Origin of the sequence: Streptosporangium amethystogenes, assembly GCF_000721075.1 — a bacterium.
GTDB lineage: Bacteria > Actinomycetota > Actinomycetes > Streptosporangiales > Streptosporangiaceae > Streptosporangium > Streptosporangium amethystogenes.
Map to the genome: position 1 here is coordinate 1 of NZ_JOEQ01000006.1, position 57,671 is coordinate 57,671.

General features: G+C 71.2%; 43 protein-coding genes. 13 read left to right on the forward strand and 30 right to left on the reverse strand.

The genetic code is table 11. The features are described from left to right. Positions 1-192 precede the first annotated feature (192 nt). Positions 193-1,632: an amidase gene (locus tag IG98_RS0111395; protein WP_245651505.1), complete on the forward strand. Its 1,440-nt coding sequence runs from the start codon at positions 193-195 to the stop codon at positions 1,630-1,632. A 15-nt stretch (positions 1,633-1,647) separates the two neighbouring features. On the opposite strand, the gene IG98_RS0111400 is transcribed toward IG98_RS0111395, so the two are convergent. Further along, positions 1,648-2,196 (reverse strand): hypothetical protein, encoded by a 549-nt coding sequence (locus tag IG98_RS0111400; protein WP_030909751.1) that lies wholly within the window; start codon positions 2,194-2,196, stop codon positions 1,648-1,650. A gap of 98 nt (positions 2,197-2,294) precedes the next feature. Here IG98_RS0111400 and murA point away from each other — a divergent pair, with 98 nt between their 5' ends. Both murA and IG98_RS0111410 read left to right on the forward strand, forming a co-directional pair. Then, positions 2,295-3,611 carry a UDP-N-acetylglucosamine 1-carboxyvinyltransferase gene (murA, locus tag IG98_RS0111405; RefSeq protein ID WP_030909753.1) on the forward strand — a complete coding sequence of 439 codons (1,317 nt, stop codon included), beginning with the start codon at positions 2,295-2,297 and terminating at the stop codon, positions 3,609-3,611. Between the two features lie 52 nt (positions 3,612-3,663). Then, positions 3,664-5,982 (forward strand): transglycosylase domain-containing protein, encoded by a 2,319-nt coding sequence (locus IG98_RS0111410; protein WP_084195296.1) that lies wholly within the window; start codon positions 3,664-3,666, stop codon positions 5,980-5,982. Positions 5,983-6,003: 21 nt separating this feature from the next. Here the strand turns inward: IG98_RS0111410 and IG98_RS0111415 are convergent, their stop codons facing one another. From IG98_RS0111415 to IG98_RS54600, 5 genes are all read right to left on the reverse strand, one after another. Next, on the reverse strand, positions 6,004-6,969 hold the full coding sequence (locus IG98_RS0111415) for a TolB-like translocation protein (RefSeq protein WP_030909759.1): 966 nt from the start codon (positions 6,967-6,969) through the stop codon (positions 6,004-6,006). Positions 6,970-7,009: 40 nt separating this feature from the next. Beyond that, complete coding sequence (locus IG98_RS0111420) at positions 7,010-8,155, reverse strand: MFS transporter (RefSeq protein WP_245651506.1); 1,146 nt, start codon at positions 8,153-8,155, stop codon at positions 7,010-7,012. Positions 8,156-8,230: 75 nt separating this feature from the next. Next, positions 8,231-9,574 carry a discoidin domain-containing protein gene (locus tag IG98_RS0111425; protein WP_245651507.1) on the reverse strand — a complete coding sequence of 448 codons (1,344 nt, stop codon included), beginning with the start codon at positions 9,572-9,574 and terminating at the stop codon, positions 8,231-8,233. A gap of 312 nt (positions 9,575-9,886) precedes the next feature. After that, positions 9,887-13,408, reverse strand: a complete 3,522-nt coding sequence (gene dnaE, locus IG98_RS0111430) for a DNA polymerase III subunit alpha (protein WP_030909769.1) — start codon at positions 13,406-13,408, stop codon at positions 9,887-9,889. 116 nt (positions 13,409-13,524) lie between these two features. Next, a complete protein-coding gene (locus IG98_RS54600; protein WP_030909772.1) occupies positions 13,525-14,457 on the reverse strand; it encodes a chorismate mutase in 933 nt (310 codons plus the stop codon). A gap of 499 nt (positions 14,458-14,956) precedes the next feature. Between IG98_RS54600 and IG98_RS0111440 the strand changes: the two genes are divergently transcribed. Genes IG98_RS0111440 through IG98_RS52460 form a run of 6 tightly spaced genes read left to right on the forward strand, consistent with a single transcriptional unit; the run spans position 14,957 to position 22,504 of the window. Beyond that, positions 14,957-17,158: a serine/threonine-protein kinase gene (locus tag IG98_RS0111440; protein WP_030909775.1), complete on the forward strand. Its 2,202-nt coding sequence runs from the start codon at positions 14,957-14,959 to the stop codon at positions 17,156-17,158. A 51-nt stretch (positions 17,159-17,209) separates the two neighbouring features. Continuing rightward, positions 17,210-19,093: a serine/threonine-protein kinase gene (locus IG98_RS0111445; RefSeq protein WP_030909780.1), complete on the forward strand. Its 1,884-nt coding sequence runs from the start codon at positions 17,210-17,212 to the stop codon at positions 19,091-19,093. Then, positions 19,090-19,923 carry an AraC family transcriptional regulator gene (locus tag IG98_RS0111450; protein ID WP_030909784.1) on the forward strand — a complete coding sequence of 278 codons (834 nt, stop codon included), beginning with the start codon at positions 19,090-19,092 and terminating at the stop codon, positions 19,921-19,923. The genes IG98_RS0111445 and IG98_RS0111450 overlap by 4 nt, the downstream gene beginning before the upstream one ends. Positions 19,924-19,946: 23 nt before the next feature. Beyond that, entirely contained in the window at positions 19,947-20,627 is a 681-nt protein-coding gene (locus IG98_RS0111455; RefSeq protein ID WP_030909788.1) for an AzlC family ABC transporter permease, read from the forward strand. Further along, entirely contained in the window at positions 20,624-20,935 is a 312-nt protein-coding gene (locus IG98_RS0111460; RefSeq protein WP_030909791.1) for an AzlD domain-containing protein, read from the forward strand. The genes IG98_RS0111455 and IG98_RS0111460 overlap by 4 nt, the downstream gene beginning before the upstream one ends. A 60-nt stretch (positions 20,936-20,995) precedes the next feature. Further along, positions 20,996-22,504 carry a serine/threonine-protein kinase gene (locus tag IG98_RS52460; protein WP_051752003.1) on the forward strand — a complete coding sequence of 503 codons (1,509 nt, stop codon included), beginning with the start codon at positions 20,996-20,998 and terminating at the stop codon, positions 22,502-22,504. 116 nt (positions 22,505-22,620) lie between these two features. On the opposite strand, the gene IG98_RS0111470 is transcribed toward IG98_RS52460, so the two are convergent. From IG98_RS0111470 to IG98_RS0111480, 3 genes are read right to left on the reverse strand one after another with little or no spacing between them, the layout of a single operon-like run. Continuing rightward, entirely contained in the window at positions 22,621-23,550 is a 930-nt protein-coding gene (locus IG98_RS0111470) for an RluA family pseudouridine synthase (RefSeq protein WP_030909797.1), read from the reverse strand. Beyond that, a complete protein-coding gene (locus IG98_RS0111475) occupies positions 23,543-24,169 on the reverse strand; it encodes a signal peptidase II (protein WP_245651508.1) in 627 nt (208 codons plus the stop codon). Before IG98_RS0111475 ends, IG98_RS0111470 begins: the two co-directional genes overlap by 8 nt. Continuing rightward, entirely contained in the window at positions 24,133-24,540 is a 408-nt protein-coding gene (locus IG98_RS0111480) for a TraR/DksA family transcriptional regulator (protein WP_030909803.1), read from the reverse strand. Before IG98_RS0111480 ends, IG98_RS0111475 begins: the two co-directional genes overlap by 37 nt. A 471-nt stretch (positions 24,541-25,011) precedes the next feature. Between IG98_RS0111480 and ileS the strand changes: the two genes are divergently transcribed. After that, on the forward strand, positions 25,012-28,170 hold the full coding sequence (ileS, locus tag IG98_RS0111485) for an isoleucine--tRNA ligase (RefSeq protein ID WP_030909807.1): 3,159 nt from the start codon (positions 25,012-25,014) through the stop codon (positions 28,168-28,170). A 229-nt stretch (positions 28,171-28,399) separates the two neighbouring features. Here the strand turns inward: ileS and IG98_RS0111490 are convergent, their stop codons facing one another. The 18 genes from IG98_RS0111490 to mraZ all read right to left on the reverse strand — a co-directional run bounded on the left by IG98_RS0111490 (position 28,400) and on the right by mraZ (position 49,674). Then, the gene (locus IG98_RS0111490; RefSeq protein ID WP_030909810.1) at positions 28,400-30,163 is read right to left on the reverse strand and encodes a hypothetical protein; all 1,764 of its coding nucleotides are present in this window, start codon (positions 30,161-30,163) and stop codon (positions 28,400-28,402) included. 43 nt (positions 30,164-30,206) lie between these two features. Beyond that, positions 30,207-31,067 (reverse strand): DivIVA domain-containing protein, encoded by an 861-nt coding sequence (locus tag IG98_RS0111495; protein ID WP_030909814.1) that lies wholly within the window; start codon positions 31,065-31,067, stop codon positions 30,207-30,209. Between the two features lie 49 nt (positions 31,068-31,116). Then, entirely contained in the window at positions 31,117-31,404 is a 288-nt protein-coding gene (locus IG98_RS0111500; RefSeq protein ID WP_030909817.1) for a YggT family protein, read from the reverse strand. An 82-nt stretch (positions 31,405-31,486) separates the two neighbouring features. Continuing rightward, complete coding sequence (locus IG98_RS0111505) at positions 31,487-31,990, reverse strand: cell division protein SepF (protein ID WP_030909821.1); 504 nt, start codon at positions 31,988-31,990, stop codon at positions 31,487-31,489. A 119-nt stretch (positions 31,991-32,109) separates the two neighbouring features. Continuing rightward, a complete protein-coding gene (locus tag IG98_RS0111510; protein ID WP_030909824.1) occupies positions 32,110-32,814 on the reverse strand; it encodes a YggS family pyridoxal phosphate-dependent enzyme in 705 nt (234 codons plus the stop codon). 91 nt (positions 32,815-32,905) lie between these two features. Beyond that, entirely contained in the window at positions 32,906-34,279 is a 1,374-nt protein-coding gene (ftsZ, locus tag IG98_RS0111515; RefSeq protein WP_030909828.1) for a cell division protein FtsZ, read from the reverse strand. 225 nt (positions 34,280-34,504) lie between these two features. Further along, positions 34,505-35,164: a cell division protein FtsQ/DivIB gene (locus IG98_RS0111520; RefSeq protein ID WP_245651517.1), complete on the reverse strand. Its 660-nt coding sequence runs from the start codon at positions 35,162-35,164 to the stop codon at positions 34,505-34,507. A 49-nt stretch (positions 35,165-35,213) separates the two neighbouring features. Further along, on the reverse strand, positions 35,214-36,620 hold the full coding sequence (gene murC, locus IG98_RS0111525; protein WP_030909835.1) for a UDP-N-acetylmuramate--L-alanine ligase: 1,407 nt from the start codon (positions 36,618-36,620) through the stop codon (positions 35,214-35,216). Positions 36,621-36,736: 116 nt separating this feature from the next. Then, positions 36,737-37,825 carry an undecaprenyldiphospho-muramoylpentapeptide beta-N-acetylglucosaminyltransferase gene (murG, locus tag IG98_RS0111535; RefSeq protein ID WP_030909838.1) on the reverse strand — a complete coding sequence of 363 codons (1,089 nt, stop codon included), beginning with the start codon at positions 37,823-37,825 and terminating at the stop codon, positions 36,737-36,739. A gap of 14 nt (positions 37,826-37,839) precedes the next feature. Next, positions 37,840-39,120: a putative lipid II flippase FtsW gene (gene ftsW, locus IG98_RS0111540; RefSeq protein WP_037970038.1), complete on the reverse strand. Its 1,281-nt coding sequence runs from the start codon at positions 39,118-39,120 to the stop codon at positions 37,840-37,842. After that, positions 39,117-40,538 (reverse strand): UDP-N-acetylmuramoyl-L-alanine--D-glutamate ligase, encoded by a 1,422-nt coding sequence (gene murD, locus IG98_RS0111550; RefSeq protein WP_030909845.1) that lies wholly within the window; start codon positions 40,536-40,538, stop codon positions 39,117-39,119. The genes ftsW and murD overlap by 4 nt, the downstream gene beginning before the upstream one ends. Next, positions 40,520-41,578 (reverse strand): phospho-N-acetylmuramoyl-pentapeptide-transferase, encoded by a 1,059-nt coding sequence (gene mraY, locus IG98_RS0111555; RefSeq protein WP_030909848.1) that lies wholly within the window; start codon positions 41,576-41,578, stop codon positions 40,520-40,522. The genes murD and mraY overlap by 19 nt, the downstream gene beginning before the upstream one ends. Beyond that, entirely contained in the window at positions 41,575-43,131 is a 1,557-nt protein-coding gene (locus tag IG98_RS0111560; protein ID WP_030909851.1) for a UDP-N-acetylmuramoyl-tripeptide--D-alanyl-D-alanine ligase, read from the reverse strand. The genes mraY and IG98_RS0111560 overlap by 4 nt, the downstream gene beginning before the upstream one ends. A gap of 12 nt (positions 43,132-43,143) precedes the next feature. Next, positions 43,144-44,688 carry a UDP-N-acetylmuramoyl-L-alanyl-D-glutamate--2,6-diaminopimelate ligase gene (locus IG98_RS0111565; protein ID WP_030909853.1) on the reverse strand — a complete coding sequence of 515 codons (1,545 nt, stop codon included), beginning with the start codon at positions 44,686-44,688 and terminating at the stop codon, positions 43,144-43,146. A gap of 40 nt (positions 44,689-44,728) precedes the next feature. After that, positions 44,729-46,459, reverse strand: coding sequence for a penicillin-binding transpeptidase domain-containing protein (locus IG98_RS44745; RefSeq protein WP_037970082.1), 1,731 nt, complete (start codon positions 46,457-46,459; stop codon positions 44,729-44,731). A 1,055-nt stretch (positions 46,460-47,514) separates the two neighbouring features. Further along, the gene (locus IG98_RS0111575; RefSeq protein WP_063766204.1) at positions 47,515-47,946 is read right to left on the reverse strand and encodes a hypothetical protein; all 432 of its coding nucleotides are present in this window, start codon (positions 47,944-47,946) and stop codon (positions 47,515-47,517) included. A 76-nt stretch (positions 47,947-48,022) separates the two neighbouring features. After that, entirely contained in the window at positions 48,023-49,015 is a 993-nt protein-coding gene (rsmH, locus tag IG98_RS0111580) for a 16S rRNA (cytosine(1402)-N(4))-methyltransferase RsmH (protein ID WP_030909863.1), read from the reverse strand. Between the two features lie 227 nt (positions 49,016-49,242). Next, the gene (gene mraZ, locus IG98_RS0111585; protein ID WP_030909866.1) at positions 49,243-49,674 is read right to left on the reverse strand and encodes a division/cell wall cluster transcriptional repressor MraZ; all 432 of its coding nucleotides are present in this window, start codon (positions 49,672-49,674) and stop codon (positions 49,243-49,245) included. 492 nt (positions 49,675-50,166) lie between these two features. On the opposite strand from mraZ, the gene IG98_RS0111590 reads away from it, so the two are divergent. From IG98_RS0111590 to IG98_RS0111600, 3 genes are read left to right on the forward strand one after another with little or no spacing between them, the layout of a single operon-like run. After that, a complete protein-coding gene (locus IG98_RS0111590) occupies positions 50,167-51,144 on the forward strand; it encodes an AAA family ATPase (protein ID WP_030909871.1) in 978 nt (325 codons plus the stop codon). Next, a complete protein-coding gene (locus IG98_RS0111595) occupies positions 51,141-52,397 on the forward strand; it encodes a DUF58 domain-containing protein (protein WP_030909873.1) in 1,257 nt (418 codons plus the stop codon). Before IG98_RS0111590 ends, IG98_RS0111595 begins: the two co-directional genes overlap by 4 nt. Beyond that, a complete protein-coding gene (locus IG98_RS0111600; protein ID WP_030909875.1) occupies positions 52,394-54,808 on the forward strand; it encodes a transglutaminase TgpA family protein in 2,415 nt (804 codons plus the stop codon). The genes IG98_RS0111595 and IG98_RS0111600 overlap by 4 nt, the downstream gene beginning before the upstream one ends. 110 nt (positions 54,809-54,918) lie before the next feature. On the opposite strand, the gene IG98_RS0111605 is transcribed toward IG98_RS0111600, so the two are convergent. The 3 genes from IG98_RS0111605 to IG98_RS0111615 form a co-directional block, all read right to left on the reverse strand. Then, entirely contained in the window at positions 54,919-55,320 is a 402-nt protein-coding gene (locus tag IG98_RS0111605; protein WP_030909878.1) for a DUF3040 domain-containing protein, read from the reverse strand. A gap of 147 nt (positions 55,321-55,467) precedes the next feature. Beyond that, positions 55,468-56,688, reverse strand: a complete 1,221-nt coding sequence (gene dinB / locus IG98_RS0111610; RefSeq protein WP_030909879.1) for a DNA polymerase IV — start codon at positions 56,686-56,688, stop codon at positions 55,468-55,470. 55 nt (positions 56,689-56,743) lie between these two features. Then, a complete protein-coding gene (locus tag IG98_RS0111615) occupies positions 56,744-57,502 on the reverse strand; it encodes a class I SAM-dependent methyltransferase (protein ID WP_084195298.1) in 759 nt (252 codons plus the stop codon). Positions 57,503-57,671 lie beyond the last annotated feature (169 nt).

A 57,671-nucleotide genomic window follows, 5' to 3' on the forward strand; every position in this document is an offset into this window, starting at 1 on the left:
TACGCATCCGCGGCGAGAAGGGCATCCGCTGGGGCGGACGCCCTCTCAAGGCCGCAGCCTGACAAACCCGGCGAACCAATGCGGTCACGGCACTAGCGGAGGTCCTCCCGCTGGAAGACAGCCCCGGAGAGCCCACAAGGTGGGCCGGAGGTCCCCGGGCCGTCCTGTCGAAGGTTGCCGAGGCGACACCCGGTGGCGTTCGGCCAGACTCGTCTGCGACAGGCCGTACCGATCGGGGGACAGATGCACTACCTGACCGCTACCGAGATGCTCGAACTGCTGCGCACCAGGCAGGTCAGCGCGGTCGAGCTGCTCGAGGCGCACCTGCGGCGGATCGAGGAGGTCAACCCGGAGGTCAACGCGATCGTCACACTGACCGCCGAGCGCGCCAGGCGGGAGGCGGAGGAGGCCGACCGGGACCTGGCCCGCGGCCACTGGCGGGGACCGCTGCACGGGCTGCCGGTCGCGCACAAGGACCTGGCCGACACCGCGGGGATCCGCACCACGTACGGCTCGCCGCTCTTCGCCGACCACGTCCCCGACACCGACGCGCCGATCGTGCGGCGGATGCGCGAGGCCGGGGCGATCACGGTCGGCAAGACCAACACCCCGGAGTTCGGCACCGGTTCGCACACCGTGAACGAGATCTTCGGCGCCACCCGCAACCCCTACGATCTGACCTCATCGGCCGGGGGCAGCAGCGGCGGGGCCGCCGCCGCGCTGGCCACCGGCATGGTGGCGCTGGCCGACGGCTCCGACATGGGCGGCTCGCTGCGCAACCCCGCCTCCTTCTGCAACGTGGCGGGGCTGCGGCCCACCCCCGGGCGGGTGCCGGCGCCGTCGGCAGTCGCGGCCTGGTTCACCCTCGGCGTGCCGGGGCCGATGGCCCGTACCGCCGGGGACCTGGCGCTGCTGATGAGCGCGATCGCCGGCTTCGACGCCTCCTCTCCCCTCTCGATCGCCGAGAGCGGCACCGTCTTCGCCGGGCCGCTGGAGGTGGACCTGACCGGGCTGCGCGTGGCCTGGAGCCCGGACCTGGGCGGGCTGCCCGTCGACGCGGAGACCGCCCAGGTCACCGCGGCCGCCCCGGCCGTGCTCGCGGAGCTGGGCGCGCGGGTGGAGCAGGTGGAGCTGGACCTGTCGGACGCCGAGGACGCCTTCCGGATCTACCGGGCGTGGTACTACGCGCTCTGCTACGGCGACCTGCCGCAGGAGCGCCTGGGGGCGAACGTGCGCTGGAACGTCGAGCGGGGCCGCGAGGTGACCGGGGCCGACCTGGCCCGCGCCGAGCGGCTGCGCAGCGGGCTCTACCGGCGGATGGACACCTTCTTCGGCACCTACGACTTCCTGATCGCCCCGGTCAGCCAGGTGCCGCCGTTCCCGGTGGACGCCCCGTACGTCTCGGAGATCAACGGGCAGGCGCTGCCCGACTACCTGGCGTGGATGCGCTCGGCCTACTGGATCAGCGTGCTGCACGCCCCGGCGGCATCGGTGCCGTGCGGGTTCACCTCGCACGGGCTGCCGGTGGGCGTGCAGATCGTCGGGCGCCCCTTCGCCGACATGGCGGTGCTCCGGCTGGCCCACGCCTTCGAGCGCGCCACCGGGCACGGCGCGCGCAGGCCGCCCCGCTGACCGCGACCGCCGCGCCTACCGGCCGTCGATGTCATGCGACGACAGCGGCCCATAGGGGTCGCCCCCGCCGAACGGATGGCGCAGCGGCGAGTCGCGGTAGCCCGCGACGCCCTCCAGGACGAAGAAGGCACCGGCGGCCAGCGTCGGCCACGCGTACAGCACGCCCCGGGCGGTCAGCGCCAGCGGCCCCGGGACCAGCGGCACGGAACCCCCCGAGGCGGCGACGCTCACCGCGCCGAGGTTGGCCGCCTCGCCGACCAGCAGCGCGAGGTGCGCGCCGAGCAGGCCGCCCGCGGCCAGGCCCACCACCACCGGCAGCGGGCGCCCCCCGCGCGACACGCCGTAGCCGATGACCCCGCAGACCAGCCCGAGCACGCCCGTGATGACGGCGAACCAGCCGTCGGCGGCGATCAGCGCCTGCGTGGAGGGATCGGCCAGCAGCGGCCCCTTGCCCGTCACGACGTACGGGGGCCGCGGCGCGGCCAGCGACCACAGGATCCCGGCGGCGGCTCCGGCCAGGGCGAGCACCAGCACGGTGATCACGAAGTCACGCACAGCGCGCACCACGGCTCCCTCACCCTCTGTACAGATGTGCCCGATGTTACCCATCCGCCCGCCCGGCGCCACCCGAGGTCCCGGCCGGACCCCGTTACGCTTACGGGGTGAACGAAGAGGCATGGTTGATCGAACCCTCCGGGCCGCTCCGCGGTGACGTCGAGGTCCGCGGCTCCAAGAACGGCGTCTCCAAGCACATGGTCGCCGCGATGCTGGGCACCGGTGAGAGCACGATCCAGAACGCCCCGGACGTGGGCGAGGTGGGGATCACCGCGCAGATGCTGAGGGCGCTCGGCATCGACGTGGATATCAGCTCCGGAGAGATCACCGTCGCTCCGGGAGAGCAGGTCAACCCGCACGTCCCGGCGGCGTTCACCGGCCTCAACCGGATCCCGATCCTGATGCTGGGCCCGCTGCTGCACCTGGCGGGCGAGGCGTTCGTGCCGCTGGTCGGCGGCGACCCGATCGGCCGCCGGCCCGTCGACTTCCACGTCGAGGCGCTGCGCGCGATGGGCGCCGAGGTCGAGGTGAGCGACACCGGTGTGTACGCCAAGGCCAAACGGCTGCGCGGCACCCGGATCGAACTGCCCTACCCCAGCGTCGGCGCCACCGAGACGATCCTGATGTCCGCGGTGCTGGCCGAGGGCAAGACCGTGCTGAAGGGCGCGGCGATGGAGCCCGAGGTGGTGGAGCTCGCCCTGTTCCTGCAGCGCATGGGCGCGCGCATAGAGCTGAGCCCGGACCGGCGCATCGTGATCGAGGGGGTGGAGCGCCTGCACGGCGCCTCCACCTGGCTCAACGGCGACCGCATCGAGGCGTTCTCCTACCTGGCGGCCGGTCTGATCACCGGCGGCCAGGTACGGGTGCACGGCTGCCCGCAGGACCGGCTGGTCACCGCGATCACCACCCTGGCCAGGATGGGCGCCGAGGTCGACATCACCGACGACTACCTGTCGGCGTCGGCGCCACACGGGCTGCGGGCCGCGGCGGTGCAGACCGACACGCACCCGGGGTTCATGACCGACTGGCAGACGCCCCTGATGGTGCTTTTCACCCAGGCCCAGGGCATGTCGGTGCTGCACGAGACCGTGTTCGAGAACCGCCTGGTCTACGTGCCCGCACTGCAGAAGATGGGCTGCGAGATCGAGGTGTTCGACGTCTGCCTGGGCGGCCCGGCCTGCCGCTACCACGACACCAACGCCAAGCACTCGGCGGTCGTGCGCGGCGTGTCCAGGCTGAGCGGCGCCGACGTGACGCTGCCCGACATCCGGGCCGGGTTCTCCGCCGTGCTGGCCGCGGCCGCCGCGGAGGGCGTCTCCACGCTGCGCGGGGTGCACCACATCGAACGGGGCTACCACCGGCCGTTCGAGCAGTTCGCCTCCCTCGGGCTGAAGATCAGTCGAGAAAAGGTGCAGGACGGGTAAGGATTGGCAACCGGGTGTTTATGGGTGATCATCCGGTTGCACGTTACCTTGCGTGACATCGCACCCGGAGGTGAGACGCGGACCCGGCGCGTGCCTGCGCGTTCTGGCGGCCTGCGGGGTGCTCGGCGGGCTGCTGGCCGCCCTGGCCGCGCTACCGCTGGTCGGCACGGTGGGGGTCACCGTCAACAACGTCACGAGAACCCTGACGGACCTGCCGCCGAGCCCCCGGGAGAACCCGCTCGCCCAGCGCACCGTGCTCCTGGACCGGAACGGCAAGCGGTTCGCCCAGTTCTACACGGAGAATCGGACCGTCGTACGGCTCGACCAGGTCGCCCCCGTCATGCGTGAGGCGATCGTGGCGATCGAGGACTCGCGCTTCTACGAGCACGCGGGCCTGGACGTCAAGGGCACCCTGCGCGCCCTGGTGACCAACACCAAGGCGGGCGGGGTGCGCCAGGGCGGCTCCTCGCTCACCCAGCAGCTCGTGAAGAACATCCTGGTCGAGAACTCCGAGACCGAGACCGAACGCGCCCAGGCCCGCGCGCCCAGCATCCAGCGTAAGATCACCGAGCTGCGGTACGCGCTGGCGATGGAGAAGAAGTACACCAAGGCCGAGATCCTGGAGCGCTACCTCAACATCGCCTATTTCGGCGCGGGAGCCTTCGGGGTGGAGGCCGCCGCCCAGCGGTTCTTCTCGGTCGCGGCCTCCCGGCTGACCCTGGCGCAGGCGGCGACACTGGCCGGTGCGGTCCGCACTCCGTACGCCACGGACCCGTCGCTGGACGCGGCGCGCAGGAAGAGGCTGCGAGAGCGCAGGGACATCGTGCTGGAGCGGATGGCCCAGCTGTCGTACGTCCCCCGGCCTCAGGCGGAGGCCGCCATGAGACGGCCGCTGAACCTTCGGCTGCAGCCGCAGCCCGGCGGCTGTGACGGGAGCGTCTATCCCTACTTCTGCCTGTACGTGCACAGGGAGCTGCTGACCAACCCGGTCTTCGGCCACAGCCGCGCGGAGCGGGAGCGCCGCCTGGCCAGGGGCGGCCTGGTGCTCCGCACCACCCTGGCGCCGAGGGCCCAGCGGGCCGCGGAACGCGCCATCGCCGCGCGCGTCGGCACCAAGGACACCGAGGTCGCCGCCGAGGCCATGATCCAGCCCGGCACCGGGCGGATCCGGGCCATGGCGGCGAGCAAGAAGTACGGCCTCAACCGCGGCAACAAGAACAACGGCCCCCGCACCACCTACAACCTGGTCGCCGACACCGCGCACGGAGGCGGCCAGGGATTCCAGGCGGGGTCGACGTTCAAGGTGTTCACCCTGGCGACCGCGCTCGGCCAGGGCTGGCGGTTCGACCAGGGGTTCATGACACCCGGCAGTTTCGTACCCGACAGCGGTTTCAAGGACTGCCGGGGCCGCAAGGTCAACGACCCCGGCGTGGAGATCTTCAACGCGAGCGGCGAGGGCAAGGGCGGCCCGCAGAGCCTGTCCACCGGCACCTGGAAGTCGGTGAACATCTTCTACATGATGCTGGAGCAGCAGGTGGGCCTGTGCCCGGTCGTCAGGACCGCCAAGGCGATGGGCATCGCCCGCGCCGACGGCGCCCCGCTGCGGGAGGTGCCGACCTTCACCCTGGGGGTGAACGAGATGGACCCGGTGACCGTGGCGGCGGCGTTCGCCGCGTTCGGGGCGCGGGGCCGCTACTGCCGCCCGCTGTCCATCGTCGAGATCGTCGAGCGGAACGGCAGGCACTTCCGCGTCCCGCCCAGCTGCGCGCAGGCGATCGAGCGCGACGTGGCCGACGCGGTCAACTACCTGCTGTCCGGGGTGTTCACCAAGGGCACCATGACCGGTCAGAGCATCGGCCGCCCGGCGGCGGGCAAGACCGGCACCAACAACGGCTACACATCGGCCTGGTTCGCCGGCTACACCCCCGACCTGGCCGCGGCGGTCAGCGTGGGCGACATCCGCGGCTCCTACCGCTACCCGCTGCGCGACGTCGAGATCGGCGGCGAGTACTACGGGGCGGTCCAGGGGGCCTCCCTGCCGGGACCGATCTGGATCTCGTCGATGTCGGCGGCGCTCAGCGAGACGCCGCCGACCGGCTTCCACCGCCCCGACATGGGCCGTTTCGGCGGCGGGTTCACCCCGGGCCTGAAGGAGGCCGAGGAGGCCGAGAAGGCCAGGCGCCGTGACGGCGAGCGCCGCGGCGAGGACGCCCCCGCGGACGAGCCCCGCCGGGCTCGTGGTTTCCCCCAGAACCGCGGCTTCCACCGGAACCGTGGTTTCCGCTGGAACCGCGGCTTCCACCGGGCCGCGGCCTCGGAGGAGCACGATGAGGAGAGAGGAGGCGGCCTGCCGCCCGGCGACGCGTGGTAGAGCAGGCCCAGGTCGTCGTGGTCACCGGACCACGACCGGGGACGACGCCCCTCTCACCAGCGGCGCCGGAGCACCGGATCCGTCGGCGGGGACCGACCAGACGTCCGGGCCCTTGGCGTACATCACGGTGCGCCCGTCGAGCCACGCCACCTGGTCGTCAACGCTCGTGGTCTCGGCCAGCGGCGTCTCCCGCATTGTCGACAGCTCCAGCATGTGGAGCCGCCACATCCGGCGCGGGTCGGCGGAGACCCGCTTCTTGAACACCAGCCGGGTCCCGTCGGGAGACAGCGACGGGCACTCGGCGTTCTCCCTGAGCGCCCGCACCCGCCAGTTGGCGTAGTCGCCCTCGACGAGATAGGTCTTCCCGCCGGTGGCGAGGGTCGCGTAGAACCGGTTGTCGTCGGCGGCGAAGGTCACCCCCCAGTAGTTCACGTCGACCGCGTGGTGACGGCGGCCGTTCAGGGTCAGCGGGATGTCCTCCATGTTGGTGACGGCGTAGCCGGTGCGGGTGTCGAGGATCCCCGTCCAGGTGGAGAAGCCGCCCTCGTTGTAGGAGTCGCCGGTGACGAACACGGTCCACGACGCCATCCGGCCACTCTGCGACATCCCTGCCCGGTTCGGAATCCCGGCCAGCCTGATCCGCCGGGTCTCCCGCATGGAGCGGTCGAGGATCACCGCGTCCGTGCTGACCAGCGCCCCGGGCTTGGCGACCAGGCAGATCGAGGTGCCACCCGCCGTGGAGAACCGGCTACAGACCGGACCCGCGGCGGCGGGGAGGGCCGCGGTGTCGCCGAGCGGCACCCCGGCGACCTGGCCGGTGGCCGTACGGAACATCAGCCGCCCGGGACGGAGGACTCCGCCGTCCGCCGCCGCCACCGGCACCGGGACGGGGTCGCGGCGCGTGGCCCAGGCCGCGTAGCCGGCCGCCGTGCCGCCGAGGACGGCCACTGCGGCGAGCAGCACCGGCAGGCGCCGGATCGGGTTCATGACCGCCTCCCCACCCGGGGTGGCGACACCAGGATCGACGTCACATGTACCTCCTCATCGCGAACCAGGCGCCGAGCACACAGGCCGCCAGACCGGCCGCCATGACGGCCAGTCCCTGGGTGCTTCCGTACATCGTCCAGACGGCGCCGAACAGGACGGACGACAGCAACCGGGTCGTCGCCTGACCGGTCTGGAGCAGGGCCAGGCCGCTCGTGCGCAGATGCTCGGGGAGCATCGGCCCGGCCACGGCCATCAGCACGCCGTCGGTCGCGGCGTAGAAGGTCCCGTGCAGGACCAGCACCGCGACGAGCCACCCCGGTCCGAGCAGTACGAGGTAGGCGGCGACCAGGGCGACGTGCCCGGCCAGGAAGACCGGCGCCCGGCCCAGCCGGTCCGCGAGCCGCCCGACGGGCACGGCCAGCAGCAGGTAGACGGCGGCCGTGCCGATCGACAACAGCGGGAAGTAGACCGCGTCGATCCCGCCGCGCCTCTGCAGCAGCAGGTAGACGAACGCGTCGCCGACGGTGACCAGGCCGAGGACCGCGGCCACCACGCACACCCGCCGGAACGCCGCGTCGCGCAGCAGCCCCAGCGCGGCGCGCGACGAGGTGGCCGGGCGCGGGACGGACAGCGGGGTACGCCGGTCACGGACGTACATGACCAGCAGCAGCACGCCGAGCACGGCCACGCAGAAGCTGACCACGAACACCGCGTCGTAGGCCCCGCCGGTGCCCGTCAGGACGGCGAACGCCACCAGCGGGCCAAGCAGCGCGCCGACGGTGTCCATGGCCCGGTGCACGCCGAACGCCTGACCGAGTTCGCCGGCCGGGGCGCTCAGCGAGATCAGCGCGTCACGCGGAGCCGTGCGCAGTCCCTTGCCGATCCTGTCGACGGCGATCACCGCGCCCAGCGCCACGACCGAGCCGCCCGCCGCCGGCAGGGCCGGCTTGCAGAGCGCGGACAGCCCGTATCCGATCCCGGCGATGAGTTTGCGCCGCTGCCACCGGTCGGCGAGGTTGCCCCCGGCGAGGCGGACCAGCGCCGTCACGCCGAAGGAGAGCCCGTCGAGCAGGCCGAACTGCAGCGGGCTGAGACCGAGGGAGAGCGTCAGGTAGAGCGGCAGCACGGCCGTGACCATCTCCGAGGAGATGTCGGTGACCAGGCTGACCGCCCCGAGCGCGAACACGTTCCCGGGAACCGCCCAGGAGAGCCGGGGCCGCGGAACTGCTCCGTCCGCGGCCCGGCTTGCCGAGACGTACATCTAGTGGCAGGCGTAGCTGGGGCCGGTGTCCTTGACCGAACCGTCGACACCGATCAACTGCCAGGAGAACGCGGCGGGGGCGAAGGTCATCTTGAGTACGCCGTAGACGTCCGCCAGCCGCTTCTGGCTGTTGGGCTGGACGTTCGTGATCCCGTACGGTGAGGCGCCGCCCATGCCTCCGAGGATCTCCACCATGCCCTTGGGGTCGGCCTGGGCGTCGGGGTTCTGCGGGGCGAACCGTTCGTAGTGGTGGTCGTGGCCGTTGAGCACCAGGTCAGCGCCGGCGGCATAGAGGATCTTCCAGACCGGCTTGCCGACCGGGTCGTTGCCGTGCTCGCCGGAGCTGAACAGCGGGTGGTGCCAGTAGGCGGCGATGCAGCCCTTGGTGTTCGCGGCCAGATCGGCCTTGAGCCAGTTGATCTGGGCCGTCTGGTCGAAGTAGTTGGAGTCAAGGGCGATGAAGTGCCAGTTGCCCCGGTCGTAGCTGTAGTAGGTCTTGCCCTGCGGGGTGGCGATGGAGCCGAAGTAGCCCTTGTATCCCGCGTAGGTTCCGGCCGGGTCGTAGGTCTCGTGGTTGCCGGCGACGGGGCGCGTCTTGCTCTTGAACCTGCCCCACGTCTTGTCGTAGTAGTTCTGGAAGTCCGAGAGCCGGGCGTCGTCGTACTGGTTGTCGCCCATGGTGATGACGAACTCGGGGTTCATCGCCTGGACCTGTGCCGCCGTCTTGGGGTGGGCGCAGGAGCTGGAGCTCGCGGTGCACTGGGCGGCGATGTCACCGGCTGCCGCGACGACGAAGGTGTCGCCCGGGGACACGGTCGGGGTGGGACTGGGCGTGGAGGTGCCGCCGCCGAACACCTGGAACTCGTACAGGGAGTAGCCGTAGGAGGTGCCCCTGGCGGTGCCGTACATCCGGACGTAGCGCCCGGAGCCCGACAGGCCGGTCAGGTCGTCCTGGCCGCCGTCACCGCTGCTCGTGGAGTAGACGGTGGTCCAGTTCGCGGCGTCGTCGGAGACCTGGATCGCGTACGCCTTGCCGTAGGCGGCCTCCCAGAACAGCGTGACCCGGGAGATCGGGGAGGTCACGCCCAGGTCGACGCGGATCCACTGGGGATCGCTGCCCTCCAGGGAGGCCCAGCGAGTCGAGGTGAGGTTGCCGTCGACCGCCTTGCCCGAGCTGTAGGAGGAGCCCTCCTTGGACGAGGAGGAGGCGGGCCTGCCCTGCGACAGCAGGGTCTCGGCGGCTTCGGCGCGGCCGACGGCGACCAGGACACCGGCGAGGAGGACGGTGACCGCCGAGAGGATGAGAAGGAGGCGGGGGGCGGGGTGAGGCATGCTTGATGACACGTGCTTGTCTCCTGTGGGGGGCTAGAGACGATGATCACGGCGCCCGTCGCGGCGCCGTGCACAACGCGGCCGGGGCAGCACGATCCCTCGCTGAGCGCGTCACGTCCCCTCCGGGACGCCGCGCCAAGCCACTCTCCGGCATGGTGACAAGCCGTCGGGGAGACTGTCAATGGAAGTTAGGAAAGTTTCCTAACCTGAAACCTCGCGTACTGGAAAAGCACACGTCGCCGATGGGCAACGGCGTTCCCGCCTCCGGATGGATCACCGTGCATCCGGAGGCGGCGTGCCACGGAGGCGACTCGGCGCCCGCTCTCACGCCCCCAGGCAGGCGGGGCCGAGCAGCTGCTTCAAATCGCCCATCAGGGCCGGGGACGGCGAGACCCGCAGCCGGTCGTCGAGGCGCATGATGGTGGTCTTGGGGCCGTTGTGCACCTGCAGGTGCACCTCGGTGGTGCCCGGATGTGCCGTCAGCACCTCCTTGAGACGGCCGACCACCGGCGGGGTGCAGCGAGTCAGGGCGAGGCTGACCGCCAGGGGGCCACCGGCCTCACGGGTCAGGTCCGGAGCCGTCACCTCCATGGCGATGATCTTTCCGACGTCCTCGCGCTTGTCCAGGCGGCCCTTGACGAAGACGATGGCGTCCTCGGCGAGCACGGTCGCGCAGAGCTGGTACGCCGAGGGGAAGATCATCACCTCGATGGCACCTTCCAGGTCCTCCAGCTGGGTCAGCACCCAGGTGTCGCCCTTCTTGGTGACCTTGCGCTGCACCCCGCTCAGGATGCCGCCGACGGTGACGACCTGGCCGTCGGGACGGTGCTCGTCCTGGAGCGAGGCGATCGAGCAGTCGGCTCCGGAGGCGAGGATGTGCTCCACGCCGAAGAGCGGATGGTCGGAGACGTACAGGCCGAGCATCTCCCGCTCGAACTGCAGCAGTGTGTTCTTGTCCCACTCGCCCACCGGGATCTGCACGTCGAAGGTCTGGTCCTCGGCGCCCTCGACGGCGCCGAACAGGGAGTCCTGCCCCTGGGCCTCGTTCTTCTTGATGCCGATGATGCTGTCGACCGCCTGCTCGTGGACCATCACCAGGCCCTTGCGCACGTGCCCGAACGAGTCGAAGGCACCGGCCTTGATCAGCGACTCGATGACCCGCTTGTTACAGACGACCATGGGGACCTTGCGCAGGAAGTCCTTGAAGTCGGCGAAGCGGCTCTTCTCCTTGCGCGCGGCGATGATCCCGTCGACCACGTTGCCGCCGACGTTGCGGATGGCCGACAGGCCGAACCGGACGTCGGTGCCGCGCGGCGTGAAGTCGAAGTCGGAGTCGTTGACGTCCGGCGGCAGCACCTTGATGCCCATCCGGCGGCACTCGTTGAGATAGAGGGCCGACTTGTCCTTGTCGTCCTTGACCGAGGTCAGCAGCCCGGCCATGTACTCGGCCGGATAGTTGGCCTTGAGGTAGGCGGTCCAGTAGGAGACCAGGCCGTAGGCGGCGCTGTGCGCCTTGTTGAAGGCGTAGTCGGAGAAGGGCAGCAGGATGTCCCAGAGCGTCTTGATCGCGGCCGCGGAGTAGCCGTTGTCCTTCATGCCCTGCTCGAACGACTCGAACTGCTTGTCCAGCTCCGACTTCTTCTTCTTGCCCATCGCGCGGCGCAACAGGTCGGCCTTGCCGAGTGAGAACCCGGCGACCTTCTGCGCGATGGCCATGACCTGCTCCTGATAGACGATCAGGCCGTACGTGGTGCCGAGGATCTCCTGCAGCGACTCCTCGAACTCCGGGTGGATCGGGACGATATCCTGCTGGCCGTTCTTGCGCAGCGCGTAGTTGGTGTGCGAGTTGGCGCCCATCGGGCCGGGCCGGTAGAGCGCGCCGACGGCGGAGATGTCCTCGAAGTTGTCGGGCTTCATCAGCCGCAGCAGCGACCGCATGCCGCCGCCGTCCAGCTGGAACACCCCCAGGGTGTCGCCCCGGCCGAGCAGTTCGTAGGTCTTGCGATCGTCCAGCGGCAGCTTGAGCAGGTCGATCCGCTCACCGGTGTTGGCCTCGATCATCTTCAGGCAGTCGTCGATGATCGTGAGGTTGCGCAGGCCCAGGAAGTCCATCTTCAGCAGGCCGAGCGTCTCGCAGGTCGGGTAGTCGAACTGCGTGATGATCACACCGTCGGAGTCCCGGCGCATGATCGGGATGTAGTCGGTCAGCACCTCCGCCGACATGATGACCCCGGCGGCGTGCACACCGGTCTGCCGGATCAGGCCCTCCAGGCCCCTGCCGAGGTCCATCGCCGACTTGACGTCGACGTCCTCCTCGTACAGCCTGCGCAGCTCGCCGGCCTCGTTGTAGCGCGGATGATCCTTGTCGAAGATGCCGGAGAGCGGGATGTCCTTGCCCATCACCGCGGGCGGGAACGCCTTGGAGACCTTGTCGCCCAGCGCGTACGGATGGCCCAGGACGCGAGCCGCGTCCTTGATGGCAGCCTTCGCCTTGATGGTGCCGAAGGTGGCGATCATGGCGACCTTGTCGGCCCCGTACTTCTCCGTCACGTACCGGATCACGTCGCCGCGCCTGCGCTCGTCGAAGTCGATGTCGACGTCGGGCATGGAGACGCGGTCGGGGTTGAGGAACCGCTCGAAGATCAGTCCGTGCGGCAGCGGGTCGAGGTCGGTGATGCCCAGCGCGTACGCGGCCAGCGAGCCGGCGGCCGAGCCACGGCCGGGGCCGACCCGGATGCCGTTGTTCTTGGCCCACATGATGAAGTCCGCGACCACGAGGAAGTAGGAGGGGAACCCCATCTGCAGGATGACGCCCATCTCGAACTCGATCTGCGTGCGGTGCTCCTCGTCGACGCCCTCGGGGAAGCGCCACTCCATGCCCCGCCAGATCTCCTTGCGGAACCAGCTCTCCTCACTCTCCCCCTCGGGCAGGGGGAAGGTCGGCATCAGGTTCTTGAAACCGAACATGCCGCTCGGGTCGACCTTCTCGGCGACCAGCAGGGTGTTGCGGCAGCCCTCGGCCCACAGGTCCGAGGAGTCGACCGCGCGCATCTCGTCGGCGTTCTTGATGTAGTAGCCGCTGCCGTCGAAGCGGAAGCGGTCGGGGTCGGACAGCTGCTTGCCGGTCTGGATGCACAGCAGCGCGTCGTGGGAGGTCGCGTCCGACTCGTAGGTGTAGTGGGAGTCGTTGGTCACCAGCGGCGGGATGTCCAGCTCACGCGAGATACGGGTCAGGCCGTCCCGGACCCTGCGCTCGATGTCGAGCCCGTGATCCATGATCTCCAGGTAGTAGTTCTCCTTGCCGAACAGCTCCTGGAACCTGGCCGCCGCCGCGACCGCCTCGTCGTACTGCCCCAGGCGCAGGCGGGTCTGCACCTCACCCGACGGGCAGCCGGTGGTGGCCATCAGCCCCTCGGCGTGCTCGGCGAGGATCTCCGCGTCCATCCGCGCCCACTTACGGACGAAACCCTCGGTGTAGGCGCGCGAGGAGAGCTTCATCAGGTTGCCCAGACCCTTGGCGTTCTTCGCCCAGATGGTCATGTGGGTGTAGTAGCCACCCGCCGAGACGTCGTCGCGCTTCTGGTGCGGCTCACCCCACAGCACCGGCTTCTTCTGGTGCCGGGAGGCCGGGGCGACGTAGGCCTCGATGCCGATGATCGGCTTGATCCCCGCCCCGGTCGCCTGCTTGTAGAAGTCGTAGGCCCCGTGCATGTTGCCGTGGTCGGTGATCGCGATGGCGGGCATGCCCAGGTCGCCGACCTGCTTGAACATTTGCTTCAAACGGGCGGCTCCATCCAACATGGAGTACTCCGTGTGAACGTGCAGATGCACAAACGAGTCTGACATGCGGCCCCGTCCTCCCCTAGTCGCACCGTCGGCGGGGAAAGCGTATCCAAATCCGGGTTCCCAAAGTGACCCGTGTGCTCCGGGTCGTCTCTCCCTCTCAGTCTCGCTCGGCGGGCTCAGTCTCGCTCGGCGGACGCCGAGCGGCGTTCCTCGGCGAGGTGCAGGCCCGCCTCGATGACGGCGTTCATGATGGGGGCGAGCCGGGCCTCGCCCAGAGCGGGGGCGCGGCGGGCCATCTCGGCGACCACCTGGCGCTCGCGGGCGGCGTCGCGACCGGCGAAGCCGCCGACGGGCTTGAGGCGCTGGATGGTTCCGGCGAGTTCGGCGCGGCGTTCCAGCAGGACGGCGAGGGCGGCGTCGACGCGGTCGATGGCGTCGCGGGCGGCGGACACCGAGTCGGGGACCTCCCTGCGGGTGACGGCACCGACGATCCTGGTGGCCTCCCGCGCGGCCAGCGCGTCCTGCTCGGTGACGCCGGGATCCAGCAGGAGGCCGTCGGCACCGGCGGCGATCGCGGCGGCGGCCAGCGCGGGGTCCGTACCGAGGTCGGCCAGGACGGGGCGGCCCGACCTCGTCCGCGCGGCGCGCATCAGGGCGAGGTCGAAGGTACCGCCGCCCGGGTGGGCGCGGTCGCTCTCGCAGAGCATGATCTGGTCGTTGCCCTCCGCCACGCAGTGGCCGGCGACCGCCAGCCACTCCTCCAGCGTCGCGGAGGAGGCTCGCTGGACGAGCACCGGCAGGCCGAGCCTGGCCGCGGCGCGCACCAGCTCCGAATCCCGCATCCAGGCCGCGCCGACCACCACGCCGTCCGCGCTTTCGGCGATCACCCGCAGGTCTCCCGCCGAGGACGGTTCCACCAGGAGCGGCCCCGCCCCCTCGGCGCGGGCCGCCACCACGGACTCGGCGGCGGGGACCTCACCGCGCTGGTCCCGCAGGCTGATCCAGCGGGCGTCCGCACCGGAGCCGCCTATCACCACGGCCGGTCCGGCACCCACCGTGAGCGCGCCCAGCCCTACCGCTGCGCGTTCCAGATGTGCGGTGGTCGACATGAGGCTCCCCCATGCTCGGCCGGCGCGCGTCCCGCGAGCCGGCGGCCGTTCGGAAAGAGGTGTTCGAAATGAAAAAAGGCAGAGACCTCGCGTCTCCGCCCGGTGCCGGCTCCGGCTGGTCGCCAGGCCCTGCCCCTCGGGGTCCCTCGGATCTCCCGCCCACCGCTCTCCCGCCACCGCTGCCGGGCGGCGTCCCGCCGCGTTGCCGTCGGTCACCGCGGCTCACCACTCCGCCTTGCGAGGCGCCGCCCGACCGCCCCTCGCCACGGTAAGATCCGCAGGACAGAGGGCTAGATCACGCTGTCACGACCGGCCTCTCCGGGGCCGGGCCGGTAAACGCGAAACAACAGGTCATAGGCCCAATCTTAGGTCATCTACCGGACACCCGCCACGCACTGGACAGCGCATCTCAGGATATGGACTTTTCTCCGGCGAGTGAGTCGATCACTTTACTGGGCTATGAGAGTATTCGGGGGTTCCGAAGGAGGTAAGCCGGTTGATGGCCGAAGCACAGCCCGAGGGGCGCCGTATCGCCTCCCGTTACCACCTGCTCGAAGCCATCGGCCGGGGTGGCATGGGCATCGTGTGGCGGGCCCATGACGAGCTTCTGGACCGCGAGGTCGCGATCAAGGAGGTCCGCTACGCCGACATGCTCGGCGAGGACAACCAGGAGGACTTCAACCGGCGTACCAAGCGCGAGGCACGTGCCGCCGGGCGTCTGACCCACCCGAACGTGGTGGTCGTCCACGACGTCGTCGAGGAGGACGGGCGTCCCTGGATCGTCATGCAGCTGGTGGAGTCGCGCTCCCTCGGCAAGGTGCTGAGACAGGACGGGCCGCTGCCGCCGCAGCGGGTGGCGGAGATCGGCCTGCAGGTGCTGGAGGCGCTGGGCGCCGCCCACGCCCAGGGAGTGCTGCACCGTGACGTCAAGCCGGAGAACGTACTGCTGGCCGACGACGGCCGGGTGGTGCTGACCGACTTCGGCATCGCGACGCTCGAAGCCGAGACCGCGCTGACCATGACCGGTATCGCCGGCACCCCCGCGTTCATCCCTCCCGAACGGATCAAGGGCGGCGCCGCGCAGCGCGAGTCGGACCTGTGGTCGCTCGGCGCGACCCTGTACGCCGCCGTCGAGGGCAAGCCCCCGCACGACCGGGGTGGTGCGCTGCCGACCATGCACGCCGTCCTGAACGACGAGCCCGAGCCCCCGGTCCACGCCGGGCCGCTGGCCCCGATCCTGGAGGGGTTGCTCCGCAAGGACCCGGCGCTGCGCATGCCCTACAAGGAGGCGGAGCGGCTGCTGCGCAGGGTGGCCGAGGGGACGGGCAACCGTGACCGGCCCGCCAGGACCGCCGTCATGCCCGCCGTGAGCCCGGCGGCCGACACCGATCCCGGAGCCCGTTTCCAGGTCGGCGCCCTCCCCGAGACGGGCGCGAAGCTGGACTCCGTACCCGCCGAGCCCAGGGACGAGGTGGCGCCCGCGCGGGGCGAGAAACCGTCGAAGGCCGCCCTGAAGCCGCCCGCCGGAGACGTACGGCAGGGACCGGACGCCGGAGCGAAGGCGAAGACCGCGAAGAGCGGCGCCAAGGCCACCCCCGGCGCCGGGAGCGGTCCCGCTCCGGAGGCCGCGGACGACTCCGAGGCGAACCGGCCCACCAGCAGGACACCCTCCGGCGCCAAGGCCGCCGGAGCTGCGGCGGCCGGGGCGGCGCGGGCCCCGGAGGTGAAGCCCGCCGCCGCGCCCCCTGCCACGCCTCCGCCGGCCGCCCCCGAGGAGAGACCCGCGGCGAGCCGCGAGAGCGCCCCTCCCGCCGCGGCCGAGCAGGGGTTCGCCCGCCGGAGGCCCGTCCCCGTCTCGCGGCCCAACCCCTTCCCGCCGGTGGGCCGCGAGCCCTCGCCCAGGGCGGCGCCCGCGAGCGAGCCCGCACCCGCCCAGTGGCGAGAGCCCACGGCCGCCTCCTACGCCGACCATGACTACCAGGAGGCCACGCTGACCTCGCAGAGGCGCGGCGGCTCCCGGCTGAAGCGGGGGCTGCTGGTGCTGCTGCCCGCGCTGCTGGTGGTCGGCGGGGTCGCCGGCTGGCTCGGCATGCGCAGCCGCGAGAGCGAGGAGGCCGCGCGGGCCGGCTCGGGGGAGCCGGGCACCTCCGGCGCGCCGAGCGTCCCGAGCGACGGCGCCAAGACGACCCCGCAGGGCTCATCCGAGCCGCCATCCTCTCCCCCGCCCAGCCCGAGCCCCACCAAGACCGAGAAGAAGTCCGCCCTTCCCTCCGGCTGGCGGATGCACAAGGACTCCAACGGCTTCTCGATCGGCCTGCCCAAGGGGTGGAGCGTGGACAAACGGCCCGGCCAGCAGGTGTGGTTCCGCGGCCCCGACCGGAGCAGCTTCGTCTTCGTCGAGTACGTCGACCGCGCGGGCCCCGATCCCAAGCGGGACTGGGAGAACCAGGAGGGCTACAGCCGCGGCAACTTCCCCGGCTACAAGCGGATCAAGATCGAGAAGGTCGACTACATGGTGAAGGCCGCCGACTGGGAGTTCACCTGGCAGATGAGTTCGGGCAAGGCCCGGGTGCTCAACCGGGGGTTCGTCACCAAGGGCGGCCGGGGGTACGCCATCTACTGGCACACCCTGGCCAAGGACTGGAAGAAGAACCTGCACCTCTTCGAGGGGTTCGCCGCGACCTTCTCCTCGAAAAAGTAGGGCGGATCCCCACCGGCTACGATTCGTGAGGCTGGGAGGGAGGCGGGGGAGATGACGGAGCGAAAGGTGGCGGGCCGCTACCGGTTGCTCGAACACATCGGCGAGGGCGGCATGGGCATCGTCTGGCGAGCCCATGACGAGCTCCTCGACCGGGTCGTGGCCGTCAAGGAGGTCCGTCATCGGGGGGCCGACGAGGCCGCCCGCGCCGACCTGAACCGGCGCACGATCCGCGAGGCCAGGACCGCCGGGCGTCTCGACCACCCATCCGTGATCATCGTGCACGACGTGGTCGAGGAGGAGGGGCGTCCCTGGATCGTCATGCAGCTGGTCAGGTCCCGGTCGCTGGGGGAGATCGTCCGCGCCCACGGTCCCCTCCCGCCCGAGCGGGTGGCCTCGGTGGGACTGCACGTGCTGGGCGCGCTGCGGGCCGCGCACGCCGCGGGGGTGCTGCACCGCGACGTCAAACCGGAGAACGTGCTGCTGGCCGACGACGGCCGGGTGGTGCTGACCGACTTCGGCATCGCCTCCATGACGCAGGAGACCGGTATCACCCGCACCGGCGGGATGGTCGGCACCCCGGCGTTCCTGCCCCCCGAGCGGCTGCACGGGCTGCCCGCCACTCCCGAGTCGGACCTGTGGTCGCTCGGAGCGACGCTGTACGCGGCGGTCGAGGGCCGACCCCCGTTCGAGCGGCCCACGGCCGCCGCCACCATGATGGCCGTCCTGCACGGCGAGCCGAGCCCCATGACCCACCCGGGTCCCCTGGCGATGGCGATCCTCGGCCTGATGGCCAGGGATCCGGCCGCCCGGATGGCGCCCGACCAGGCCGAGGCCCTGCTCAACCGCGCCTCCTCCGGTCCCGCGTCCTCACAGGGCTCCTCGGGACCCCTCTCAGGGCCCCTCCCAGGGCCCCTCTCGGGATGGGAGCCGTATCCCGGACAGCAGTCGCGGCGCTCCCCCGAAGCTCACCCCAACCCGCCGCACGCCGACCCGTCGTACGCGGGACAGCCGCACCCGGACGCGGCGCGGAGCGGGTGGCAGCCGGGTTACCGAAACCCCTCGGGCGCCTCCGAGCAGCCCCCGTACCCACCCGCGCACACCCGCCTCGAGGACTCTCCGTACGCGGCCGGACACACGCGTCCCGAGCAGCGCTCCCAGCCCCCGGCCGCCTATCGTGCCGAGCACACGCATCCCGACCAGGGGGCGTACGGCCACGAACACCCACATCCGGGGTCCTGGCCGACGCGGGAACAGCCCACCGGCACCGGAGGCGAGCCCGCGCGACGGACCGGAGCGGGGCGGCTGGCGCTCCTGGCCGGGATCCCGGTGCTCGTGGTGGCGGTCGGGATCGGCGGGTGGCTGGTCGTGCGGGCCCAGAACACCACGGCCGACACCGGTCCCGGCCTGCCGACGGCCACCGCCCCGATCACCGGCAGCGCCCCGCCCGAAACGCCCCAGGTCCCCACCCCGACGGCGACCCCGCGTCCGAGCCGGACGGTTCCCATGGGCTGGCGGTGGCACCGCGACCCGATGGGCTTCTCCGTCGCGGTGCCCAAGGGCTGGACGTTCAAGCGCTTCCCCGGCCGTGACCGGGTGGAGTTCCGCGCCCCCGGGGCGAGCGGTTTCCTGTGGATCGAGTCGACGGACGACCCGGAGAAGGACCCGGTCAAGCACTGGGAGAAGGTGGAGCGGGCCGGGACGGCCGACAACGTCTGGCCGGGCTACGAGCGGATCGGCATCACCTCGCTGAGATACCGGGGAGTGCCCGCCGCCGACTGGGAGTTCACCTACCTCAAGAACGGGGTACGCACGCACGTCCTGGACCGGGGCTTCCGCACCCTCGCCGACCGGCCGTACGCGATCTACTGGGAGAGCCCGGAGTCGGAGTGGGATCGCTCCCTCTTCGACGACTTCACCAGGACCTTCCGCTCATGAGCGCGCCGGAGAGGGCGCGCTTCTGGCGCAGCCCGGGACTGCCCGGGGTGGAACTGCTCAAGGCCAGATACGTGACCCACCGCTTCACTCTGCACGCGCACGAAAGCTACGCGATCGCGCTGGTCCTTTCCGGGGTGGAGGAGTTCGACTATCGGGGCGCCCGCCACCGCGTGGGCGCGGGCAGCCTGAGCACGCTCAACCCCCAGGAGGTGCACGACGGCTGCGCGGGCGTCCCCGAGGGATGGAGCTACCGGGTTCTCTACCCGTCCGTCGAGTTCGTCTCCGGGATCGCCGCCGAGGTGCTGACCGGGCGCGGCACCCCCTGCTTCCCCGAGACCGTCACCTACCACCGGCCCACCGTCGAGCTGCTGCGGGCCGCGCACCAGGCCGCGGAGCACGGCGACGACCTCGCCTCCTCGACGCTGGCCCGCACCGCCTTCGCCGCCCTGCTCCGGCGGCACGCCGCCCGCTCTCCTACGGAGGTGCGCTCCTGCGACCAGGACCCGGCGGTGCGGCGCGCCAGGGAGATCCTGCACGAGCGGATGGTCGACCCGCCCACGATCGAGGACCTGGCACGGGCTGTCGGCGCCAGGCCGTTCGCGCTGATCCGGGCCTTCAAGGCGGCCACCGGGCTGCCCCCGCACGCCTACCTGAACACGTTGCGGATCATGCGTGCCCGGCGGCTCCTCCAGGCGGGCACGCCTCCCGCACGGGTCGCCGGGGACGTGGGGTTCACCGACCAGGCCCACCTGAGCAGGCACTTCAAACGGATGGTGGGCGTTCCCCCCGCCGCGTACCAGCGTGCAGGAACGTACAAGACCGGACGTTAAAAACAGACATAAGCTCCCTTTCCATGGAAACAACCACTCGCTCCTCCGCGACAAGAGACGGACTGGGCGTGGGGATAGCCGTCGGACTGTCCGGAGTCGCCTTCGGCGCCGCGGCGGTCACCGCGGGGCTGAGCGTCGCGCAGGCGTGCGCGCTGAGCCTGTTCGCCTTCACCGGCGCCTCGCAGTTCGCCCTGGTCGGAGTCGTCGCGGGCGGCGGCAACCTGGTCGCGGGCACGGCCGGCGCGATGCTGCTGGGCGCCCGCAACAGCCTGTACGGCCTGCGCATGGCCGGCGTGCTCGACATCCGGGGCTGGCGCAGGCCGCTGACGGCCCAGGGCGTGATCGACGAGACGACCGCGGTCGCCCTGGCCCAGCCGGACCAGGAGTCGTCCAGGACCGCGTTCCTGGTCACCTTCGTCAGCCTCTACCTGACCTGGAACGCCACCACCCTCCTCGGCGCGCTGGGCACCTCCTGGGTGGCCGACCCCGCGGTGTTCGGCCTGGACGCGGTCGGTCCCGCGACGTTCCTGGCCATCCTGTGGCCCCGGCTCACCGGGAGCGGCCCCGAGGCCCGCGCGCTGCGGCTGATCGCGGGCTGCGGCGCGGTGATCGCGCTGGCCGCGACCCCGTTCACCCCGCCGGGTGTGCCCGTACTGCTCGCGTCCGTGGCCGTGCTCGCGGTGATTCTGAGGAGGCCCAGGTGACTCTCTGGTGGGCGATCGTCGCCACCTGCGCGGCCTGCTACGCGCTGAAGCTCGCCGGGCTGTCGGCACCGCGCCGGATCCTCGACCACCCGGGGGTGCAGCGCTTCGCGACGCTGGTCCCGGTGGCCCTGCTGGCGGCGCTGATCGCGGTGCAGACCTTCGGGCACGGGCAGGCGCTGCACCTGGACTGGCCGCGCACCGCGGGGATGGGCGCGGCCGTGCTGGCGCTGCTGCTGCGCGCCCCGTTCCTGGTGGTCCTCGCGGCGGCGGCCGTCGTCACCGCCGCGCTGCGCCACCTGCTGAACTGAGAAGGTGAACTGCGTAGCTAATCCTGAATGTCAGGATTAATCCTGGGTAGGCGTCGGCGCATGACCGATTCTCAGGGAATCATCGGAGCCCGCTACCGCCTGCTCGAACATATCGGCCGAGGAGGCATGGGGACGGTCTGGCGAGCACGGGACGAGGTGCTGGGCCGCGATGTGGCGGTCAAGGAGGTCATCCCCTCCCCCGACCTCACCGGTCCCGAGCGCGAGGTCTTCACCGTACGGACGCTCAGGGAGGCCCGGGCCGCCGGGCGGATCGGGCATCCGGGGGTCGCCACGGTGTACGACGTGATCGAGGAGCACGGGCGCCCCTGGATCGTCATGCAACTGGTCGACTCCCGCACGCTCGGAGCGGTGATCAGGGAGGACGGGCCGCTGCCGCCGGCGCGGGTGGCGCGGATCGGGCTGGAGGTGCTGGGCGCGCTGCTCGCCGCCCATCACGCGGGCGTCCTGCACCGGGACGTGAAGCCGGACAACGTCCTGCTCTCCAAGGACGGGCGGGCCGTGCTCACCGACTTCGGCATCGCCGTCCTGGAGGGCGACTCGTCGATCACCAGGACCGGCTCGCTCATCGGTACCCCGGCGTTCATCGCGCCCGAGCGGGCGAGTGGCGGACCCGCCGAGTTCGCCTCCGACCTGTGGTCGCTCGGCGTGACGCTGCACATGGCGGTCGAGGGACGCTCCCCCTTCGAGCGCGCCCACCCGCTGGCGACGCTCAGTGCCGTCATGCACCAGGAGCCCCCGCCGCTACGGTTCGCCGGGCCGCTCGCTCCCGTGATCTTCGGTCTGCTCCGCAAGGATCCCGCGCAACGCATGTCGGCCCAGGAGGTGCAGGTCCACCTCACCTCGCTGGTGAACGGTACCGCCCCGCAGCCGACCATGCCGATCGAGCTGCCTCCGGCGGTCCCCGTGCCGGCCCCCGCTCTCACGGGCGCGCCCACCGCCTCGGCCAAAACCGGGCGACCGGAGCCCGAACCCGGCCCGGTGGCCGCCCCGGGAAGGCGACGACGCCCGGCGATCGCGGCGATGGTCGCGATGGCGTTCGCCGTCGCCCTGACCTCGGCCGGGATGGCGTGGGTCGCCACCAACTCCGCCGACCAGAACCCGGTGAGGCCACCGACCCCGGCGAGTGTGCCCTCCGGGAAGGATAAGCCGACCGCCAAGACCGAGCGGGCGAAGGTCCCCGCACAGAACGCCCCCGCCAGGGACGACGACGGCACCGGAGACCGCGGCGCCTCCACCCGCCCGGCCCCCGAGAGGTCGGGGGCCGGCGACCCCGCCCCTCGGGACAGACCGTCGGACAAGCCGACGGGTGAACCTTCGGGGAAACCGTCAGGCAAGCCGTCGCAGGACGATTCCGAGCAGCCCGAGAAGCCCTCCCCCGGCGACCAGGGACAGGACGACCAGGGACAGGACGACGAGGGCGAGGGGGCCGAGGAGGGCTCGGGCCAGGGCGACGCGCCGGGCCGGGGCCAGCAGGGCGACTCCCCCGACCAGATCGCCCCCGACGCCGGGGCGGTCGCCCTCGACCCGGGCGCCCGGGGCAGCACCTGAGAACCCACCGGAAGCGGGGAGGCCGGCAACGGCCGGACGCGCCGAGGGGCCACCGGCGCGAGGGCACGCCCGCCGCGCAAGGACCGGGTCCGGCCGCGGGGGAGCGACGGGCCACGCTAGGACTCGGCGGCGACGACCTCCAGGGCGTGGGCCAGGTCGTCGGGGTAGGCGGTGGTGAAGGAGACCCACTCGCCGGTGGCGGGGTGCTCGAAGGCCAGGGAGACCGCGTGCAGCCACTGCCTGCTCACTCCTAGCCGCGCGGCCAGGGTCGGGTCGGCCCCGTACAGCATGTCGCCGACGCACGGGTGGCGCAGCGCCGACATGTGGACCCGGATCTGGTGGGTCCGGCCCGTCTCCAGCTTGATGTCCAGCAGCGACGCCGCGCGGAACGCCTCGATCGTGTCGTAGTGGGTGACCGACTCCTTGCCCCCCGCCACGACCGCCCAGCGGCCGTCCCCGACGGGGTGGCGGTCGATCGGCGCGTCCACGGTGCCGCGGTGCGGGTCGGGGTGGCCCTGGACCAGCGCGTGGTAGCGCTTGTCGACCGTGCGCTCCTTGAAGGCCCGCTTCAGGTGGGAGTAGGCGTGCTCGCTCTTGGCGACGACCATCGCGCCGGTGGTGTTGGCGTCCAGCCGGTGCACGATGCCCTGGCGCTCCGCCGCGCCGCTGGTGGCCACCCGGTGGCCGGCGCCGAGCAGGCCGCCGATCACGGTGGGTCCGGTCCAGCCGGTGGTCGGATGGGCGGCCACGCCGACAGGCTTGTTGACGACGACGATGTCGTCGTCCTCGTACACGATGAGCATGCCGGGCACGGGTTCCGCCACCGGCATCGGCGCGGTGGGCGGCGGCGGGAGGGTGACCTCCAGCCAGGAACCCCCGTGGAGCCGGTCGGACTTGGCCCCGGTCGAGCCGTCCACCAGGACGTCGCCGGCGACGATCAGCTCGGCCGCCCGGGTGCGGGAGAGGCCGAACAGGCGTGACAGGGCGGCGTCGAGACGCTCGCCCTCCAGACCGTCGGGGACGGGGAGACTCCGCCGGTCAGCCATTGGCGTTCTCCTTCGCTTCCTTCTCGGCTCCCGTGTCGCGCGTGCCGTCGATCTGGTAGCCCCGCCAGGCGAGGAAGACCGCCAGGATGCCGCCGCAGACGATCGCCGAGTCGGCGACGTTCCAGATCGGGAAGTAGCCGGGGAAGGTCTCCACGAAGTCGACCACGTGCCCCTGCAGCGGTGCGGACCTGCCGGAGCCGAAGCCCGAGGGCCAGCGGAAGATCCGGTCGGTGAGGTTGCCCAGCGCCCCGCTGAGCAGCAGGCTCAGCGTGATCGCCCAGGGCAGGCTGCGCAGGTTGCGCGCGGTACGCAGGATCGCCACCACGACGGTGGCCGCGACACAGGTGAAGATGATCGTCATCCCGGTGCCGAGGCCGAAGGCCGCCCCGGAATTGAAGATCACCCGGAACTGGAGCAGGCCGGGGATGACCACGACGGGTTCCCTGCCCTCCAGGGTCTTCAGCACGAGGGTCTTCGTGGCGAGATCGAGGGCGTAGACGATGGGGACGATCACCGCGAGCACGGCGATCCGCCGCGCCGCGAGCGGGGCGGCGGGGGCCGCCCCGTTCTCGATGTCGCCGGTCAGCGGCGCTCCTCCCGCTGCTTGCAGGCCACGCACAGCGTCGCCCTCGGAAACGCCTGAAGGCGCTCCTTTCCGATCGGCTGATGGCACGATTCGCACACTCCGTAGGTCCCCGCGTCGATCCGGGCGATCGCTCGCTCGTTCTGCGCGACCAGGTCGCGCGAGTTCAGGGTAAGGGCGATTTCGCGCTCACGTTCATACGTCCGCGCTCCGGCGTCGGCCTGGTCGTCGCCCGCACCGTCGGTAACGTCGCTTGACGCGATCTCGATCTCGGCCTTGGCGATCTCCTTCGTGAGCTCGCGGCTCTCCGCGACCAGTCGGTCGCGGACCTCCGCGAGTTCCTTGGCCGACCAGGTGACGACGGCACCGTCGGATGACGGCACTGCCGCGCTGTTGTCTGCGCGCACGGTCGCGGCCATGGCGACCTCCTTGCTCGATCGGACCGTATCCAATGTGGTAAACGGTGCGGGCAGCTTAGGTCCCTCATAACAGAACGGCAAACGACCCGCCGCAATGTTTGCCAATCCAGTAACATCCGGTCGCTTCCCTCTGATTCCCCCCAGCCGTCTCTGATATAGGGAAGCTTCCGGCAGGCGGGTGCGTTATCGTTTGAGCCTGCACGGCGTTGATGGGGACAGCGACCTCCGCACCCCCTCGCACGAGCGACCCGGGGACGGTGCGAGCCCGGGGCGAGGCGCGGAGGGAAGATCACCCCGGAGCCGCCGGAAGAACGGCCGTGACGGCCCAGTAGACCCGGCAGCAGGCCAAAGGAAGAGGGCCTTCTCGCACGCGAAGGCCAAGGAGGGTGGTACCGCGGGGCCCCAACAGCCTCGTCCCTCCACGCCACAGCCGATTCCAGCGTGGAGGTCCAGCCCATCATGTCCGCCTATTTCCGCTCTCTTCCTGCGCAGGTCGATCTTCCCGCGCTTGAGCACGAGGTCCTCGACCGCTGGCGGGACGGCAAGATCTTCGAACGCTCGGTCGAGCAGAACACCGGCGGCCCCACCTGGGTCTTCTACGAGGGCCCGCCCACCGCCAACGGCATGCCGGGCGTCCACCACGTCGAGGCCCGCGTCTTCAAGGACGTCTTCCCCCGCTACAAGTCGATGCAGGGCTACAGCGTGCCCCGCAAGGCGGGCTGGGACTGCCACGGGCTACCCGTCGAGGTCGCCGTCGAGAAATCCCTCGGTCTCACCGGCAAGAAGGACATCGAGGCGTACGGCGTCGCCGAGTTCAACGCCAAGTGCCGCGAGTCGGTGCTGCGGCACGTGGACGCCTTCGAGGAAATGACCGAGCGGATGGGGTACTGGATCGACCTGTCGGCGGCCTATCGCACGATGGACCCGGCCTACGTGGAGTCCGTCTGGTGGTCGCTCAAGGTCATCTTCGACAAGGATCTGCTCTCCCGTGACTTCCGCATCACCCCGTACTGTCCCCGCTGCGGCACCGGCCTGTCCGACCACGAGCTGGGCCAGCCCGGCGGCTACGAGACCGTCACCAGCCCGTCGGTCTACGTCCGCATGCCCGCCACCTCGGGACCGCTGGCCGACCTCGGCGCCTCGCTGCTGATCTGGACCACCACGCCCTGGACGCTGGTCTCCAACACCGCGGTGGCCGTACACCCCGACGTGACCTATGTCGCGGCGCGCCCCGCGGGGTCCGACGAGGTCCTGGTGGTGGCCGAGCCGCTGGTCGTCTCCGCGCTGGGCGAGGGGGCCGAGGTCCTGGCCTCCTTCCAGGGCGCCGACCTGGAGCACACCACCTACTCGCGCCCCTTCGACCTGGTCGACATCCCCGGCGCGCACTACGTGGTGCTCGGCTACTACGTCACCACCGAGGACGGTACCGGCCTGGTCCACCAGGCACCCGCCTTCGGCGCCGACGACATGACGACCTGCAAGCGGTACGGGCTGCCCGTGGTCAACCCGATCGGCCCCGACGGCCGGTTCCTCGACAGCGTCCCCCAGGTCGGTGGCCGGTTCTTCAAGGACGCCGACGAGGGGCTCACCGCCGACCTGCGGGCGCGCGGCCTGCTGTATCGGGGCAGCCACTTCGAACACAGCTACCCGCACTGCTGGCGCTGCCACACCGCGCTGCTCTACTACGCCCTGCCGGCCTGGTACATCCGCACCACCGCGATCAAGGACCGGCTCCTCGCCGAGAACGAGAAGACCAACTGGTACCCCGAGACGATCAAATGGGGCCGCTTCGGCGAGTGGCTGCGCAACAACGTCGACTGGTCGCTGTCACGCTCGCGTTACTGGGGCACCCCGCTGCCGCTGTGGATCTGCACCGCCGACGAGTCGCACGTCACGTGCGTCGGCTCGCTGGAGGAGCTGAGCCGACTGTCCGGCCGGGACGTCTCCGCGCTCGACCCGCACCGCCCCTACGTGGACGACGTCACGCTGCCCTGCCCCACCTGCGGGGCCGAGGCCCGGCGGGTGCCCGACGTGATCGACGCCTGGTACGACTCGGGCTCGATGCCGTTCGCCCAGTGGGGAGCGCCGTACCGCAACGAGGAGATGCTCGAGAAGGCCTACCCGGCGCAGTTCATCTGCGAGGCCACCGACCAGACCCGTGGCTGGTTCTACTCGCTGATGGCGGTCGGCACGCTCGTCTTCGACCGGTCCTCGTACGAGAACGTGCTCTGCCTCGGCCTGATCCTGGCCGAGGACGGCCGCAAGATGAGCAAGCACCTGGGCAACGTGCTCCAGCCGATGCCGCTGATGGACCAGCACGGCGCCGACGCGCTGCGCTGGTACATGGCCTGCTCCGGCTCACCGTGGGCGGCTCGCAGGGTCGGGCACGGCGCCCTTGAGGAGATCGTCCGCAAGGTCCTGCTCACCTACTGGAACACCGCCTCCTTCTTCACCCTGTACGCAGGCGCCGAGTCCTGGTCGCCCTCCCGGCTCGCCGAGGCTCCCGCGTACACCGAGCGTCCGTTGATCGACCGCTGGGCCCTCGCCGAGCTGCACCGGACGGTGGCCGAGGTCACCGCGTCGATGGACGTCTTCGACACCGCCCGCGTCGGGCGGCGGCTTTCGGAGTTCCTCGACGATCTGTCCAACTGGTACGTGCGACGCTCCCGCCGCCGTTTCTGGGCCGGTGACGCCGCGGCGTTCGCCACGCTCTACGAGTGCCTGGAGACCGTCACCCGGCTGATGGCACCGGTGGTGCCGTTCACCACCGACTACGTCTGGGACGTGCTCCGCGACACCGACGCCCCCGCCTCGGTCCACCTGGCCGGCTGGCCCGAGGTCAACGGCGAGTTGCTGGACGAGAAGCTGTCGGAGCGGATGGCCCTGGTCCGCCGCCTGGTGGAGCTGGGCCGCTCGGCCCGCGCCTCCAGCGGGGTGAAGACCCGCCAGCCACTCGGTCGTGCCCTGGTCGGCGCCCCCGGCTGGGCCACGCTCCCGCCCGAGCTGCGCGAACTGATCGCCGACGAGCTCAACGTCAAGGGCCTGGAGGACCTGTCCGGGATCGGGGCGGACCTGGTCTCCTTCACGGTCAAGCCCAACTTCCGGGCGCTGGGCAAGCGGTTCGGCTCGCAGACCAAACTGGTCGCCGCGGCCGTCACCGCCGCCGAGCCCGCGGAACTCGCCCGCGCGCTCCGTACCGGCTCGCCGGTCTCGGTTGACGCGGGAGAGCTGGGCGCGGTGGAGATCGGCGCCGACGATGTGATCGTCACTGAGCAGCCCAGGTCCGGCTGGGCGGTGGAGGCCGCCTCCGGCGAGACCGTCGCCCTCGACCTGACCATCACCGACGAGCTGCGCCGCGCCGGCCTGATCCGCGACGTCATCCGCCTGCTCCAGGACACCCGCAAGTCCACCGGCCTGTCGATCTCCGACCGGATCGACGTGTGGTGGTCCACCGGTGACGCCGACCTGGCCGAGGCCCTGCGGACCCAGGGCCGTGCGGTGGCCGACGAGGTCCTCGCCGTCTCCCTCACCGAGGGCGGCACCGACGGCCTTCCCACCCACAGCGACGCCGAGCTGGGCCTGACCTTCCAGCTCCGCCGCGCGACGGCCACGGCCTGACGGCGGAGCGTTCCGGCGTCACGGGACGGCCGGGCCCTCTGGGAGCCCGGCCGTCCCGGTTCACAGCGGGGGCCCGAGCGACCGACCCGGCGTCCGCCGCGGTCCGGAGAGGACCGTCACCGTACGGGAGCCGCGGACCCGGCGCTTCGTCGGCGGCCCGCGGGCACCTCGACAGGCCCGCCTCCTCGTGGTGAACGGTGCGCGAGGCGGGCCGTGGTCACGCCAGGTGTCAGCTCTGGTCCCGGTGGTCGTTCAGGCAGATCGAGCAGTTGACCAGGCCGGCTCCCTCGGCCTCGACCAGGGAGACGACCTCGGTGCCGCTGTCGCCCGCACCCTTGATCAGAGGGCAGGCAGGGTCGTGAAAGCGACGGGTGCCGATGATGACCATGACGGTTCCATCGCCCGCCTGCTGTTCCCCGGCCCCGGGGGCGTTGTCGGCGTCCTGGTCCTCGGGAGAGGGATCGGCTGCGGGCTCCACCGAGGTGGAGTCGGCCGTTACCTGCCCGGCGCGCCCGGGTGCGGTCTCGGCCGGCTCCACCGGCTCAGGTCCGGTGCCATCGGCGGTGGCCTGGTGCCCGGAATCCGGCTTCTCCCGGGGGCCCGGCTCCCCGGACCTCTCCGGCTCCGCGGAGCCGGAGCCGGCCGCTCCGGACCTGCCCGAGGGGGACGGCTCCGACGGGGCGGAGTCTCGCCCGTCGACCTCGGCCTTCGCCTGTGCCCCGGTCTTGACGGCCTCGGTCTTGACGGCTTCGGTCTTGGCGTCCTCGGAGGCGGCGGGCTCGGACGCCGTGACCGGGGCCACGGCGGGCTCGGGCTCGACGGCCCCCGGGCCGGTGCGCTCGGTCTCGCCGGTTTCCGGCTTGGCGCTCTCCGGCGCCTCTCCCCTGCTCGCGGAGGTGCCGCCCACGGCCGCTCCGGGCTTGACGGGCTCCGCCGCCTCGGGCTCGGGCCTGGCCGGAGCCACCGGGGTCTCCGGCTTGGACGCCTGGACGACCATGTCGCGGCTGAACCAGCTGGTGGCCTCGGAGTCGGCGTGCGGGATCTCGGGGACCTTCGGCAGCCGGATCGGCACCGAGGGGGTCGGGGACTCCGCCGCGCGGAGCGGGGGGCTCACGGGCTCCTGGGGCCGCACCTGAGGTTCGGAGGAGTGAACGTAGGGCCGGGCGACCGGGACGACGGGCTCCTGCGGGGGCTCCTGCCGGGACACGGCGCTCTCCCGCCCGGCAGCGGGGTTCTCCGGCCTTGGCTGGGGCTCGGGCCGCGCTCCAGGGGCCTGCTGCCCTCCGGCGGGGGCCGCGGGCCGCGCGGGACGGTACGGGGCGGTGAACCTGGCGGTGGCCTCGTGCGGGCCGGGCTCGCCGGCGCCGCCTGCGGGGCCTGACTCCGGGGAGGCGCTCAGGGGCTCGGCGGGCTCCCGCACCCCGGGCGGGGTCTGGTACGGCCTGTTTCCAGCGGTGGATTCCGGCAGGCAGCTGGTACAGGGTGTGAAACCCTCCTCACGAGCCTCCTCGTGGGTGAGTTCCTCATGATCCCGGCCGGCCAGCTGGCGGCACCCCGCGACGTGATAGCGCTTGCGGCCGGGGATGACCAGCACGATCGCCTCGGCGTCCAGGGCGCCCCGCCTCGCGGCGGTGGCGGTGGCCGGCCCGGCCACCGGGCCTCGTCTCGGCTGGGTCGGGGCCACGGGCATCTGCTGCCGCATCCCGTGCTGCGCCATCATGTGCGGTGGCACGGGAGGCTGGTTCGGCACACCGTGCGGCGCGGGGACGGGCCCGGCCGGCATCGGTCCCTTCTCGGGAAGGGGCTGAGCGGCCCCGGCCTGCCCGCCGGGGAACAGCTCGTGGCGCCGCAGCAACGCCCCGATCACCAGGAAGACGGCGGACAGCACGCTGACCGCGATCGACCACATGACCAGAAACGGTTTGGCCAGCACGATCCCCACGATGAGCAGGACGATGGCCGTGAGTACCAAACCGGCGCTGATAAGGATCACAGAAAAACTCCCGGATGCGGGTCAAAGGGGGTGACCCGACACCTTAGCGGCGGTCGTTGTGAGGACCGTCAACGCCCTGGAAGGCGCCCGAATGCTGCGACGGGTCGCCGCCGAACGGGTTGGGCGCGCTCTGGAGCGTCGGCTGACCGCCCGGGGCCACCGCGTGGGACATGGCCGGAGGCCCGCTCACGATCGGGAACCCGCCGCTGCCCTCGGCAGCCACGTTGAGCTCGGCCAGCTGGTTCTCCAGATACAGTTTCAGGCGACTACGGTACTCCCGCTCGAAGCTGCGGAGCTCCTCGACCTTGCGCTCGAGCTCGTCACGGGTCTGCACCAGCGAGCCCATGGCCTGGCGGTGCCGCTCCTGCGCGTCGCGCTCCAGCGTCTCGGCTCGGGCACGCGCGTCACCGATGACCTGCTCGGCCTGGCGACGTGCCTTGCCGAGGATGTCGTCGGCCTCGCGGCGCGCCCTGGTCACCGTCTCGTCCGCCTCCCGGCGGGCGTCGGCGATGGCCTGGTCCGCGGTCTGCTGCGCGAGGGCGAGCACCCGGGCCGCGGTGTCCATGTTGTCCTCGGCCGGAGGCATTCCCATTCCGACGGGAACGGGCTGCTGATGCTGCTGCACCGGCTCGGGAGCACGCATCGGCTCCGGCTGCTGCATCATCATCTCGGGCTTGGGCTCGGCGATGGGGGCGGGCGCCATGGCCATGCCCATCCCGCCGGGGACCTTGCCCCGCAGGCACTCCGCCAGCTTGGCGCGGAGCTCCTCGTTCTCCTGAATGAGACGGTCCAACTCGGACTCGACCTCATCGAGGAAGGCATCTACCTCTTCCTCGTCGTAACCCGGCCGAAGGCGGGTCGTACTGAATTGCTTGTTCCGCACATCGGCGGGAGTCAGCGGCATTTCGGTCTCCTTGGCGCGCTTGGAGTCTGTCCGGGGGGACGGTACCCGATCAACGAAGCGCGGACACGAGTTGGATCAAGACCAAGACCACAATGAACAGCACTGTGAAGCTTAGGTCAAAGGCCACCGTACCCAACCGGAGTGGTGGAATGAAACGGCGGAGGAACTTGAGAGGCGGGTCGGTCACCGTGTATACGGCTTCCGCCAGCACCAGAACGATGCCGGTGGGGCGCCACTGACGTGCGAACGCCTGCACCGTCTCAAAGATCATTCTGCCGATCAGCAGAACGAGGTAGATGGACAGGACGAAGACCAAGATCCCGCTAACGATCCCCACGGTCCGTCCTCGCCTCCACTCCGCTCTGCCGTCCTTCGTCCCATCGGGACCCGTCGGGCCGGTCACTGTTCATGGTGGAACTCTAGCTCTGGTTGAAGAATCCGCGTTCCGCGATTCGAGCCTTGTCCTCGGCGGTCACCTCGACATTGGCTGGGGACAACAGGAACACCTTGTTGGTAACACGTTCAATGCTGCCATGTAGGCCAAAGACGAGACCTGCCGCGAAATCAACGAGCCGCTTTGCGTCACTGTCAACCATCTCGGTCAGGTTCATGATGACCGGGGTACCGTCACGGAAGTGCTCACCGATGGTCCGCGCCTCGTTGTACGTGCGGGGATGAAGGGTGGTGATGCGCGCCAGATCGGTCGTACGGCGCTCCAGGACAGCCGTCGCGGGCCGCGGAGCGGGCACACCCGGGTCGGTGTCGTCCGAGAGCTCGTGGACCGTGCCAGGGCGCTCGTCGCCCTCCCGGCGCGTGTCGTCGAACTCCTCGTACTCGTCGTCGGGGTAGCTGTCGTATCTCTCGTAGCGGTCGTCCTCAACAAGACCGAGGTAGACCGCCATCTTGCGCATCGCGCCGGCCATCGCTACTTCTTCCTCCGTCTTACTTCGATGTGCCCGAGGGGCCAGCCCGACCGCCTTGAGCTCACCACCGTTCGACCGCTGTCCGGGTACGCGGACGCCAAGGTCCACTTGAAGGGACATTACCTGACGAAGGGCTTCCTGCGACCGAGCAACGCCGTACCAACACGCAGGTGTGTCGCACCGTTGGCAATGGCCTGGGACATATCCCCGCTCATCCCCGCCGAGATGACGTCGGCGCCCGGGTGGGCGTCCTGGACGGACCGTGCGATCTCCCTCAGCCTCGCGAACGCCCTGCCCGGTTCCTCCCCCAGCGGCGCGACCGCCATCACCCCGCCCAGCTCAAGCCCCGGCGCTCCGGCGACGGTGTCCGCCAGCGCCTCGGCCTGCCGCGGTACCACACCGCCCCTGGCGGGGTCACCGTCGAGCGCGACCTGTACCAGGCAGGTGATCCGGCGCCCCACCCCGAGCGCCTCCCTGCTGAGGGCGGTGACCAGGCGCGGCCGGTCGACCGAGTGGACGACGTCCGCGTAGCCGACCACCGAGCGGACCTTGTTGGTCTGTAACTGGCCGACGAAGTGCCACCGCAGGCCGAGGTCGGCGCATTCGCGCGCCTTGACCGAAGCCTCCTGGTCGCGGTTCTCCCCGACGTCGGTGATCCCGAGTCCGGCCAGCAGCCGTACGTCGGAGGCGGGGTAGGTCTTGCTCACCGCGATGAGCGTCAGCTCCTCGCGGCTGCGGCCGGCGGCCCGGCAGGCTTCGGCGATCTCCGCCTCGACCCGGGCCAGCCCGGCCGCGATCTCGTCTCGTCGTGTTGTTTCCGTCACATCTCCGCCGCTCGGACACTGGCAAACCGGCGGAGCCCATTCTTCCCGGCACGGCCGGGTGGCTCTTCACCCACCCCCACCGTGAGCAATGTCACTTCAGGAAGTCGGGAACGTCCAGCTCCTCTTCCTGCTCCTCGAAGATCACCGGGCGCCGCCGGACGGGGTCGGTGACCCGCGCGGAGATCGGCGTCGGCTGCGAGGGCTCGGGGGCCGGGCGCGGGATCGACAGCGGAGAGGAGTGCGGCTCCTCCACGCGGTGCGGTTCGGCGTGCTCCACCGGCTGTACCGGGTGGATCTGCTGGGGCGAAGGCGTCGGCTCCGCCTGCGGGGTGACGACCTGCCGCACCGGCGAGGGCGGCGCGTGCTCCACCCTGGGCTCCGGACGGGGCTCGGGGCGGGGCTCCGCCTTGACCGTGGGCGCCAGCGGGCGGACCGGGGCGGCCGCCGAGGGCGGCGGGGCGGGACGCGAGGCGGGCTGCGGGCGGGACGCCGGCTGCGGCAGTTGCTTGGGCTCGGGAGCGGGCTCGTCGAAACCGGCCGCGATCACGGTGACGCGCACCTCGTCGCCGAGGGCGTCGTCGATGACCGTACCGAAGATGATGTTGGCGTCCGGTGCCGCGGCGGTGGAGACGAGCTGGGCCGCCTCGTTGATCTCGAACAGGCCTAGGTCGGAGCCGCCGGCGATCGAGAGCAGCACGCCGTGCGCGCCGTCGATGCTGGCCTCCAGCAGCGGGCTGGACACGGCCATCTCGGCCGCCGCGACCGAACGGTCGTCGCCGCGCGCGTGGCCGATGCCCATCAGGGCCGAGCCCGCACCGGACATGACCGATTTCACATCGGCGAAGTCGAGGTTGATCAGTCCGGGCGTGGTGATCAGGTCGGTGATGCCCTGGACACCGGAGAGCAGCACCTGGTCCGCCGCCTTGAAGGCGTCCAGCACGCTCACCTGCCGGTCGGAGATCGACAGCAGCCGGTCGTTCGGGATCACGATGAGGGTGTCGACCTCCTCACGGAGGGTCTCGATGCCGGCGTCGGCCTGCATCGCCCTGCGCCGCCCCTCGAAGCTGAAGGGCCGGGTCACGACACCGATGGTCAGCGCGCCCAGGGTGCGGGCGATGTTGGCCACCACCGGGGCGCCTCCGGTGCCCGTGCCACCGCCCTCACCTGCCGTGACGAAAACCATGTCGGCGCCCTTGAGGACCTCTTCGATCTCCTCACGGTGGTCCTCGGCCGCCTTGCGCCCGACTTCGGGATTGGCTCCCGCGCCGAGGCCGCGAGTGAGTTCGCGCCCGACGTCGAGCTTGACGTCGGCGTCACTCATCAGCAGCGCCTGGGCGTCGGTATTGATGGCGATGAACTCGACGCCCTTGAGTCCCTCCTCGATCATCCGGTTGACGGCGTTGACTCCGCCTCCGCCGATTCCTACAACCTTGATGACCGCGAGGTAGTTCTGCGGTGCTGCCACGACGAGGGGCCTTTCCGCTCGTTGACTTGCAATTTCATGCGGCACGGGGCCCGTGCCGTCGTTTCCAAAACCCTCACCCTCAAGTTGAGATTTAGCTTTATGTCAACCTGAGGAGTGATACGGACAGTAGGAGTTACGCTCCTGGCGGGTCAACTAACCGCGCCGCAAGCACGTCCAGCGTGTCGCGGGCCGTCCTTTTCCGGGAACGTCCGCCATCCGATGAGATCACTTAACCGTCACGACGTCAGGCGAACTGACGTCATAGGTGTCGGCCGGACGTCTGAGCAGCGTAACAAGGATCCGCGCCTTGTCCGCGGGACGGTCTCCGCCACCCCACACGATCGCGCGGCCGTCCTTCAGCCGCAGCGAGACCGTCTCGGCCGACGGCGCGAGCACCTCCGCGACCCGGCGGGCCAGATTCTCCGGCAGCGCGGCGATGACCGTGAGCGCCGCCGCCGTCGCCGGGTCGCCCGGCCCCGGCCGGTCCACCCGCAGCACCGGCAGTGCCGGGGGCGCGACGTCCTTGACCTCGGTGACCATCCCGTGCCGGTCCATCAGTGCCGACCGGCCGCCGACCGGCACCACCGCCACCGGCCTGCGCTCCACGACCTTCACCCGCAGGGTCCCCGGCCAGGCGCGGCTGACCGTCACCGACTCGATCTGGGTGATCTTGCCGATCCGGTCCTCCACCTCGGCCAGGTCGACCGTGGCGAGGGGCTTGCCGTCGGCCACCTGCGCCACCCGCCGGATCTCCTCGGTGGACAGGCCCGCGTTGCCCACCACCTGGATCTCCCGGACCCCGAGCACCGGGGAGAAGAACACCAGCCACGCGGCGATGCCCACCACTCCCGCGGTGAGCAGGGCCAGGAAGGCCGACCGCCACACGCCGTTCAATGCCACTCCCCCTCCGGCGACCCGCGCCCGCTGGCATGGGTCACCGCGCGGCCAGCTCCGCCACGATCCTGGGACCCAGCTCGGTCACGTCGCCCGCGCCCATGGTCAGGACGATGTCCCCCGGCCTGGCCAGGCTCGCGACCAGGGCCGGCACGTCGTCCCGCTGAGGGGCGTAGGCCACCTGTTCTGCGGGCAGCGGCACCTTGCCCGCCACCAGCGCCCCCGACACGCCGGGCTCGGGGTCCTCGCGGGCGCCGTAGACGTCCAGGACGATGGCCTCGTCGGCCAGCCCGAGCGCGATGCCGAACTCGTCGGCGAAGAACCTGGTGCGTGAGTACAGATGCGGTTGGAAGACCGCGATGACCCTGCCGTCTCCGGAGAAGGACGCCACCACGTCCCGCGCCGCGCGCAGGTCGGCGGCCAGCTCGGTCGGGTGGTGGGCGTAGCTGTCGAAGACCGCCACCCCGCCCGCCTCACCCTTGGCCTCGAAACGGCGCTTGGCGCCGGTGAAGGCCGCCAGACCATCACGGATCTCACCGAAGGAGACGCCCAGCTCTCCCGCCACCGCGATGACCGCGGCCGCGTTGAGCGCGTTGTGGCGGCCCGGGACCGCGAGCCTGACCTCCCCGTGCCCGTGGACCGTGAAGGTGATGCCCAGCCCCTCGGGAGAGATCCCGCCCACCCGCAGGTCGGCGTCCTCCGTCTCACCGTACGTGATCACCTTCAGGCCGCGGGCGCGGGCGATCGGGATCAGCGCGGCGGAGCCGGGATCGTCGGCACAGACGACCATGGTGTCGGCGACGCGCTCCACGAACCGGGCGAAGCTATCGTGAACCGCACGCGGATCACCGTAGTTGTCCAGATGGTCCGGCTCGACGTTGGTCACCACGGCGATGTCGGGGGCCAGCATGAGGAAGGAGCCGTCGCTCTCGTCGGCCTCGGCGACGAACACCCCGCCCGAGCCCTCGTCGGCGCCCAGCCCCGTCGTCACCAGCTGACCGCCCACACAGTACGAGGGGTCGGCGCCGCACTTCTGCAGCGCCACGGTGAGCATCGAGGTCGTGGTGGTCTTGCCGTGGGTGCCGGCCAGCGCGACGCCGGTCCTGCCCGCCATGACGGAGGCGAGCGCGGCGGCCCTGGGGATGACCCGCAGGCCCTGACGGAGCGCCTCGCCCAGCTCGGGGTTGGAGTCGCGGATCGCGGTGGAGACCACGACGGTGTCGACCTGCTTGATGTGCGAGGCGGCGTGGCCGATGTGCACCCTGGCCCCCAGCTCCCGCAGCTCGGTCGCCATGTCCGACCCCCGCGCGTCGCTGCCGGAGACCTGCACGCCCCGTTTAAGCAGGATGCGCGCGATTCCGGACATCCCAGAACCACCGATCCCGATGAAGTGGACCCGTCCCAGATCTCCGGCCGCAACCGGATCCACCAGCTTGACCAGGCTCATCGGCCGCTCACCCCTCCTCGTTCGCCACGCGGACGCTCTCGTCCCGCCCGGCCCTGCCGCCGGAGGTGAGCACGGGCAGCCCCGCGCTCACCGCGTCGGATCCGCTCCGCGCCCATTCAGCCTCTCCCCCGCGCCGCGATCTGCAGCACCCTGCGCGCCAGTGTCACGTCGGCGTCCTTCCTGCCCATCTGAGACGCCGCCTCGGACATGGTGACCACACGTTCGGGGTCGGACAGGATGGGCAGCACGTTCTGGATGATCCACTCCGCTGACAGCTCCGCGTCATCGATCATCAGGCCGCCGCCGCCCCGCACGATCGGCGTGGCGTTGAGCCGCTGCTCGCCGTTGCCGTGCGGCAGCGGGATGTACGCGGCCGGCAGGCCCACCGCGGTCAGCTCGGCGCAGGTCATCGCGCCGCTGCGGCACAGGGCGAAGTCGGCGGCGGCGTAGGCCAGGTCCATCCGGTCGACGTACTGCAGCACGACGTACTGCGGGTCGCCGGGTGGCGGTTCCTGCTCCAGCGTGTTCTTCGGGCCGATGACGTGCAGCACCTGCACTCCGGCCCGGCGCAGCGCGGGGGCCGCGGCCAGGGCCGCCTGGTTGAGCGAGCGGGCCCCCTGGGAGCCGCCGGTGACCAGCAGCGTGGGCAGGTCGGCCTCCAGGCCGAACCAGGACCTGGCCTTGTCGCCCATGGACAGCCGGTCGAGGTTGACGATCTCCCGTCGCAACGGGATGCCGATGTACTCGGCCTGGTTCAGCGGCGTGTCCGGGTGGCCGGTGAACACGTGCTCGGTGAGGCGCGCGCCCAGCCGGTTGGCCAGGCCGGGGCGCGGGTTGGCCTCGTGGACCACGATCGGCACGCCACGCCGCCGCGCCGCCAGGTAGGCGGGGGTCGCCACGTAGCCGCCGAAGCCGACCAGGACGTCGGCCTGGACCCGGTCCATGATGGCGGCGGCCGCGCTGATGGCGCCCGCCAGACGGCCCGGCACGCTCAGCAGCTGGGGGGTCAGTGTCCGGGGCAGCGGCACCGCGGGCACCAGTTGCAGTTCGTACCCCCTGGCCGGAACCAGCCTGGTCTCCAGACCTCGCTCGGTGCCGAGGCAGGTGATCCCGATGTTGGGGTCGAGTTGGCGCAGCGCGTCGGCCAGAGCCAGCGCCGGTTCGATATGACCAGCCGTCCCGCCGCCGGCGAGGACCACCCTCATGTCGGTCCTTTCGCTTATCGTCTTCCACGGCCCGGCCGTCGTTTCCTGGCCGGACCACCCAGGCCAAGCCAGCTTAGGCCCCGCGCCACCGGTCCGGGGCCATGGGCCGCGAGAGCCTCGCGGGCGCCGGGTTCGTGCTTGGCGAACGACAGGAGCATGCCCAGGGTGGCCAGGGTGGGCAACAGGGCCGATCCACCGTAGGAGACCAGTGGCAACGGGATACCGGTGATGGGCAGCACGCCGATGACGGCGCCGATGTTGACGATCGCCTGACCGGCGATCCAGGCGATCGCGGCGGCGGAGGCGAGCCGGACGAACGGGTCCTTCACCCGGGTGGCCACCCGCAGCCCCGCGTAGCCCAGCAGCCCGAACAGGGCCACCACGACGAGCGTGCCCATCAGTCCGAGCTCCTCACCGAGGATGGAGAAGATGAAGTCGCTCTCCGCGTGCGGGATCCAGCTCCACTTCTGCCTGCTGGACCCCAGCCCCAGCCCGAACCAGCCGCCGCTGCCCATCGCGATCTGTCCCTGCACGGCCTGGAAGCCGGACCCCTGGGCGTTGCCCCACGGGTCGAGCCAGCCCGTGATCCGGTCCGAGCGGTAGCCCTCGGTGCTGATCATGACGATGGTCGCGAGCACCGCCACCGCGAGGATCCCGCCGAACAGCCTCAGCGGCGCGCCCACCACCCAGAGCAGCGACAGGAAGATCATCAGCAGCACCAGCGTGGTGCCGAGGTCGCTTCCCAGCATGACCATGACGGCCAGGATGGCGGTGCCCGGCATCAGCGGGATGAACAGGCTGCGCCATTCGATCAGGCCGTTGCGCGCCCTGCGGGCCAGCAGGTCGGCGCCCCAGAGGATCAGCCCGAGCTTGGCGGGCTCGGAGGGCTGCAGGTAGATGGGGCCGAGGTCGATCCAGCGCTGGGCGCCGAGCTGGGAGGTGCCGACGAACAGCACCAGCACCAGCCCGAGGATCGACAGCGCCATCAACGGGTAGCCGGCGAGCCTGAAGAACCGGGGCGGCAGCTGGGCGCAGACCCACATCAGCGGGAGACCGAGTGCGGCCGAGATCGACTGCTTGAAGAACCAGTAGAAGGGGTCGCCCATCTCCTGCAGCGCCTCGATGCTGGAGGCCGACAGCACCATCATCAGGCCGAGGACGAGCAGCAGGGAACTGCACCCCAGGATCAGGTAGTACGAGGTCAACGGCCGGTTGAGCAGCTCGCGGAGGGCGAGCAGGTGCTCGCGGAGGCCGTCCTGCCCCCGGGGGGCGCCCTCCTGCGCCGTCGCGCTCACGCCCGTCCCCCGTCGTGCCCTGCGGCGAGACGGTGCACGGCTCGGGCGAACGCCTCCCCTCGGGCGGGATAACCGGAGAACATGTCCCAGGAGGCGCCGGCCGGGGCCAGCAGCACGGTGTCTCCGGGGGTGGCGAGCCTGGCGGCTTCGGTGACGACACGGTCCATGACCCCAGTGTCTTGCCCGGCCACCTCCACCACCGGAACATTCCCGGCGTGTCGCGCCAGAGCCTCGCGAATTCGTTCGCGGTCGGCGCCCAGCAGGACCGCGCCGCGCAGGCGGGGCGCGGCGCGGCGTACCAGCTCGTCGACGTCCGCGCCCTTGAGCAACCCGCCCGCCACCCAGACGATCGACGGGTAGGCGGCCAGCGAGGCGGCGGCGGCGTGCGGGTTGGTGGCCTTGGAGTCGTCCACGTAGTCGACCTCGGCGACCCTGGCCACGTACGCGATCCGATGGGGGTCGGGCACAAAGTCCAGCAGGCCCTCGCGCACCGCGGTGGCGCTCACCCCGTAGGCCCTGGCCAGCGCCGCAGCGGCGAGCGCGTTGGCCACGTTGTGCGGCGCGAACGGGCGGACGTCGTCGAACGAGGCGAGTTCCTCCGCGTTACTCGCGGGATCGGCCACGAACGCCCGGTCCACCAGCAGGTCCTCGACCACGCCGAGCTGGCCCGGTGCGGGCACGCCGAGGGTGAAGCCCACGCTGCGTGCCGCCACGCTCTCGTACGGCGCGGCGAGACGGGTCGCCCACTCGTCGTCGGCGTTGTACACGACGATCCCGGCCCTGGCGAAGATCTCCCCCTTGACCCGGGCGTACTCCTCCATGGAGCCGTGCCAGTCGAGGTGGTCCGGCGCCACATTGAGCACCGCGGCCGCGTACGGGGCGATGCTGGGCGAGCGGTGCAGCTGGAAGCTGGACAGCTCCACCGCCAGCACGTCGCCGGCTCCGGCGACCGCCTCCACCACCGGGGTGCCGACGTTGCCGACGGCGAGCGCCCGGTGCCCGGCGGCCAGGAGCATCGAGGTGAGCATCCGGACCACGGTGGTCTTGCCGTTGGTACCGGTCAGTGCCAGCCAGGGAGCGGCGCCGACCGGGCGGAGCCGCCAGGCCAGCTCGACCTCGCCAATCACCTCGATCCCCGCCGCCGCGGCGGCGGCGAGCAGCGGGTGGTGCGGCGGCCAGCCGGTGGTGACGATCAGCGAGGTGCCCGCCGGGGGCTCCGCGGGCTCGCCGAAGCGGACCTCGACGCCGAGCCCGGCGAGCTCGGCGGCGAGCGCCCTGGCCCGCTCACCGTCCCTGCCCTCCAGGACGACCACCCTCTCGCCCCTCGCGGCCATCGTGCGGGCCACGGCCGTGCCCGAGACCCCCAGTCCGGCGACGCAGATCACATGGCCTTTCCCACTCACAGCCTGGGCATCCATTCCACGTAGAAGATCCCCAGCCCGGCGGCCGCGCACAGGGCGGCGATCAGCCAGAAGCGGACCACGATGGTCGTCTCGGCCCAGCCCTTCAGCTCGAAGTGGTGCTGTAGCGGGGCCATCCTGAAGACCCGTTTACCGGTCATCTTGAAGGAACCGACCTGGATGATCACCGACATGGTGATGAGCACGCACATCCCGGCGAGGATGATCAGCAGGAGCTGGGTCCTGGTGGTGATGGCCAACCCGGCGAGCACGCCGCCCAGGGCCAGCGAGCCGGTGTCACCCATGAAGATCTTCGCTGGCGGGGCGTTCCACCACAGGAAGCCGACCAGCGCGCCGAGCACCGCCGCGGCGACCACGGCCAGGTCCAGCGGATCGCGGACCCAGTAGCAGTTGGGCCCGAGCTGGGTGGTGCAGCTGTTGCGCAGCTGCCAGTTGCCGATCAGCACGTACGAGGCCAGCACCACACCGGTGGCACCGCTGGCCAGGCCGTCGAGGCCGTCGGTGAGGTTCACCGCGTTGGAGAAGCCCACGATCATGATCAGCACCCAGATGATGAACCCGATGAGCCCGATGGAGGGGCCGAAGTCCCTCAGGAACGACAGGCGCGTCTCGGCCGGGGTGATCAGGTAGGCGTTGGGGAAACGGGTCACCAGGACCGCGAAGACCGCGCCGACGATGAGCTGGCCCAGCGCCTTGGCACCGCTGCGCAGGCCCAGGCTGCGCTGCTTGTAGATCTTGATGAAGTCGTCCAGGAAGCCGACCGCGCCCAGGCCCGTCATCAGGAACAGCACCAGGACCGCGGAGACCGTGGGCGGCGTGAAGCTGTAGAGGTGGGCGCAGGCGAAGCCGACCAGCGCGGCGATCACGATCACGGTGCCGCCCATGGTGGGGGTGCCGCGTTTGTCGTGGTGGCCGGAGGGTCCCTCCTCCCTGATGCTCTGCCCGTAGCCGCGCCGGGAGAACAGGCGGATCGCCAGCGGTGTGCCCAGCATGGACAGCAGCAGGCTGATCGCCGCCGCGACGAGGATCTCCCTCATCGGCGATCACCCCCGAGCAGCGCCACGGCCACCCGCTCAAGGCCCGCGGCGCGCGGTCCCTTGACGAGCACGACGTCACCGGGGGCCAGCAGCGCCGACAGCTCCGCGCCCGCCTGTGCCGCGTCGGCGGCGTGCGAGACCCGGGTGGCGCCCCGGATCCCGGTCGCCGGGGCGTCACCGAAGGCGGAGAGGGGCGAGAGGCCGTCCGTCGAGCCGGTGCCCGGCGGCTCTCCCGCGCCCGGCGGGCCACCCGCGGCGTGCCAGACCGGTCCGGCATGCCCGGCGGGGACGCCGGCCACCGGCACGCGGCCCGCGGCCTCCCGTACGGCGGCCTCCGCCCCGGCCAGGATCGGGTCGGCGTCGGGGCCGACGACGAACAGACCGGCGAGACCCGCGCCCCCGGCCAGCCGGCCCAGCTCCTCGTTGAGCGCGGGACCGTCCTCACCCAGCTCGAGCAGGGCGGCGATGACCGCGAAGCGGCGGCGATCGCCCGCGAGCGCGTCCAGGGCACCGAAGGCGGCGCGCATGGAGTCGGGGTTGGCGTTGTAGGCGTCGTTGATCACGGTCACCCCGTCCTCGCGGTCGGTGACCTCCATCCGCCAGCGGCTGCGAGGCTCGGCCTCCGACAGCTCCTCGGCGATGGTGGCGACCGGCAGGCCGAGCTCGTAGGCGGCCGCCGCGGCCGCCAGCGCGTTCTCCACCGCGTGCTCACCGTACAGGCGGAGGCCGACCGGAGCGGCGCCGGACGGGGCGCGCAGCGTGAAGGAGGCGCGCCCCCGCTCGTCGACGGTCACGTTCTCGGCCCGTACGTCGGCGTCGGAGGTCCGGCCGTACCAGGTGACGCGGGCGCGGGTGCGTCCGGCCATGGCCGCCACCAGCGGGTCATCGAGGTTGAGCACGGCCACGCCGTCGGCGGGCAGCGCCTCGACCAGTTCGCCCTTGGCCCTGGCGATCTCCTCCTTGCCCCCGAAGACGCCCAGATGGGCGGTGCCGACGTTGAGGACCACGCCGATCCTCGGCGGGGCGATACGGGTCAGGTGGGCGATGTGCCCGACGTCGCGCGCGCTGAGCTCAAGCACCAGGTAGCGGGTGTCCTCGTCGGCCTTCAGCACGGTCAGCGGGTGGCCGATCTCGTTGTTGAACGATCCGACGGGGGCGACCGTTGGACCGATCCTCGCGGTGAGCCTGGCCAGCAGGTCCTTGGTGGTGGTCTTGCCCGCCGAGCCGGTGATGCCGATGACCGTGGTCGCCGGCAGTTCGGCGCAGACGGCGGTGGCCAGGACGGTCATGGCCGCCACGGTGTCGCCGACGATGACGGCGGGGACGTCGACGGGCCGGGAGGCCAGCACGGCGACCGCCCCTGCCTCGACGGCCTGGGCGGCGAAGTCGTGCCCGTCGACCCGTTCACCCTTGATCGCGACGAACAGCGACCCCGGCTCGACGGCGCGGGAGTCGATGACGACCGGGCCGCGCACCACCGCGCGTGGGTCGGCCATGCCCGCGAGAGCCCCCGAGGTGATCTCGGCGATTCTGGCCAGCGGCAACGGGATCATGATGCGTCTTCCCTACTCTCCATACGTGCTTCGGCGCCCGGTGCGGTTCCGGCGCCTGACGATCGCGTCGGCCACGACCTGCCTGTCATCGAAAGGAAGCACCTGGTCGCCGATGTACTGGCCCTGCTCGTGACCCTTGCCGGCCACGACGACGACGTCGCCGAAACCCGCCCGGCCGATGGCCAGGTCGATGGCCGCGGCACGATCAGGCTCAATGATCACATGTGCGCGTCCGTCCTGGGACACACCGAGAACTCCGTCCATCATCTCCGCGAGGATCCGCAGGGGATCCTCGGAGCGGGGGTTGTCGCTGGTGAGAATAGCCACATCTGCCAGCCTTGCGGCGGCTTCTCCCATCATTGGGCGTTTACCACGGTCACGGTCACCCCCGCAGCCAAGGACCACGATGAGCCTGCCCTCGGTGACCTCGCGCAGCGAGCACAGGACGGACTCGACCGCGCCGGGCTTGTGCGAGTAGTCGACAATGGCCTGGAAGTCCTCCCCGCCGGGAACCCGCTCCATCCGGCCCGGAACTCCTGCCAGCGTACCCAGGCCCGCCACCGCGGTTCGCAGCGGCACACCGGCCTCCACCAGCGCGACGACGGCGCCCAGGGCGTTGGCCACGTTGAAGGGGCCGGGCAGGGCGATCGTCGCGGCCTCCTCGACGCCACCGGGGCCCACGATCTTGAAGGTGCTGCCCTCGGGTCCCAGCCGCACGTCCACGGCCCGCCAGTCGGCCTCCACGGCGCCCTCGGCGGAGAAGGTGGTCATCGGGATCTTCGCGCTGCCGAGGAGCTCCCGCCCGTGGGCGTCGTCGAGGTTGACGACGCCCACCCTGCTCATCTCGGGGGTGAACAACCGGGCCTTCGTCGCGAAGTAGTCGTCGAGATCCCGGTGGAAGTCGAGGTGGTCCTGCGACAGGTTGGTGAACAGCGCCACGTCGTAGAACACCTCGTCGACCCGGCCCAGCGCCAGCGCGTGGCTGGAGACCTCCATGGCCGCGGCGGTGACGCCCTGCTCACGCATCAGGGCGAACAGGCCCTGCAGGTCGCTGGCCTCCGGCGTGGTGAGCCTCGGCGCGAAACGCAGCTCACCGACGTGGATCTCCACGCCCCCGATCAGCCCCGGCCGGTGTCCCGCGGCCCGCAGTCCGGCCTCCAGCAGGAAGGTGGTGGTGGACTTGCCACTGGTGCCGGTGACGCCGATGACCATCACGTCAGCCGCGGGATTGCCGTACACCCAGGCGGAGACCTGTCCCAGCAGGCGGCGCGGGTTGGGCACGACGAGGACCGGCAGGCCGGTCGCGACCGCGGCCTGCCGGCCCGCCTCGTCGGTCAGGATCGCGGCGGCACCCGCGGCGAGGGCCTGCGCGGAGAAGTCGGCCCCGTGGGCCGTGGCCCCCGGCAGCGCTACGTAGAGATCTCCACGACACACCTGGCGCGAGTCGATGGTGATCCCGGACACCGCGGCCAGCGGCGCTCGTGACGTGCCCGAGGGCGCGCCGAGGAGGCTCGCCAGCCCGGAGAGCGGACGGGGTGAACTGGTTGAGGGTCGCATGGACGACGGGGGATGCACGGCGAGAGCGTACCTTCACTCGTCACCTCCCTGCGCGTATCCGCACCGGGGAGGGCCGGGTTCCGGTCGGAGGAATCTTTCCGCTCTTCAACGCGAACGTCATCAACTGCTTGAAGACCGGGGCGGCGATCTCCCCACCGTAGTGGCCCTGCTGGGGGTCCTGGAGCACCGCCAGGACGACCAGGCGGGGCTTGTCCACCGGAGCGAAACCAACGAACGTCGCGGTGTATCCGCAGTAGCCCTGGCATCTGGTGTCATAGCGCATCGCGGTGCCCGTCTTGCCCGCCACCCGGTAGCCGTCGATCGCGGCGAGGTTGCCGGTGCCCTCCTCGCTCACCGCGGCCTCCAGCATGGCGGCGATCTCCCGCGCCGTACGCTCACCGACCACCCGGGTCCGCTTACCCGGAGCGGACGGCGTGAACGCGCCGTTCTCGCCGGTCGTGCCGGCCACGATCTGCGGGGTGACGCGCACCCCGCCGTTGGCGATGGTCTGGTAGACGCTCGCCGTCTGGAGCGCGGTCACCGAGATGCCCTGGCCGTAGGCGATCGTGCAGCGCTGGCTGCCCGACCAGTTCTTCCAGTCGGGCAGCAGCCCCGCCTCCTCCCCCGGCAGCCCGGTGCCGGGTTTCGCGCCGAAACCGAAGCGCTGGAGCATCGAGTGGAGCTTCTCGTCGCCGATCTTCTGGGTGGCCAGGATGGTGCCCACGTTGCTGGAGGTCGCCACGACACCCGAGAAGGTCAGGCGCTCGACGGCGTGCGGGTGGGAGTCCTTCAGCACCCGGTCGGCACACCTGATCTGGTCGGGGACGGTGAACAGGGTGTCCGGCCGCACGGCCCCCGACTCCAGCGCCGCCGCGGCGGTGATGACCTTGTTGGTGCTGCCCGGTTCGAACACGTCGGTGACCGACCGGTTGACCCGGTCCTCCACCGGGGATTCCTTCCAGTTCTTCAGGTCGAGTTCCGGCGCGTTCGCCATGGCGATCACCCGACCGGTCTGCACGTCCAGCACGATGGCGCTGCCGGTGCGCGACCCGGTGGCCTTGACCTGCTCGCTGATCGCCTTCTGCGCGGCCCACTGGACGTCGCGGTCGATGGTCAGCCGCACGTCCCTGCCCTCGATGGGCGCCCGCAGGGTGCTGCGGGTCATCGGGATGCGCTGCCCTCTGGCGCCCGTCTCGATGATCTGCTCGCCGTCTCGGCCCGCGAGCAGCTTGTCGTAGGTGTTCTCCAGCCCGGCCAGTCCGGTGCCGTCGGTGCCGACGAAACCCAGCAGGCTGCCCGCCAGGTCGCCGCCCGGGTAGTCACGCCGGTAGCGGTGCTTGCTGCCGACGCCTTTGAACTCGTACGCCATGATCCGCTGGGCGAGTGCGGGATCGACGGCGGCGGCGATCTGCGCGTAGTGGCTGGTGCCGTCGGCCAGCTTGGCGGCGATCGGGTCCTTGGGCTCGTTCAGCTCCTTGGCCAGGACCGCGGCCACCCGGTCGCGCTGCGCGGCGACGACCTGCGAGGGGTCGACGAAGATCTCGCGCGCCTCCAGGGTCAGCGCGAGCTCGTGTCCGTTGACGTCGGTGATCGAGCCCCTTCTCGCGGGCAGCTTCTCACCCTGTACGCGCTGCTTGGCCGCCTCGGCGGTGTAGACCTTCGAGTCGAGGCCCTGAAGCTGGATGAGCCGCCCCGCGAAGATGGACAGCACGAAGGTCATCGCCATCAGGCCGATGCCGATACGCCTGCGGGGGTTGCCCAGGCGCAGCACCGCGGACGGGCGCGCCGGAGGCCGCGGCGGCCTGCCGCCGCCGCGTCCCATCGTGCGCGTGTGCTCCTGCTCCTGCGGCCGTTCGTTTCCACGACTTGGCGCGGGTCGCGCCCGGCCCGGCGGGCCCGGCGACTCCTGGGGTCGTGCGGACCGCGCCGGTCCGCGCGCGGCCTCGGAGCCGGTGGGCCTGCGCGGCGCCGAGGGGCCGCCGGGCCTGCCGGAGCCACCCGTGGCCCGGAGTACCGAGGGGACGTCCGAAGCGCCGGGGGCGGGCGGCCTCGCGCCGGCCCCCTGCCTGCCGGTGGAACCCGGCCGCCCCGGAGAGCCGGATCTGCCGGACGTGCCCGCGACCGACGGCCTCGCCGGAGAACCGGACCTGGCAGGCCTGGCGGGCTTGTCGGATTTATCGGATTTATCGGATCTGCCAGGTCTGCCGGTGCCCTCCGAGGCCGCCGGACGGCCAGGCGAGCCCGTCCTGCCGGGACCGCCGGAGGTGGACGCCCGGCCGGAGCCGCCCGAAGCGGACGGCCTCGCGGCGGAGCCCGCCCTGCCGGCCCGCCCCGCCCCCTGGCCCTTGCCTGGACCTTCGGCGGAGGATCGCCCCCTGGCGGCACCGGACGCCTTCTCGTCTCCCTGTCCCCTGGCCGGAGAGCCCGCCCGGCCGGAGCCCGTGGTGGACGGTCTGCCCGAAGAGCCCGCGCGACCAGAACCGGATGACCTGCCCGAGGAACCGGGCCTACCCGGCCCATCGACGCCCTGCGCCCGGCCGGCGGAACCCGCACGGCCAGAACCAGAGGAACCAGACGATCTCGACGAACCGGACCTGCCGGACGCCGGGGGCCTGCCCGGGGAGGCGGGCCCGCCGGGACTGTCGGGGACACCGGGAGCACCTGAAGGCCCGGCGCCCTCGGAACCGGGCCTACCGGGAACGTCCGAGGCCCCGCCGGGTTTACCCGGCCGGCCGGGGCCGCCGGAAGACCGGCGGCCGGAGCTTCCCGCCGATCCGCCCGAGGAGCCGCCGCGGCCCTGTCCGGGCCCCCGTCCGCCGCTCTCTCTCACTGGCCCGTGCCCGGCACTCGCTCCTGCCCTGCGGGCGTCTGACCGTCACTGGCGGCCCTGCTGGCAGGTTTGTCGGGGGTGATGACACGCGCGGTGTCCCAGTCGGGCCCAAGCCCCTGGTACTCGTTGTTCTTCGCGACCGCGTCGGGCATCTCCCTCCGCATGTTCTCGCTCTGCTTCGCCTCTTTCTCGATGCGCAGACCGCTGATCTCCTTGCGCAGCCCGTTGGCCCTGAAGGAGTCCTTGGCGAGCACGGCGTTCAGCAGCAGCAGGCTGACCAGGCCGCCGCAGAGCAGGCCGACCACGAGCAGCAGGAAAGGAGCCCTCGGCGCCCGCGCGCGACGGGCCGCGGGAGCCGCCTGGGCCTGGGCGGCCGGACCGGAGACGGGCATGGGCCTGGCCGGACCGCCGCGGCGCCCCTGCGGCATCGCACGGGGGACACGCACGGGACGCGCGCCGCGACCGGGCACGGTACGGCTGGGCGCGGCGCGTCGGACGTCTGTCTCACTCCTCGTCAACTGCCTCACGGATCCTCTCTGCCGCCCGACACCGGGCAGAGGCGGCCCGCGGGTTGCGGGCCACCTCCTCTTCGCTCGGAAGCTCGGCTCCCCTCGTCAGGAGCGCGAACCGCGGCTGGTGAGCCGGCAGCGGGACAGGGAGGCCAACGGGGCCGGTGTCCCTGGTCCGCGCGGTGATGACCTGCTTTGTCAGCCGGTCCTCAAGGGAGTGGTACGCGAGCACGACGACGCGCCCGCCCAGCGTCAATGCGTCGAGCGCGGCTGGGAGCGCGCGTTCCAGCGCCGTCAACTCCGCGTTCACCTCGATCCGCAACGCCTGAAAAGTCCTTTTAGCGGGGTTGCCCCCGGTCCTGCGGGTAGCGGCGGGGATCGCCGTCCGGACGATCTCCGCAAGCCGCTTGGTAGACGTTATGGCCTCCCTGGCCCTTTCCTTGAGGATTAGATGCGCGACACGCGGGGCGAATCGTTCTTCTCCGTAATCCCGCAGGATCCGGATCAGCTCGGCGGCCGAATAGGTGTTGACCACGATCTCGGCCGTGAGCTCCTCGTCACGGTCCATCCGCATGTCCAGCGGCGCGTCGTAGGAGTAGGCGAAACCACGCTCGGCCTCGTCCAGTTGCGGAGAGGAGACCCCCAGGTCGAACAGGGCGGCGTCGACCCGGGGGTGGCCGGCGTCGGCCAGCACCTCGGAGAGCTCGTCGGAGACCGCGCGCACCAGCGTGATCCGGTTCGAGTACGGCGCGAGCCTGGCCGTGGAACGTTCGATGGCGGTGGGGTCGCGATCGATCCCGATCAGATGGAGCGAGGGGTGCGCGGCGAGCAGCGCCTCGGCATGGCCGCCGAGTCCGAGGTTGGCGTCGACGAGCACCGGGGCGGGGCGGGCCAGCGCCGGAGCGAGCAACTCCAGTACCCGATCGAGCATGACGGGGACGTGTCCCCCCGGCGCCTGAAGATCATGGCTGTGGTTTTCGGCGCGCATGAAGCGCAACCCTCCTTATTTCCCGCCCCGTCCCACGGACGCGCGGCGGACGCTCACCGGTGTCTTGAAAACTGGCCCCCACCCCCGGGGCCGTCCGGCCAGGTCCCCATCCGCACCCGCGTATCCGTCCGTCACCTGACACCGGGGAAGGTGCATCAGCTGACGGGCAGGTGGTTGCGGGTGGAGACCTCGCCGAACGACGTTTTACCGATGAGTCGACCGTGGAGTCACAAAATCCCTGGCAGCACCTCCTCCGACAGATCGGCGAAAGCCTGCTCTTGGTCGGCCAGATAGGTGCTCCAGGCGTGTTCGTCCCAGATCTCCAGCCGGGTGTTGGCTCCGATGACCACGCAGTCACGGCGCAGGCTGGCGTATTCGCGCAGAGCCTGCGGAACGGTGATCCGCCCCTGTTTGTCGGCGACCTCGTCGGATGCGCCGGCGAAGATGACACGACTGTAGTCACGGACCGCCTTGGCGGTCACCGGCGCGTTGCGCAGAGCCTCGGTTATGCGTTGGAACTCCTCTACGGGAAAAACGTAGAGGCAACGCTCCTGGCCTTTGGTGATCACCAGACCCTCCGCCAGCTCCTCACGGTACTTCGCCGGCAGGAACAGCCGTCCCTTCTCATCGAGACGCAGGTGGTGAGTGCCGAGGAACATCGGCTCCACCTCCCGTGCCCAGCGGAGAACCAGGCGTCGCAGCCGTGCCCTCCACTGCGCACCACCATACTCCACTTCTCTCCACCGTCAACTGATTCCGCGCCTCTTCACGGCGGGTTTCGCCGACATTTCCCCAGTTCAAATGGGGTGGTGCGGAGTGGAGGGGGTAAGCGGCCCGGCATACGTCACGGGCGTGTCGGGAAGATTGCCGAATAGTCCAAAGATCATGAAATGGACTGTAAGGCGGTGAAGAATGGTGGAAGGTGAAACAGCACCACGCCCGTCACAGGATCGGCACGTCACTCACACAGGAACGCGACGATCATGGCGCACACTATGGCTGATCACCCGAAACCATCCTTGATGACCACATAAGGTCGCCGTTGGAACGCGCGGCGCCGTAGGGTCGTAAACAGAATGAGTAACGGGATCGCAAAGATTCCGCAACGGCAACCCCCCGGCGCACAACCGCCGCATCCTCATGGAGGCCTGGTGGCAGTAACTCATGACGTCTCACCTCAGCTCGATGATCTTGTTGTCACCGCGCACCGGATCCGCCAGTCGATCGAATCGGTGATCGAAGGCAAAAGTGACGTCATCCTCCTGACCTTGACCGTACTACTCGCCGAGGGCCATCTGCTCATCGAGGACGTGCCCGGAGTCGGCAAGACCATGCTCGCCAAGGCCTTGGCGCGCTCCATCGACTGCCCGGTGCGCCGCGTGCAGTTCACCCCCGACCTGTTGCCGAGCGACATCACCGGGGTGAGCGCCTACAACCAGCAGACCAGGGAGTTCGAGTTCAAGCCGGGCCCGGTCTTCGCCAACATCGTGGTGGGCGACGAGATCAACCGTGCCTCGCCGAAGACCCAGTCGGCGCTGCTGGAGTGCATGGAGGAGCAGCAGGTCACGGTCGACGGGGCGACCTACCGGCTGGACTCCCCCTTCATGGTGATCGCGACACAGAACCCGATCGAGATGGAGGGCACCTACCCCCTGCCCGAGGCTCAGCGCGACCGGTTCACCGCCAGGATCGCGATGGGCTACCCGGCTCCCTCCGCGGAGCTGGAGATGCTCGACGTGCACGGCGCCGCCTCCCCGCTGGACAAGCTGGAGCCGGTGGCCAGCACCGAAGAGGTGCAGGCGCTGATCGCGGCGGTGCGCGGGGTCTACGTCTCCCAGCCGATCAAGAAGTACGCGATCGACCTGGTGACCGCCACCCGCCAGTCCCCCGACCTGAGGCTGGGCGCCTCTCCCCGCTCGACCCTGCAACTGGTCAGGGCCGCGCGGGCGCACGCGGCGCTCGCCGGCCGCGACTACGTCATCCCCGACGACCTGCAGGAGCTGTGCGTCCCCGTACTGGCGCACCGGCTGCTGCCCAGCATCGAGGCTCAGGGGCAGCGCCGCCCGCCCGAGCAGGTGATCGCCGACCTGGTCCGCCGGGTTCCCGTTCCCGAGGCCCAGGCCCGGTGACCTCCGGCCTCAAGGCGCTCACCGCCCGCGGCCGGTCCTTCGTCGCGTCCGGCGTCGCGGCGCTGCTGTGCGCCTTCCTCCTCGGCGAGCACGACCTGCTCAGGATCGGCGTGCTGATCGTCTCGCTGCCGCTGCTGGCGGCCATGGTGGTCGCCCGTACCCGCTACCGGCTGAGCTGTGCGCGGCGTCTGGATCCGCCCAGGGCCGAGATGGGCAGCGAGGCCACCGTGACGCTGCGGCTGGAGAACGTCACCCGGCTGCCGACCGGTCTGCTGATGGTCGAGGACACCGTTCCCTACGCCCTCGGCGCCCGGCCCAGGTTCGTGCTGGACCGGGTGGAGCCGCAGGGGATCCGGGAGATCGACTACCGGGTCCGCTCCGACCTGCGCGGCCGCTTCACCATCGGCCCGCTCTCCATCCGGATCAGCGACCCCTTCGGCCTGGTCGAGCTGACCAGGTCGTTCACCATCAGCGACACGCTGATGGTGACGCCCCAGGTGGTGGCGCTGCCCCACGTCCGTCTGGTCGGCGAGTGGAGCGGCGGCGGTGACAGCCGTACCAGGAGCGTCGCGGCGGCGGGGGACGACGACGTCGCCCCCCGCGAGTACCGGCAGGGCGACGACCTGCGGCGGGTGCACTGGCGCTCGACCGCCAGACACGGCGAGCTGATGGTCCGGCGCGAGGAGCAGCAGTGGCAGAGCAGAGGTGCGCTGCTGCTGGACACACGGCGGTACGCCCACCGGGGTGAGGGCCCACGCTCGTCGTTCGAGACCGCGGTCTCGGCCGCCGCCTCCATCGGCGTGCACCTGGCCCATGAGGGTCTCGGCCTGCGCCTGGTCACCGACCAGGGGGCCGAGCACCTCACCGACAGCGGGCTGAGCCTGTCGCTGCTGGACACCCTGGCCGTGGTGAAGACCAGCCCGGCGCGGTCGCTGGAGTACGGCGTCGGCGCGCTGCGCCAGGGCGGCGGCGATGGGCTGATCGTGGCCGTACTCGGCAAGATGGACCTCGACCAGGCCCGGGAGCTGGCCAGGGTCAGGCACGGCAAGACGACCGGCGTGGCCGTGATGCTGGACGTGGCGGGATGGGAGCGTCCCGAACTCGGCGAGGACGAGGACTTCCAGGCGGCGCGGGCGGTTTTGACGGGGACGGGCTGGCGCGTCGTGCGACTGGCCGCCGGCGCCTCCGTCGCGAGCGTGTGGCAGGACGCCGCGCAGCGCGGGCGATCCTTGGCGAGCAGGGGCAACGCATGAGACTTCCCATCGCGTCGGGCGTGGCCACGGGAGCGGTCGCGATCGCGCTCTATCCCCTCTTCCAGGGCGGCGCCTGGTTCTGGAGCAGCCTCGGCGCGATCCTGGTGGTGACCGGGATCGGCGTGCTGGCCGGCCACTACAGGCTGCCCGGCTGGCTGGTGCCGCCCGCCCAGGTGCTCGCGGTCTGGGTCTACCTGACCTCGGTGTTCGCCGGCGACGAGGCGTGGGCGAGGGCGGTGCCCACGAAGGAGTCGGTCCTGGCACTGGCCGAGCTGCTGGCGACGGGCTTCGCCGACATCCAGCGGTTCGCCGCCCCCGTGCCGGACAACGATGGAATCGTCCTGCTCACCTGCGGCGGCGTCGGCCTGATCGCGATCACCGTCGACCTGCTGGCCGCGCGGCTGCGCAGGGCGGCCCTCACCGGGCTGCCGCTGCTGGCGCTGTTCACCGTCCCTGCGGCGGTGGTCGCCGAGCCGATCAGCTGGCCGACGTTCATCGTCGGCGCCCTGGGCTATCTCGGCGTGCTCGTCGCCGACGGGCGGGAGCGGGTCAGCCACTGGGGCCGGGCGGTGCTGGTGCGCCGGACGTCCTCCTTCACCGTCACGCGGCCCTCCTCCGATGCCGGGACGCTACGGCTGTCCGGCAGGCGCATCGGCTTCACCGCGATCGTGCTGGCCGTCCTGCTGCCCCTGCTGCTCCCCCCGCTGGAGCCCAACCCGCTGTTCTCGTTCGGTGTGGGCAACGGCGCGGGCGGCGGCAACTCGATCAGCATCCCGAACCCCATCGTCAACCTGCGCGGCCAGCTGTCGCTGCCGGAGAACTCCACGGTGCTGACCTACACGGTCAGCGACGGTGCGGCGCGCTACCTGCGGATGTACTCCCTCGACGTCTTCGACGGCGAGCAGTGGACGATGTCGGAGCCCAGGGGCCGCCCCGAGGACCGGACCTCCGACTCACCGATGCCACCGCCCCCCGGCCAGGGCGCGGACCTGCCCGTCACACCGGCGACCCTCGACATCACGGTGAGCGAGCAGGTCAGAAGGCTGAGCTTCCTGCCGCTGCCCTACCCCGCGTCCAAGGTCACGGTGGAGGGCGACTGGCGGCCCGACCGCGACACGCTCATGGTCTTCTCCACCAGGAACACCGCCGGGGGTCTGACCTACCAGGTGGTCACCGCCGAGCCCGAGCCCACTGCGGAGAGGCTCAAGGCGGCGGATCCGGCGGCCCCGGCGATCAGGGAACGGTACCTGGGGCTGCCGGAGAGCCTTCCCGAGGAGATCAGGGAACTGGCCACCCGGGTGACCAAGCGCGACTCCAGCCAGTACGAGCAGGCGATCCAGCTGCAGGAGTTCTTCACGGAGAAGGGCGGGTTCACCTACAGCCTGGCCACCCAGGGGCATGACGGCCCGGCGCTGACCGACTTCCTGATCCGCAACCGGACCGGTTACTGCGAGCAGTTCGCCGCCTCCATGGCGGTGCTGGCGCGCGTCCTGGGCATCCCCTCCCGGGTCGCCATCGGCTACACCGGTGGCGGCAGCCTGTCCGACCAGTGGCAGGTGCGCACCCATGACTCGCACGCCTGGCCCGAGCTGTACTTCGAGGGAACCGGATGGCTCCGTTTCGAACCCACGCCGACGGGCGGGGCGGGCCAGGGCAGCGCGACGGTCCCCTCCTACACCCGGCCAGAGGTGGCGTCGGCCACCCCCGACGAGCCGATCACGGCCCCTTCGGCGGACCCCGGCGACTCCGACCCCACCGGGGGGACGGCGGCCGGCCGCCGTGACCGGACGCTCGACCTCGACTCCGGTGGCCTGCCGATCGCACTGGACGAGGGCATGCCGCCGGCCGCGCGAATCGGCATCGGAGTCGTGATCGCGCTGCTGGTCGCGCTGATTCCGGCGATGATCCGCTGGCAGCTGCGGGCCCGCCGCGACAGACACCACACCCGGCAGGTCAAGGGTCCCGACGGGGAGGATCCGGCCGGCGCCACGGCCCTCGGGGCCATCCGGCGGGAGTCGGCGGTGCGGGCGTCCTGGGCCGAACTCGACGACGCTCTGTGCGACTACGGGATGTCGCGGCAGGCGAGTGAGAGCCCGCGCGCGCTGGCCAGGCGGCTGACGGAGCAGTACGGGTTCGAACCGGAGGCCGCCGCCGCGCTGGGGAGGATCACCTCGGCTGTGGAGCGGATGCTCTACGCCAGGGCCCCGGGTGAGACCGGCACGCTCCGTGCGGACCTGCGGAGTGTGCGGCGGGCGCTGGCCGCCACCGTGACCCGCGGCAGGCGGATCAGGGCTGTGCTGCTGCCGCCCTCCACGCTCCTGCGGATGCGAGGGCTCGGCGGGCGGGTGCTGGACGGCTTCGACCGGCTGGAGAACATCCAGCTCCGCAGGCCGACCGGGAAGGGCGCCTGAGCAAGGCGGATTCACCAGATGGCAGGGGCCGCTTCCAGTCGGGAGCGGCCCTCGTCGTCCAAGGGGTCGGGGAGGAGATCCGCCGCCGCGAACGGCGGCGGGCCCGGCGGCTAGTGCTCGTCGTTACGACGGCGCCAGCGCTCCTCCATGCGTTCCATGAAGCTCTGGCGGGAACCACTGCGGCGCCCCCCCTTGCCTCGCGGCTGATCGGACGGTACGGCCGCGCCGGCCTCACCGAACCCGTTCATCCGCTTCCAGCTGGACAGACCCCACAGACACGCGGCGAGCATGACCACGAAACCGCCGACGCCGAGCGGGATGTTGATGATCACAACGCCGACCATCAGCAGGACGACACCCAGGATGAAGCCGATGGAGGCCTTCACCAGGCGGCGCCTGTAGTGGCTGCGGGGATCACTGATCCTGACGGTGTTGGCCCACTTCGGGTCCTCGGCGTAGAGTGCCTGCTCGATCTGGTCGAGCAAGCGCTGCTCGTGCTCAGAGAGCGGCACGGCGCCTCCCAAGGACAGCCCCAGGACGGGGAAGACGGTGACGGACGACACGGGGTGTCCGAACCTCGCGGTCGGTTATCCCCAGAATACGAGGCTGTAGACGTAGACGAAAGAAAACGTCCAACGTAGTCCAAACCGGAGGCCGCGTCATGGATCTATTCCATCAAACGGCGGGCGAACAAGGGAGGCCGGAAGCACCGCATTGTGACCGAATCTGCGGGTGGCCCTGTCCATCGCCTGCTCGGCCTCCCGCCAGCCCGTCTCACGCTCTCCGAGACCGAGCTGCCTGCTCGCCCCGCCGGCCGGGCTGAGGTTCTCCACCCGTACTCCGACCAGTCTCAGCTGGACGTTCTCCAGACCAGAGGCGGTGTAGAGGGCGCAGGCGACGTCGTACAGGATCTTGGCTACGTCCGTGGGCTCGTGCAGGCTCCGGGAGCGGGACAGGGTGGTGAAGTCGGCGCGGCGGAGCTTGACGCTGACCGTGCGGCCGACGCTGCCCCCCTGCCTGAGCCTGGCCGCGACCCGCTCGGAGAGCCGGAGAAGCTCCCTGCGGATCTCCACGGGGTCTGCGATGTCTGTGGCGAATGTCTCTTCCGCGCCGATGCTCTTGTCGGGAACGTGCGGGGTCACGGGGCGCTCGTCACGCCCCCAGGCGAGCGCCGCGAGGTGCTCGCCCGCCGCCTGGCCCAGCTCGCGGCGGAGCGTGTCCACCGGGACCCTGGCGAGATCTCCGACCGTCTTGATGCCGAGCCGGGCCAGGGACCGCTCGGTGCGCTCCCCGACACCCCACAGCGCCGCCACCGGGAGCGGGTGCAGGAAGTCGACCACCCGGTCGGCGGGAACCACGAACAGTCCGTCCGGCTTGCAGTGGCGCGAGGCGAGCTTTGCCACGAACTTGCTGTTGGCGACTCCCACGGAGCAGGTGACGCCCTGCTCGCGCACGATCTGCTCCCGGATCATCCGGGCGATCTCCGCCGGGGGGCCGAGGCGCTTGCGTGCCCCGCCGACGTCCAGGAACGCCTCATCGGAGGCTATCGGCTCGACCTCGGGGGTGAAGGTTTGGAAGATCTCCATGACACGCCGGGAGACCTCCGCGTACTTGCCGCGACTCGGCGGGATGATCACCGCGTTAGGGCAGAGCCGTCGGGCCCGGGTCATGGGCATGGCCGAGTGCACCCCGAACCTCCGGGCCTCGTAGGTGGCGCTGAGCACCACCCCGCGCGCGCCGGGCGCGCCGATGATGACGGGGGTTCCTCTGAGCTCGGGGCGCTCGCGCAGCTCGACACCGGCGTAGAAGGCGTCCATGTCGACATGGAGGATCGGGCAGCCGGTGTCGTCCGTCCCCAGATCCGATTCCGGGCGCGGCATCTGCTGCTTTCTCGACACGACGCCATCCTACGGGAACACGCGTTCGACGTGGTGCTCACCGGTGGCCGAGCACGTGCAGTTGGGTCGCGATGTCGCGAAGCACCGGGTGCGCCGCCGCCGCCTGCTCCAGGTCGGCCAGGGCGCGTGCGGCTCCGGGTTCGCCGTCGAGCAGCCTGCTGGGCACCAGGTCCGCGAAGATCCGCACCCCGTGCACCTCGCCGGGCGCGAAGCCGGTCACGGCGAGAAGCCGCTCCAGTGCCTCCCGGGTGAAGCGCCTGGGTGTGGGGTCGCGGTCACCCCAGCGGCCCTCGGGGTCGTCCAGGGCCCGGCGGGCCTCGTCGAAGCGTCCGGCGAAGGCTCGATGCAGCGCGGCGGCGAGCGGGTTCGCGGCGAGCACGCTGATCACGCCGCCCTCACGCAGCAGATCGGCCATGGCCGTCACCGCGCTGACCGGATCCTCCACGTACTCCAGCACGCTGTGGCAGAGCACCAGGTCGGTGCCACCGCCCGGGAGCAGCTCCCCCAGGTCCGCGGCGTCACCCTGCAGGGCGCGCACCTCCACCCCCGCCTCCGCCGCGCGGCGCTCCAGCGCGGCGAGCGAGTCGGGGCTGGGGTCGACGACCGTCACGGCGTGGCCCAGGTCGGCCAGGGGAACGGCGAAACCACCCGTGCCGCCCCCGGCGTCGACGATGTCGAGCCGATCACGGCCCGTCGCGGCCACCCGTTCGGCCAGCACGGCGCTCAGGACGTCCCATACGACCGCGGTACGGACCGCCGGGGTGCCTGCGTGCCGTGAGATGCCTACGGCGTGCAACTTCAGATCGCCTCCTCATACGTGACGAGCCCAGCCTACGCCGCGCGTCCCCCGGCGCGGCCCAAGGACTATCCATACTCGTAATTGATCGAGTCTTTTTCCCCGAGTGGACGGACCCGGCCGACCGGCCGAGAGGAAGGCCGTCGGATCCGCGGGAGAAAGGGGGGCG

Bases quoted from the DNA above. Each gene is read 5' to 3' on its own strand.
- IG98_RS0111415 (WP_030909759.1), bottom strand. From the start codon at position 6,969: ATGAACCCGATCCGGCGCCTGCCGGTGCTGCTCGCCGCAGTGGCCGTC.
- dnaE (WP_030909769.1), bottom strand. From the start codon at position 13,408: ATGTCAGACTCGTTTGTGCATCTGCACGTTCACACGGAGTACTCCATG.
- IG98_RS54600 (WP_030909772.1), bottom strand. From the start codon at position 14,457: ATGTCGACCACCGCACATCTGGAACGCGCAGCGGTAGGGCTGGGCGCG.
- IG98_RS0111440 (WP_030909775.1), top strand. From the start codon at position 14,957: ATGGCCGAAGCACAGCCCGAGGGGCGCCGTATCGCCTCCCGTTACCAC.
- IG98_RS0111445 (WP_030909780.1), top strand. From the start codon at position 17,210: ATGACGGAGCGAAAGGTGGCGGGCCGCTACCGGTTGCTCGAACACATC.
- IG98_RS0111450 (WP_030909784.1), top strand. From the start codon at position 19,090: ATGAGCGCGCCGGAGAGGGCGCGCTTCTGGCGCAGCCCGGGACTGCCC.
- IG98_RS0111455 (WP_030909788.1), top strand. From the start codon at position 19,947: ATGGAAACAACCACTCGCTCCTCCGCGACAAGAGACGGACTGGGCGTG.
- IG98_RS52460 (WP_051752003.1), top strand. From the start codon at position 20,996: ATGACCGATTCTCAGGGAATCATCGGAGCCCGCTACCGCCTGCTCGAA.
- IG98_RS0111470 (WP_030909797.1), bottom strand. From the start codon at position 23,550: ATGGCTGACCGGCGGAGTCTCCCCGTCCCCGACGGTCTGGAGGGCGAG.
- ileS (WP_030909807.1), top strand. From the start codon at position 25,012: ATGTCCGCCTATTTCCGCTCTCTTCCTGCGCAGGTCGATCTTCCCGCG.
- IG98_RS0111495 (WP_030909814.1), bottom strand. From the start codon at position 31,067: ATGCCGCTGACTCCCGCCGATGTGCGGAACAAGCAATTCAGTACGACC.
- IG98_RS0111505 (WP_030909821.1), bottom strand. From the start codon at position 31,990: ATGGCCGGCGCGATGCGCAAGATGGCGGTCTACCTCGGTCTTGTTGAG.
- murC (WP_030909835.1), bottom strand. From the start codon at position 36,620: ATGAGCCTGGTCAAGCTGGTGGATCCGGTTGCGGCCGGAGATCTGGGA.
- murG (WP_030909838.1), bottom strand. From the start codon at position 37,825: ATGAGGGTGGTCCTCGCCGGCGGCGGGACGGCTGGTCATATCGAACCG.
- murD (WP_030909845.1), bottom strand. From the start codon at position 40,538: ATGGATGCCCAGGCTGTGAGTGGGAAAGGCCATGTGATCTGCGTCGCC.
- mraY (WP_030909848.1), bottom strand. From the start codon at position 41,578: ATGAGGGAGATCCTCGTCGCGGCGGCGATCAGCCTGCTGCTGTCCATG.
- IG98_RS0111560 (WP_030909851.1), bottom strand. From the start codon at position 43,131: ATGATCCCGTTGCCGCTGGCCAGAATCGCCGAGATCACCTCGGGGGCT.
- IG98_RS0111565 (WP_030909853.1), bottom strand. From the start codon at position 44,688: ATGCGACCCTCAACCAGTTCACCCCGTCCGCTCTCCGGGCTGGCGAGC.
- IG98_RS0111575 (WP_063766204.1), bottom strand. From the start codon at position 47,946: ATGCCGCAGGGGCGCCGCGGCGGTCCGGCCAGGCCCATGCCCGTCTCC.
- rsmH (WP_030909863.1), bottom strand. From the start codon at position 49,015: ATGCGCGCCGAAAACCACAGCCATGATCTTCAGGCGCCGGGGGGACAC.
- mraZ (WP_030909866.1), bottom strand. From the start codon at position 49,674: ATGTTCCTCGGCACTCACCACCTGCGTCTCGATGAGAAGGGACGGCTG.
- IG98_RS0111600 (WP_030909875.1), top strand. From the start codon at position 52,394: ATGAGACTTCCCATCGCGTCGGGCGTGGCCACGGGAGCGGTCGCGATC.
- dinB (WP_030909879.1), bottom strand. From the start codon at position 56,688: ATGCCGCGCCCGGAATCGGATCTGGGGACGGACGACACCGGCTGCCCG.